This is a genomic window from uncultured Pseudomonas sp. (genome assembly GCF_913777995.1).
In the GTDB taxonomy this organism is placed as follows: domain Bacteria; phylum Pseudomonadota; class Gammaproteobacteria; order Pseudomonadales; family Pseudomonadaceae; genus Aquipseudomonas.
On the sequence record NZ_CAJYVE010000024.1, the window covers coordinates 1 to 55,595 of the forward strand.

Annotated in this window: 54 protein-coding genes and 1 pseudogene (1 of these 55 running past the window's edge); 22 read left to right on the top strand and 33 right to left on the bottom strand. The window is 65.0% G+C overall.

Annotation, left to right across the window (positions count from 1 at the left end):
• Positions 1-228 precede the first annotated feature (228 nt).
• Both QZ497_RS09545 and QZ497_RS09550 read right to left on the bottom strand, forming a co-directional pair.
• Positions 229-387: a hypothetical protein gene (locus QZ497_RS09545; RefSeq protein ID WP_295473531.1), complete on the bottom strand. Its 159-nt coding sequence runs from the start codon at positions 385-387 to the stop codon at positions 229-231.
• A gap of 74 nt (positions 388-461) precedes the next feature.
• Positions 462-806 (bottom strand): aspartate-semialdehyde dehydrogenase, encoded by a 345-nt coding sequence (locus QZ497_RS09550; RefSeq protein WP_295473534.1) that lies wholly within the window; start codon positions 804-806, stop codon positions 462-464.
• Positions 807-1,025: 219 nt separating this feature from the next.
• Between QZ497_RS09550 and rapA the strand changes: the two genes are divergently transcribed.
• A complete protein-coding gene (gene rapA, locus QZ497_RS09555; protein ID WP_295473537.1) occupies positions 1,026-3,872 on the top strand; it encodes an RNA polymerase-associated protein RapA in 2,847 nt (948 codons plus the stop codon).
• A gap of 78 nt (positions 3,873-3,950) precedes the next feature.
• Here rapA and QZ497_RS09560 read toward each other — a convergent pair whose 3' ends face one another.
• Entirely contained in the window at positions 3,951-5,282 is a 1,332-nt protein-coding gene (locus QZ497_RS09560) for an MFS transporter (RefSeq protein WP_295473539.1), read from the bottom strand.
• Between the two features lie 251 nt (positions 5,283-5,533).
• Here QZ497_RS09560 and QZ497_RS09565 point away from each other — a divergent pair, with 251 nt between their 5' ends.
• Positions 5,534-7,849: an EAL domain-containing protein gene (locus QZ497_RS09565; protein ID WP_295473542.1), complete on the top strand. Its 2,316-nt coding sequence runs from the start codon at positions 5,534-5,536 to the stop codon at positions 7,847-7,849.
• Positions 7,850-7,956: 107 nt separating this feature from the next.
• Here the strand turns inward: QZ497_RS09565 and QZ497_RS09570 are convergent, their stop codons facing one another.
• Positions 7,957-8,262: a DUF2288 domain-containing protein gene (locus QZ497_RS09570; protein WP_295473545.1), complete on the bottom strand. Its 306-nt coding sequence runs from the start codon at positions 8,260-8,262 to the stop codon at positions 7,957-7,959.
• 405 nt (positions 8,263-8,667) lie between these two features.
• Between QZ497_RS09570 and QZ497_RS09575 the strand changes: the two genes are divergently transcribed.
• The 8 genes from QZ497_RS09575 (at position 8,668) to nhaA (ending at position 17,995) form a co-directional block, all read left to right on the top strand.
• Positions 8,668-9,795, top strand: coding sequence for a branched-chain amino acid ABC transporter substrate-binding protein (locus tag QZ497_RS09575; protein ID WP_295473548.1), 1,128 nt, complete (start codon positions 8,668-8,670; stop codon positions 9,793-9,795).
• A gap of 217 nt (positions 9,796-10,012) precedes the next feature.
• Positions 10,013-10,942 carry a high-affinity branched-chain amino acid ABC transporter permease LivH gene (gene livH, locus QZ497_RS09580; protein ID WP_295473551.1) on the top strand — a complete coding sequence of 310 codons (930 nt, stop codon included), beginning with the start codon at positions 10,013-10,015 and terminating at the stop codon, positions 10,940-10,942.
• The gene (locus QZ497_RS09585; RefSeq protein ID WP_295473554.1) at positions 10,939-12,207 is read left to right on the top strand and encodes a high-affinity branched-chain amino acid ABC transporter permease LivM; all 1,269 of its coding nucleotides are present in this window, start codon (positions 10,939-10,941) and stop codon (positions 12,205-12,207) included. Before livH ends, QZ497_RS09585 begins: the two co-directional genes overlap by 4 nt.
• Positions 12,204-12,971 (top strand): high-affinity branched-chain amino acid ABC transporter ATP-binding protein LivG, encoded by a 768-nt coding sequence (gene livG / locus QZ497_RS09590; RefSeq protein WP_295473557.1) that lies wholly within the window; start codon positions 12,204-12,206, stop codon positions 12,969-12,971. The genes QZ497_RS09585 and livG overlap by 4 nt, the downstream gene beginning before the upstream one ends.
• Positions 12,972-13,673: an ABC transporter ATP-binding protein gene (locus QZ497_RS09595; RefSeq protein WP_295473559.1), complete on the top strand. Its 702-nt coding sequence runs from the start codon at positions 12,972-12,974 to the stop codon at positions 13,671-13,673.
• 532 nt (positions 13,674-14,205) lie between these two features.
• Positions 14,206-14,889 (top strand): hypothetical protein, encoded by a 684-nt coding sequence (locus tag QZ497_RS09600; protein ID WP_295473561.1) that lies wholly within the window; start codon positions 14,206-14,208, stop codon positions 14,887-14,889.
• A gap of 110 nt (positions 14,890-14,999) precedes the next feature.
• Entirely contained in the window at positions 15,000-16,613 is a 1,614-nt protein-coding gene (locus tag QZ497_RS09605; RefSeq protein ID WP_295473563.1) for an NAD(P)/FAD-dependent oxidoreductase, read from the top strand.
• A 212-nt stretch (positions 16,614-16,825) separates the two neighbouring features.
• Positions 16,826-17,995: a Na+/H+ antiporter NhaA gene (nhaA, locus tag QZ497_RS09610; protein ID WP_295473566.1), complete on the top strand. Its 1,170-nt coding sequence runs from the start codon at positions 16,826-16,828 to the stop codon at positions 17,993-17,995.
• Positions 17,996-18,104: 109 nt separating this feature from the next.
• On the opposite strand, the gene QZ497_RS09615 is transcribed toward nhaA, so the two are convergent.
• The 6 genes from QZ497_RS09615 to QZ497_RS09640 all read right to left on the bottom strand — a co-directional run bounded on the left by QZ497_RS09615 (position 18,105) and on the right by QZ497_RS09640 (position 24,233).
• The gene (locus QZ497_RS09615) at positions 18,105-18,569 is read right to left on the bottom strand and encodes a glycine zipper 2TM domain-containing protein (RefSeq protein WP_295473568.1); all 465 of its coding nucleotides are present in this window, start codon (positions 18,567-18,569) and stop codon (positions 18,105-18,107) included.
• Positions 18,570-18,722: 153 nt separating this feature from the next.
• Complete coding sequence (pdxH, locus tag QZ497_RS09620) at positions 18,723-19,370, bottom strand: pyridoxamine 5'-phosphate oxidase (protein ID WP_295473571.1); 648 nt, start codon at positions 19,368-19,370, stop codon at positions 18,723-18,725.
• A 134-nt stretch (positions 19,371-19,504) separates the two neighbouring features.
• On the bottom strand, positions 19,505-20,542 hold the full coding sequence (locus tag QZ497_RS09625; RefSeq protein WP_295473574.1) for an OmpA family protein: 1,038 nt from the start codon (positions 20,540-20,542) through the stop codon (positions 19,505-19,507).
• Between the two features lie 152 nt (positions 20,543-20,694).
• The gene (locus tag QZ497_RS09630; protein ID WP_295473577.1) at positions 20,695-21,843 is read right to left on the bottom strand and encodes a serine hydrolase domain-containing protein; all 1,149 of its coding nucleotides are present in this window, start codon (positions 21,841-21,843) and stop codon (positions 20,695-20,697) included.
• Between the two features lie 81 nt (positions 21,844-21,924).
• Complete coding sequence (gene dinG, locus QZ497_RS09635) at positions 21,925-24,069, bottom strand: ATP-dependent DNA helicase DinG (protein WP_295473579.1); 2,145 nt, start codon at positions 24,067-24,069, stop codon at positions 21,925-21,927.
• A complete protein-coding gene (locus tag QZ497_RS09640) occupies positions 24,066-24,233 on the bottom strand; it encodes a hypothetical protein (protein ID WP_295473582.1) in 168 nt (55 codons plus the stop codon). The genes dinG and QZ497_RS09640 overlap by 4 nt, the downstream gene beginning before the upstream one ends.
• On the opposite strand from QZ497_RS09640, the gene QZ497_RS09645 reads away from it, so the two are divergent.
• Positions 24,232-24,696, top strand: coding sequence for a CopD family protein (locus QZ497_RS09645; protein ID WP_295473585.1), 465 nt, complete (start codon positions 24,232-24,234; stop codon positions 24,694-24,696). The two genes, QZ497_RS09640 and QZ497_RS09645, sit on opposite strands and share 2 nt — an antisense overlap.
• Here the strand turns inward: QZ497_RS09645 and QZ497_RS09650 are convergent, their stop codons facing one another.
• The 3 genes from QZ497_RS09650 to QZ497_RS09660 form a co-directional block, all read right to left on the bottom strand.
• Entirely contained in the window at positions 24,697-25,455 is a 759-nt protein-coding gene (locus QZ497_RS09650; protein ID WP_295473588.1) for a collagen-like protein, read from the bottom strand.
• The gene (locus QZ497_RS09655; RefSeq protein ID WP_295473591.1) at positions 25,448-25,717 is read right to left on the bottom strand and encodes a DUF1145 domain-containing protein; all 270 of its coding nucleotides are present in this window, start codon (positions 25,715-25,717) and stop codon (positions 25,448-25,450) included. Before QZ497_RS09655 ends, QZ497_RS09650 begins: the two co-directional genes overlap by 8 nt.
• Positions 25,718-25,886: 169 nt before the next feature.
• Positions 25,887-26,597: an OmpA family protein gene (locus tag QZ497_RS09660; RefSeq protein WP_295473594.1), complete on the bottom strand. Its 711-nt coding sequence runs from the start codon at positions 26,595-26,597 to the stop codon at positions 25,887-25,889.
• A 282-nt stretch (positions 26,598-26,879) separates the two neighbouring features.
• On the opposite strand from QZ497_RS09660, the gene QZ497_RS09665 reads away from it, so the two are divergent.
• Positions 26,880-27,377 (top strand): DUF6231 family protein, encoded by a 498-nt coding sequence (locus QZ497_RS09665; protein ID WP_295473597.1) that lies wholly within the window; start codon positions 26,880-26,882, stop codon positions 27,375-27,377.
• A gap of 39 nt (positions 27,378-27,416) precedes the next feature.
• On the opposite strand, the gene QZ497_RS09670 is transcribed toward QZ497_RS09665, so the two are convergent.
• Complete coding sequence (locus QZ497_RS09670; RefSeq protein WP_295473600.1) at positions 27,417-28,154, bottom strand: YitT family protein; 738 nt, start codon at positions 28,152-28,154, stop codon at positions 27,417-27,419.
• A gap of 184 nt (positions 28,155-28,338) precedes the next feature.
• Here QZ497_RS09670 and QZ497_RS09675 point away from each other — a divergent pair, with 184 nt between their 5' ends.
• Both QZ497_RS09675 and QZ497_RS09680 read left to right on the top strand, forming a co-directional pair.
• Positions 28,339-28,803, top strand: coding sequence for an Lrp/AsnC family transcriptional regulator (locus tag QZ497_RS09675; RefSeq protein WP_295473603.1), 465 nt, complete (start codon positions 28,339-28,341; stop codon positions 28,801-28,803).
• A gap of 161 nt (positions 28,804-28,964) precedes the next feature.
• A complete protein-coding gene (locus QZ497_RS09680; RefSeq protein WP_295473606.1) occupies positions 28,965-29,435 on the top strand; it encodes a YchJ family protein in 471 nt (156 codons plus the stop codon).
• 203 nt (positions 29,436-29,638) lie between these two features.
• On the opposite strand, the gene QZ497_RS09685 is transcribed toward QZ497_RS09680, so the two are convergent.
• The gene (locus QZ497_RS09685) at positions 29,639-30,178 is read right to left on the bottom strand and encodes a hypothetical protein (protein ID WP_295473609.1); all 540 of its coding nucleotides are present in this window, start codon (positions 30,176-30,178) and stop codon (positions 29,639-29,641) included.
• Positions 30,179-30,301: 123 nt separating this feature from the next.
• On the opposite strand from QZ497_RS09685, the gene QZ497_RS09690 reads away from it, so the two are divergent.
• The 4 genes from QZ497_RS09690 to QZ497_RS09705 all read left to right on the top strand — a co-directional run bounded on the left by QZ497_RS09690 (position 30,302) and on the right by QZ497_RS09705 (position 34,438).
• Positions 30,302-30,805: an LEA type 2 family protein gene (locus QZ497_RS09690; RefSeq protein WP_295473612.1), complete on the top strand. Its 504-nt coding sequence runs from the start codon at positions 30,302-30,304 to the stop codon at positions 30,803-30,805.
• The gene (locus tag QZ497_RS09695) at positions 30,802-30,999 is read left to right on the top strand and encodes an SEC-C metal-binding domain-containing protein (RefSeq protein ID WP_295473614.1); all 198 of its coding nucleotides are present in this window, start codon (positions 30,802-30,804) and stop codon (positions 30,997-30,999) included. The genes QZ497_RS09690 and QZ497_RS09695 overlap by 4 nt, the downstream gene beginning before the upstream one ends.
• Positions 31,000-31,113: 114 nt before the next feature.
• Entirely contained in the window at positions 31,114-31,758 is a 645-nt protein-coding gene (locus tag QZ497_RS09700; RefSeq protein WP_295473617.1) for a glutathione binding-like protein, read from the top strand.
• Positions 31,759-31,975: 217 nt separating this feature from the next.
• On the top strand, positions 31,976-34,438 hold the full coding sequence (locus QZ497_RS09705; RefSeq protein WP_295473619.1) for a penicillin acylase family protein: 2,463 nt from the start codon (positions 31,976-31,978) through the stop codon (positions 34,436-34,438).
• Between the two features lie 447 nt (positions 34,439-34,885).
• On the opposite strand, the gene QZ497_RS09710 is transcribed toward QZ497_RS09705, so the two are convergent.
• The 13 genes from QZ497_RS09710 to QZ497_RS09770 form a co-directional block, all read right to left on the bottom strand.
• Positions 34,886-35,950: a UV damage endonuclease UvsE gene (locus QZ497_RS09710; RefSeq protein ID WP_295473621.1), complete on the bottom strand. Its 1,065-nt coding sequence runs from the start codon at positions 35,948-35,950 to the stop codon at positions 34,886-34,888.
• Between the two features lie 197 nt (positions 35,951-36,147).
• Positions 36,148-37,770, bottom strand: a complete 1,623-nt coding sequence (locus QZ497_RS09715; protein ID WP_295473624.1) for a methyl-accepting chemotaxis protein — start codon at positions 37,768-37,770, stop codon at positions 36,148-36,150.
• A 118-nt stretch (positions 37,771-37,888) separates the two neighbouring features.
• Entirely contained in the window at positions 37,889-39,250 is a 1,362-nt protein-coding gene (locus tag QZ497_RS09720) for an ATP-binding protein (RefSeq protein ID WP_295473625.1), read from the bottom strand.
• Positions 39,247-39,909 carry a response regulator gene (locus QZ497_RS09725; protein WP_295473628.1) on the bottom strand — a complete coding sequence of 221 codons (663 nt, stop codon included), beginning with the start codon at positions 39,907-39,909 and terminating at the stop codon, positions 39,247-39,249. Before QZ497_RS09725 ends, QZ497_RS09720 begins: the two co-directional genes overlap by 4 nt.
• A gap of 10 nt (positions 39,910-39,919) precedes the next feature.
• The gene (locus QZ497_RS09730; RefSeq protein ID WP_295473631.1) at positions 39,920-40,561 is read right to left on the bottom strand and encodes a tetratricopeptide repeat protein; all 642 of its coding nucleotides are present in this window, start codon (positions 40,559-40,561) and stop codon (positions 39,920-39,922) included.
• A complete protein-coding gene (locus tag QZ497_RS09735; protein ID WP_295473633.1) occupies positions 40,558-41,367 on the bottom strand; it encodes an SDR family oxidoreductase in 810 nt (269 codons plus the stop codon). Before QZ497_RS09735 ends, QZ497_RS09730 begins: the two co-directional genes overlap by 4 nt.
• Positions 41,354-42,040 carry an iron-containing redox enzyme family protein gene (locus QZ497_RS09740; protein WP_295473636.1) on the bottom strand — a complete coding sequence of 229 codons (687 nt, stop codon included), beginning with the start codon at positions 42,038-42,040 and terminating at the stop codon, positions 41,354-41,356. The genes QZ497_RS09735 and QZ497_RS09740 overlap by 14 nt, the downstream gene beginning before the upstream one ends.
• The gene (locus QZ497_RS09745; RefSeq protein ID WP_295473638.1) at positions 42,037-43,515 is read right to left on the bottom strand and encodes an AMP-binding protein; all 1,479 of its coding nucleotides are present in this window, start codon (positions 43,513-43,515) and stop codon (positions 42,037-42,039) included. The genes QZ497_RS09740 and QZ497_RS09745 overlap by 4 nt, the downstream gene beginning before the upstream one ends.
• A complete protein-coding gene (locus QZ497_RS09750) occupies positions 43,505-44,182 on the bottom strand; it encodes a thermostable hemolysin (protein ID WP_295473640.1) in 678 nt (225 codons plus the stop codon). The genes QZ497_RS09745 and QZ497_RS09750 overlap by 11 nt, the downstream gene beginning before the upstream one ends.
• 480 nt (positions 44,183-44,662) lie before the next feature.
• Positions 44,663-46,429, bottom strand: a complete 1,767-nt coding sequence (locus QZ497_RS09755) for an ABC transporter ATP-binding protein (protein WP_295473642.1) — start codon at positions 46,427-46,429, stop codon at positions 44,663-44,665.
• Positions 46,419-47,603 carry a beta-glucosidase gene (locus QZ497_RS09760; RefSeq protein ID WP_295473645.1) on the bottom strand — a complete coding sequence of 395 codons (1,185 nt, stop codon included), beginning with the start codon at positions 47,601-47,603 and terminating at the stop codon, positions 46,419-46,421. The genes QZ497_RS09755 and QZ497_RS09760 overlap by 11 nt, the downstream gene beginning before the upstream one ends.
• Positions 47,590-48,759, bottom strand: coding sequence for a UDP-galactopyranose mutase (glf, locus tag QZ497_RS09765; protein ID WP_295473648.1), 1,170 nt, complete (start codon positions 48,757-48,759; stop codon positions 47,590-47,592). The genes QZ497_RS09760 and glf overlap by 14 nt, the downstream gene beginning before the upstream one ends.
• The gene (locus QZ497_RS09770; protein WP_295473650.1) at positions 48,747-49,904 is read right to left on the bottom strand and encodes a glycosyltransferase; all 1,158 of its coding nucleotides are present in this window, start codon (positions 49,902-49,904) and stop codon (positions 48,747-48,749) included. Before QZ497_RS09770 ends, glf begins: the two co-directional genes overlap by 13 nt.
• A 302-nt stretch (positions 49,905-50,206) precedes the next feature.
• Here QZ497_RS09770 and galE point away from each other — a divergent pair, with 302 nt between their 5' ends.
• A complete protein-coding gene (galE, locus tag QZ497_RS09775) occupies positions 50,207-51,241 on the top strand; it encodes a UDP-glucose 4-epimerase GalE (protein ID WP_295473653.1) in 1,035 nt (344 codons plus the stop codon).
• Between the two features lie 93 nt (positions 51,242-51,334).
• Here galE and QZ497_RS09780 read toward each other — a convergent pair whose 3' ends face one another.
• Complete coding sequence (locus tag QZ497_RS09780) at positions 51,335-51,601, bottom strand: DUF3077 domain-containing protein (protein WP_295473656.1); 267 nt, start codon at positions 51,599-51,601, stop codon at positions 51,335-51,337.
• Between the two features lie 573 nt (positions 51,602-52,174).
• Here QZ497_RS09780 and QZ497_RS09785 point away from each other — a divergent pair.
• On the top strand, positions 52,175-53,149 hold the full coding sequence (locus QZ497_RS09785; protein WP_295473659.1) for a histidine kinase dimerization/phosphoacceptor domain -containing protein: 975 nt from the start codon (positions 52,175-52,177) through the stop codon (positions 53,147-53,149).
• A 220-nt stretch (positions 53,150-53,369) separates the two neighbouring features.
• Here QZ497_RS09785 and QZ497_RS21860 read toward each other — a convergent pair whose 3' ends face one another.
• The 4 genes and pseudogenes from QZ497_RS21860 to QZ497_RS09800 all read right to left on the bottom strand — a co-directional run bounded on the left by QZ497_RS21860 (position 53,370) and on the right by QZ497_RS09800 (position 54,727).
• A complete protein-coding gene (locus QZ497_RS21860) occupies positions 53,370-53,426 on the bottom strand; it encodes a hypothetical protein (RefSeq protein WP_365355733.1) in 57 nt (18 codons plus the stop codon).
• Positions 53,427-53,430: 4 nt separating this feature from the next.
• Positions 53,431-53,592, bottom strand: a pseudogene (locus QZ497_RS09790) (DUF1289 domain-containing protein); the annotation flags it as partial.
• A complete protein-coding gene (locus QZ497_RS09795) occupies positions 53,582-54,115 on the bottom strand; it encodes a gamma carbonic anhydrase family protein (RefSeq protein WP_295473665.1) in 534 nt (177 codons plus the stop codon). The pseudogene QZ497_RS09790 and the gene QZ497_RS09795, both read right to left, overlap by 11 nt.
• Before the next feature lie 9 nt (positions 54,116-54,124).
• Positions 54,125-54,727, bottom strand: a complete 603-nt coding sequence (locus QZ497_RS09800; protein ID WP_295473668.1) for a CoA pyrophosphatase — start codon at positions 54,725-54,727, stop codon at positions 54,125-54,127.
• Between the two features lie 206 nt (positions 54,728-54,933).
• Here QZ497_RS09800 and QZ497_RS09805 point away from each other — a divergent pair, with 206 nt between their 5' ends.
• Positions 54,934-55,479 carry an NUDIX hydrolase gene (locus tag QZ497_RS09805; RefSeq protein ID WP_295473670.1) on the top strand — a complete coding sequence of 182 codons (546 nt, stop codon included), beginning with the start codon at positions 54,934-54,936 and terminating at the stop codon, positions 55,477-55,479.
• A gap of 42 nt (positions 55,480-55,521) precedes the next feature.
• Positions 55,522-55,595, top strand: partial view of a L,D-transpeptidase family protein gene (locus QZ497_RS09810; protein ID WP_295473674.1) — the 5' end (the start) only. 490 nt of this gene lie beyond the right edge of the window; only the first 74 of its 564 coding nucleotides appear in the window; its start codon is at positions 55,522-55,524; its stop codon lies beyond the right edge, outside the window.

Consider the following 55,595-nt stretch of genomic DNA (forward strand, 5'->3'; position numbering starts at 1 on the left):
TGGCCAGAAGCCAGGCGCTTCCTCGAATAGGCCTGATACATAGATGCAACCGGGCAGCAGTGTTTAAAGCAAAGCGTGTTGACAGTGTGGGGCGAGTCCATACATAGGAGCGGCTTTAGCCGCGAAAACGCCAGGAAATTCACCGCATCTGTGAACATGCTATCGCTTCGCGGCTGAAGCCGCTCCTACCCGGTCTAACTGATCAGTATTGAAATAAAGGCAGGAGATTCAGCGCTTCTTGGGCTTCTTCTTCGATTTTTTCTTGGCGTTGAGCGGCATGGCCTGTTCGAAGGCCTGGCGCATTTCATCGAGGCGCTTGTCCTTGAGGTCGTGGATGCGCTTGGCGCGCTCGGCACCGAAATCGATCAGTTTGGCTTCATCGCTCATGGCGGACGGTTCTCGGACAACGTGGTATCGAGACGCATGATGCGCAAAGGCAGGCCTGGCTGGCAACCGCAGCCTCAGACCTCGACGTCCACCCACAGCCCCTGGCGTGGCTCGTTGTCGATCAGTGGCACCACCGGCACGGTGTTGTCGGCATTCAGCGAGTCGCCTGGCACCACCAGCGGCCCCTCTTCCTGATCATGCTCGGGCGGGGCTTCGCCACGCTGCTGGCGTTGCTGGCGCTCCTGCTCCTCACGCAATCGCAAGGCAGCCTGTTCGGCATCGTCATGGCGCAGGTCGATGCTGTTGTCGCTGCCGCTCGGCTGGGTCGGCACCACCGGCGGAATCTCGGGCAGTCGCTTGGCAGGGTCGAGCTGCGATGTGACGGGCACCACACTCAGGGGAAGCATCGGTTGCAGCATAGTTGTGTCCTCCTCATCCCCACCTGGTCGGCGGCCGTTTCGTCGTCTTGAGCCCGTCTGGCTGAAACATTTGGACTATGTTTTCAGCTGTTAGTGCCCTCACGAAGCAAAATACCCGCAAACGTGGGCGGATACCCGTTGTTTTTTCGTGACGCCTTTGGCCTTGAGGAGCAGCATCCGTTACCATAGCCGGCTTTTTTCATCGCGGAGACATGCAGAATGGCGCAGCAGTATCAACCGGGGCAACGCTGGATCAGCGACAGCGAAGCCGAGCTCGGACTAGGCACCGTTCTGGCACAGGATGGCCGCTTACTCACCGTGCTCTATCCGGCCACTGGCGACACCCGCCAGTATGCTCTGCGCAACGCACCGCTGACCCGCGTGCGCTTCTCGCCGGGTGACGTCATCACCCACTTCGAGAACTGGAAGATGACCGTGCGCGAGGTCGAAGACGTCGACGGCCTGCTGGTCTACCACGGCTTCAACGGCCAGAACGAACTGGTCACCCTGCCGGAAACCCAGCTGTCCAACTTCATCCAGTTCCGCCTGGCCACCGACCGCCTGTTCGCCGGGCAGATCGATCCCCTGCCCTGGTTCGCCCTGCGCTACAACACCCTCGAACACACCAGCCGCCAGCTGCAGTCGTCGCTCTGGGGCCTGGGTGGCGTACGCGCCCAACCCATCGCTCACCAGTTGCACATCGCCCGCGAAGTGGCCGACCGCATTGCACCGCGGGTTCTGCTGGCCGACGAAGTGGGCCTGGGCAAGACCATCGAAGCCGGCCTGGTGATCCACCGCCAGCTGCTCTCCGGCCGCGCCAGCCGGGTGCTGATCCTGGTACCGGAAAACCTCCAGCATCAATGGCTGGTGGAAATGCGCCGGCGCTTCAATCTGCAGGTCACGCTGTTCGACAGCGAGCGTTTCATCGAAAGCGATGCCAGCAACCCCTTCGAAGACACCCAGCTGGCCCTGGTGGCCCTGGAGTGGCTGGTCGAGGACGAAAAGGCCCAGGACGCGCTGTTCGCCGCCGGCTGGGACTTGCTGGTGGTCGACGAGGCCCACCACCTGGTGTGGCATGAAGAAAAGGCCAGCCGCGAGTACTCGCTGGTCGAACAGCTGGCCGAAGTGATTCCGGGCGTGCTGCTGCTCACCGCCACGCCGGAACAGCTCGGCCAGGACAGCCACTTCGCCCGCCTGCGCCTGCTCGACCCGCACCGCTTCCATGACCTGGCCGCGTTCCGCACCGAGAGCGAGCATTACCGCCCGGTGGCCGAAGCCGTGCAAGAGCTGCTCGACCAGGGGCGCCTGTCTGCCGCCGCCACCGAAACCATTCGTGGCTTCCTGGGTGCCGAAGGCGAAAGCCTGATCAGCGCCGTGAATGCCGGCGATACCGATGCCAAGGCACGGATGATCCGCGAACTGCTCGACCGCCATGGCACCGGCCGTGTGCTGTTCCGCAACACCCGCGCCGCCGTACAGGGCTTCCCGGAGCGCCACCTGCACCCCTACCCGCTGCCCAACCCGGTGGAGTACATGGAGCTGCCGCTGGGCGAGCACGCCGACCTCTACCCGGAAGTCAGCTTCCAGGCGCAGACCGACACCGACGAAGAACATCGCTGGTGGCGCTTCGACCCCCGTGTCGAATGGCTGATCGATACCCTGAAGATGCTCAAGCGCGTCAAGGTCCTGGTGATCTGCGCCCACGCCGAGACCGCCATGGACCTGGAGGACGCTCTGCGCGTGCGTTCCGGCATTCCGGCCACGGTGTTCCATGAAGGCATGAGCATCCTGGAACGCGACCGCGCCGCCGCCTACTTCGCCGATGAAGAGTTCGGCGCCCAGGTACTGATCTGCTCGGAAATCGGCAGCGAAGGCCGCAACTTCCAGTTCGCCCATCATCTGGTGCTGTTCGACCTGCCGTCTCACCCAGACCTGCTGGAACAGCGTATCGGTCGTCTGGACCGCATCGGCCAGAAGCACACCATCGAGCTGCACGTGCCGTACCTGGAAACCAGCCCGCAAGCGCGGCTGTTCCAGTGGTACCACGAGGCGCTCAACGCTTTCCTCAACACCTGCCCGACCGGCAACGCCCTGCAGCATCAGTTCGGCCCACGCCTGCTACCACTGCTCGAAGGCGGCGACGACGACCAGTGGCAGGCGCTGATCGACGAGGCGCGCGCAGAGCGTGAGCGTCTGGAAAGCGAGTTGCACACCGGCCGTGACCGCCTGCTGGAACTCAACTCCGGCGGCGCCGGTGAAGGCGAGGCACTGGTGGAAGCGATCCTCGAACAGGACGACCAGTTCAGCCTGCCTATCTATATGGAGACCCTGTTCGACGCCTTCGGCATCGACAGCGAGGACCATTCGGAAAACGCACTGATCCTCAAGCCCAGCGAAAAGATGCTCGACGCCAGCTTCCCGCTCGGCGACGAGGAAGGCGTGACCATCACCTACGACCGCAACCAGGCGCTGAGCCGCGAAGACATGCAGTTCGTCACCTGGGAACACCCCATGGTGCAGGGCGGCATGGATCTGGTGCTGTCCGGCTCGATGGGCAACACCGCCGTGGCGCTGATCAAGAACAAGGCCCTCAAGCCCGGCACCGTGCTGCTCGAGCTGATCTACGTCAGCGAAGTGGTCGCGCCCCGCGCCCTGCAGCTGGGCCGCTACCTGCCGCCTGCGGCACTGCGCTGCCTGCTCGACGCCAACGGCAACGACCTGTCCGGCCGGGTGTCCTTCAACACCCTCAACGACCAGCTGGAAAGCGTACCGAAGGCCAGCGCCAACAAGTTCATCCAGGCCCAGCGCGATGTGCTGACGCCGAAGATCAACGCCGGCGAAGCCAAGGTCGCGCCACGCCATGCCGAACGCGTGGCCGAGGCCCAGCGTCGCCTGGCGGCGGATACCGAGGAAGAGCTGGCTCGCCTGACCGCCTTGCGCGCCGTCAACCCGACCGTGCGCGAGAGCGAGCTGGAAGCCTTGCGTGAGCTGCGCGAGAAAGGCCTGGCCATGCTCGACAAGGCAGCGCTGCGCCTGGAAGCGATCCGGGTGCTGGTGGCCGGCTGACGCCTTCGCTCCCACCTGCAGGAGCGGCTTCGCGACGCAAGCCGCTCCTCGCATCAGCTCCAACCGACGGTACTGCCGTCACCCCTGCATCCTTGCCTGCATGGCTTGGGCATCGCGCCCGAAACTGCGGGTCGCCAGCAGCAGGAACACCAGGGTCGCCAGCAGCGCCGCCGGGATCAGGTACAGGGCACCATGCAGCCCCACGGCCTTGAACGCCTCGCTCATCTCGACCGCCCCCGCCGCCTGCATGGCCTGCACGGCGAAATGATCAGACAACCATCCGACCACCACCGGCCCCAGGCCACCGCCCAGCAGGTACAGCCCGGCGAAAAACACCGCCATGGCCGTGGCCCGCAGACGCGGCTCGACCACGTCCTGGATTGCCGGGTACACGCAGGTGTAGAAGTTATAGGCGAACAGCCAGCCCAGGCTGAACAGCGCCACGAACAAGGAAATGGCCACCAGCCCGGCATGCAGCGCATAGCCGGTGGCTAGGGTGGCGACCAGCATGCTGAAGGCCGCGAACAACAGGCGTCCGTTGAGCGAGCGCTCATGCAGCTTGTCGGCGATCCAGCCGCCGGCGGTCAGGCCGATCAGACCGGTCACCCCGACGATGACCCCAGTGGCGACCGCCGCCTCTTGCAGGGAAATCTGAAAATAGCGTTGCAACATCGGCACCATGAACGAGTTGCACGCATAGGTGGCGAAGTTGTACGCCAGCCCGGCAAGCACCAGCCAGCGGAACGTGGCGATACCCAGCAGGCGACGTAACGGCTGGTCGATCGGCGCTTCGTTGACCACCACGCTCTCCGCGGCGCCGCGCTTTGGCTCACGAATGAAGAACATGAACAGCGCCAGGACAAGCCCTGGTACGGCGGCGATGAAGAACGGCGCGCGCCAGCTGTCGAACGCCTTGACCATCGCACCAATGCTGAAGAACGCCAGCAACAGCCCCAACGGCAGACCCAGCATGAACAGGCCCATGGCCCGTGCGCGACGCTGGGCCGGGAACAGGTCGCCGATCAACGAGTTGGCCGCCGGCGCATAGCTGGCCTCGCCAATGCCGACCCCCATGCGCACCAGCAGGAAGCTCCAGAAGCTGCCGACCAGGCCGTTCACGGCCGTCAGCCCGCTCCACACGGCCAGCCCACAGCCCATGATGGTCTTGCGCGAACCTTTGTCGGCCAGGCGTCCAAGCGGCAGCCCGGCAATCGCGTAGACCAACGTGAACGCAGTGCCCATCAGGCCCAATTGGAAATCGCTGAGCTGCCATTCCTTGCGGATCGGCTCGGTCACGATGGACGGGATCGCCCGGTCGAAGAAGTTGAACAGGTTGGCCAGAAACAGCAGGAACAGCACACGCCAGGCGTTGCTGGCCTGGGTGGCGGCGGCCGTGAGCGGGTTGTTCATCCCAGCATCCTTGCGCAGGGCGGTGGTGAAAGTCGTAGTCAGCCTAGCCAGAGATTGCCGCCGCGACTCGACATAGTCTGTAAAGATTCGTAACCAAGCCCCCTACCGCCAGTCGAAAAACCTGACCATAGAGGCAATTTAATTGCACTGGGAACTGTTGCGTGATTGACGGCTTCTATACTGCAATCGAATCGCCATTGGTGCTGCCAGCCCCCTGGCGACCCTGGCAGTGAATCTATTTAGGGCATGCTATGGACTGGCCGAGTTTGCATGTTTTCGTGGGAACGCCCGATGCCGGGCAGATTTTGCTCGACTGCAGCCACAACATCTTTCTCGTCGCGTTGGCCTTTGGGGTGATCTGCGCTGCCTGCTACGCCACCATGGACGTCGCCGAACGGGCAGTCAACGTCGAAGTCACACGCCACCGCCGTGTCTGGAAGTGCCTGGCCGCCCTGTGCCTGGCCGGTGGTGTGTGGGCCATGCATTTCATCAGCATGCTGGCTTTCCAGGCGCCCTTGCGGCTGACCTTCCACATGGGCATTACCCTGGCCTCGCTGTTGTTCGTGATGTTCGCCGGTGCCGTTGCCGTACGCAGCCTGGGTAAACCGCACCTGAACACCCTCGACTGCCTAGTCAGCGCGCTGCTGATCGGGCTTGGGGTCAGCGCCATGCACTACATCGGCATGGCAGCCGTGCAATCGGACGCGGCACAGTATTACGACCCGCACCTGTTCACGCTGTCGATCATGATCGCCTTCCTGGCCAGCCTGGCGCTGTTGATCCTGCCACGCCTGCTGCGCAAGAACGGCGGCATGTTCCATCAGATGTTCCGTTACAGCATCAGCCTGTTCCTGGGCGCTGGCATCATGTCCATGCACATGACCGGCATGCACGCCCTGAGCCTGGTGCTGCCGGAAGGCGCAGAGATGCAGCTGGCCGATACCCCGAACAGCCAGCAGTTGGGGCTGACCATCGCCGCCATCATGTTGCTGATCGTCGCGGGCAGTATCAGCGCGGCGATGGCCGACAAGAAACTGCAGGGCAAGGAGCGGGACCTGCAGCGGGTCAACAACCTGCTCAACCAGCTGGACCAGGCCCAGATGTCACTGCAACAGGTGGCCCACTACGACCCGCTGACCAACCTGGTCAACCGCAGGGGCTTCAACCAGCTGTTTGCCGAGCAGCTCATCGAGCACGCCACCAGCCACGGCATGCTGGCGGTGATGTTCCTGGACATTGACCACTTCAAGCGCATCAACGACAGCCTCGGCCATGATGCCGGCGATGAACTGCTCAAGGTCATCGCCGAACGCATCCGCAGCGCCACCCGTGTGCAGGACGTGGTGTCACGCTTCGGCGGCGACGAGTTCTGCATCCTGATCAGCGTGCCGCATTACGAAGAAGCCCGGCACCTGGCGCACCGGGTCATGCAGAAGATGAAGGAACCCATCGCCCTGAGCGGCCGACGCATGGTGATGACTACCAGCATCGGCATCGCGGTGTTCCCGCGTGACGGCGAAACCAGCGAAGAGCTGTTGAAAAATGCCGACCTGGCGCTGTACCAGTCCAAGGGCAATGGTCGCAACCGTGTCACCTTCTTCAGCCCGGCACTCAAGACCCGCGCCAGCCTGGAACTGCATCTGGAAGAGGAACTGCGCAACGCGCTGCGCGAAGAAACCGGGCTGCAGGTGTTCTACCAGCCGATCATCGACCTGCGCACCGGCCACGTGGCCAAGCTCGAGGCTCTGGTGCGCTGGGAACACCCCGAACACGGCCTGCTCGGTCCGGACCGTTTCATCGGCATCGCCGAGGCCAACGGCCTGATCGCCGAGCTGGACAACTGGGTGTTGCGCCGTGCCTGCAAGGACCTGGGTGCGCTGCGCCTGGACGGTTTCGACGAACTGGTCATCGCGGTCAACTGCTCGGCCCTGAACCTGTCCCGCGAGGAGCTGGCCGATGAGGTCAAGGACGCCCTGGAACAGGCTGACGTCGACCCCAGCCGCCTGGAGCTGGAAGTCACGGAGAACGCCCTGATGGGCAACATCAGTAATACCATCGTGCTGCTCAAGCACATCCGCAGCCTGGGGGTATCGCTGTCCATCGACGACTTCGGCACGGGCTATTCATCCCTGGCCTACCTCAAGCACCTGCCGCTGGACACCTTGAAGATCGACCGCTCGTTCATCCAAGACGTACCCAAGTCGTCCCGCGACATGGAGATCGTCCACGCGATCATCGTCATGGCCCATACCCTGCACCTGCGAGTCGTCACCGAGGGTGTGGAGACCCCGGCACAACTGGACTTCCTCAGCCAGTACGCCTCGGACTACGTGCAGGGCTACCTGTTCAGCAAGCCGCTGCCCCTGGCGCAACTGCTGCCGCTGATCAAGCAGATGAACGAACGTGAGCCGGCCAGCCTGTGGCCAGCCTCGGTGATGCTCGAATCACGCCGGCAGGAAGTGGACATCCCGCGCTCGCTGGATCTGTTCAAGGACCTTCCCGCCAGCCGGGAACACTACTCGCGCAGCCACCCCGTGCGCACCAAGCGTACGCGCTGGTCGGATTGACGGCGACCGCGTGGCTGGCGCAGTAGCCTTTTGCTACTCTTCGCGCCACGAAATGGAAGCTGGCTGTCCAGTTCGGCGCATCGCTTCGCACCAAAATGAATCACGAATCAGTGCGACGCCCTGTCCTGGATCAGAATCCAGGGCGCGACGACCACCGCCCACAGCTGTGCATCCGCTTCGTAGAACGCCAGAGCCCTTGATTCAGAGACTTTGGCAACCTGCTCGGCGGCCATCCAGGCGGAAACCCGCGCGGTGTCGTTCTCGGCAACGGCTTCGGCCACGGCGATCAGATCCAGCTCGGGAGCGACCCACAAGAGGGCACCCTTTGCAAAGAATGGTTGCAATTGCTGCCAGGGAATTACCGCCGTTTCGCCGAGCAGTTTGGCATAGAGGGTGCTTGGTTCTTGCTTCATGGGTTTCACCGAATGGAAAAATCGGCGCAATGATAACGTCGACTCCCCCGGAGACAACCCGCAAACATGGCGCCTGACGCGGTTTGCAGCGGGTTTTCCCTGCACATGACGGCTTGGCCCGCCCTGTGTAGTGAAACAACGCGACGGGAGCCTTGGTAACAAAAATGATCGTGCAGCCTTCGATCCAGGACGGGTCGGATGAAAAAACTACAGCGAAATTCTGTAAGTTTCTGTCGATCAGGCGACATCCATCGGTTTTGCCTTGAACCGCCAGCTTTTCAAGCGATCCAGCGGCGCTCTAGACTGTGCCGGTACAGTTGGCGGAAGGCAGACCGGGTTCGTCATCCGGTCCTGCGGCAATGGCCGTCGGGATTATAAAAACTACAACGCAAGAGTGGAGCACTCATGATCAAGGGAACCAACAAGCTGTCCAAGCTGTTCGCCGCACTGGTACTGGCCGGTGCAGCCAGCCATTCCTTCGCCGCCGACACCATCAAGATCGGCATCGCCGGTCCCAAGACCGGTGCGGTCGCCCAGTACGGCGACATGCAGTTCAGCGGCGCGAAAATGGCCATCGAACAGATCAATGCCAAGGGTGGCGTGGACGGCAAGAAGCTCGAAGCCGTCGAATACGATGACGCCTGCGATCCCAAGCAAGCGGTCGCCGTTGCCAACAAGATCGTCAACGATGGCGTGAAGTTCGTCATCGGTCACCTGTGCTCCAGCTCCGCCCAGCCGGCTTCGGACGTGTACGAAGACGAAGGCATCCTGATGGTCACCCCGGCGGCCACCAGCCCAGACCTGACCGCCCGTGGCTACAAGCTGGTGTTCCGCACCATCGGCCTGGACAGCGCCCAGGGCCCTGCCGCCGGTAACTACATCGCCAAGCAGGTCAAGCCGAAAGTCGTCGCGGTCATCCACGACAAGCAGCAGTACGGTGAAGGCATCGCCACCGCCGTCAAGCAGACCCTCGAGAAAGACGGCGTGAAAGTCGGCCTGTTCGAAGGTATCAACGCCGGCGACAAGGACTTCTCTTCGCTGATCGCCAAGATGAAGCAAGCCAACGTCGACTTCGTCTACTACGGCGGCTACCACCCTGAGCTGGGCCTGATCCTGCGCCAGGCCAAGGAAAAGGGCCTGAAGGCCGGCTTCATGGGTCCGGAGGGCGTGGGTAACGCCTCCATCTCGCAGATCGCCCAGGACGCGTCCGAAGGCCTGCTGGTGACCCTGCCTGCCTCCTTCGACCAGGATCCGGCCAACAAGGCCCTGGTCGATGCGTTCAAGGCCAAGAACGAAGACCCGAGCGGTCCGTTCGTATTCCCGTCCTACGCCGCCGTGGAAGTCATCGCCGAAGCCATCACCAAGGCCAAGAGCGAAGACACCGCCAAGGTTGCAGAAGCCATGCGCGCCAACACCTTCAAGACCCCGACCGGCAACCTGGCCTTCGATGACAAGGGCGACCTGAAGGACTTCAAGTTCGTGGTCTACACCTGGCACAAAGACGGCACCAAGACCGAAGCCCCCGTGAAGTGATTTCACGCCTTCGATGAACACCCAAAGCCCACTGCAATCGCAGTGGGCTTTGTTTTACGAGACGCTCGGGCTTCAAAAGGGCCCGTCTGTCTGAACCACTCGAAACCATGCCGGCCCCCTTTCACTGGATTTGCGTCAACGCGGGAGCAACACCACGACGCGCAACGGGGAAACGTTTGGCCAGTGAGCCGTCGTGCAGGTTTTCAGGAGCGCTGTAATGCCCGAGATAGACATCTATCACTTTCTACAACAGCTGGTTAATGGCATGACCATTGGCAGCACCTACGCCTTGATCGCCATCGGCTACACGATGGTCTACGGCATCATCGGCATGATCAACTTCGCCCACGGCGAGGTGTACATGATCGGTTCCTACGTGGCGTTCATCGCCATCGCCGGGCTGACCATGCTGGGCCTGGGCAGTCTGCCGCTGATCATCACGGCGGCCTTCGTGGCCAGCATCGTGGTCACCAGCGCCTACGGCTACAGCATCGAGCGGGTCGCCTACCGGCCACTGCGCGGCAGCAACCGCCTGATCCCGCTGATCTCCGCCATCGGCATGTCGCTGTTCCTGCAGAACACCGTGCTGTTGTCGCAAGACTCCAAGGACAAGTCGATTCCCAACCTGATTCCGGGCAATTTCGTGTTCGGTTCGGCCAGTACCCATGAAGTGGTCATTTCCTACATGCAGGTGCTGATCTTCATCGTCACCCTGATCACCATGCTCGGCCTGACCTGGTTCATCTCCCGCTCCCGCCTGGGCCGCGCCTGCCGCGCCTGTGCCGAAGACATCAAGATGGCCAACCTGCTGGGTATCAACACCAACAACATCATCGCCCTCACCTTCGTGATCGGCGCCGCGCTGGCCGCCGTGGCCGCAGTACTGCTGAGCATGCAGTACGGGGTCATCAACCCCAACGCCGGCTTTCTGGTCGGCATCAAGGCGTTCACCGCCGCGGTACTCGGCGGCATCGGCAGCATTCCGGGCGCCATGCTCGGTGGCCTGGTGCTCGGCGTGGCCGAGGCGTTCGGTGCAGACGTGTTCGGCGACCAGTACAAGGACGTCGTGGCGTTCAGCCTGCTGGTTCTGGTGTTGTTGTTCCGGCCGACCGGCCTGCTGGGCCGCCCGGAGGTTGAAAAAGTATGAGCAAGAATCTCAAATCGGCCTTTTTCAGCGCCCTGCTGGTGCTGGCCGTGGCCTACCCGGTACTGGGCCTGAAGCTGGAGATCGTCGGCGTCAACCTGGCGGTTCTCAACGCCAGCAGCTCGACCATCGCGATCATCCTCGGCTGCGCCGTAGCCATGTTCCTGCGCGTGCTGTTCAGCGAGCAGATCTCCGCCGCCTGGCGTTCCTCGCCACGCCTGCCAGGCCTGTCGCCCAAGGCCGGGACCTTCCTGACCCTGCCGAGCACCCAGCGCTGGATCATCCTGGCCATGGTGCTGGTCGCCCTCGTTTGGCCCTTCATGGGCTCGCGCGGTGCAGTGGACATCGCCACGCTGATCCTCATCTACGTACTGCTGGGCCTGGGCCTGAACATCGTGGTCGGCCTGGCCGGCCTGCTCGACCTCGGCTACGTGGGGTTCTACGCCGTGGGCGCCTACAGCTACGCGCTGTTGTCGCACTACTTCGGCCTGGGCTTCTGGATCTGCCTGCCGATCGCCGGCCTGATGGCCGCCTTCTTCGGCTTCCTGCTGGGTTTCCCGGTGCTGCGCCTGCGTGGTGACTACCTGGCCATCGTGACCCTCGGCTTCGGCGAGATCATTCGTTTGCTGCTGCGCAACATGACCGACCTCACCGGCGGCCCGAACGGCATCAGCAACATCGAGAAACCGACCTTCTTCGGCCTGACCTTCGAACGCAAGGCCGCCGAGGGCATGCAGACCTTCCACGAGTTCTTCGGCCTGCCGTACAACTCGATCAACAAGGTGATCTTCCTCTACCTGGTCGCCCTGCTGCTGGTGCTGCTGGCGCTGTTCGTCATCAACCGCCTGCTGCGCATGCCGATCGGCCGTGCCTGGGAAGCCCTGCGCGAAGACGAGATCGCCTGCCGCGCACTGGGCCTGAACCCGACCGTGATCAAACTCTCGGCCTTCACCCTGGGCGCCGCCTTCGCCGGTTTCGCCGGCAGCTTCTTCGCCGCTCGCCAGGGCCTGATCACCCCCGAGTCGTTCACCTTCATCGAGTCGGCGATCATCCTCGCCATCGTGGTGCTGGGCGGCATGGGCTCGCAGCTGGGCGTGATCCTCGCGGCCATCGTGATGATCCTGCTGCCGGAGTTGATGCGTGAGTTCAGCGAATACCGCATGTTGATGTTCGGCGCCATGATGGTGCTGATGATGGTCTGGCGTCCTCAAGGCTTCCTGCCGATGCAACGCCCCGAAATGAAATTGAAAGCGGAGCCGGGCAAATGAGCCGACCCATACTGCAAGCCTCGGGGCTGTCCATGCGTTTCGGCGGCCTGCTGGCCGTCAACGGCGTAGCCCTGAACGTCAATGAAAAACAGGTGGTGTCGATCATCGGCCCCAACGGCGCCGGCAAGACCACCGTGTTCAACTGCCTGACCGGCTTCTACAAGCCGACCTCCGGCACCATCGTGCTCGATGGCGAAGAGATCCAGGGCCTGGCCGGCCACCAGATCGCCCGCAAGGGCGTGGTGCGCACCTTCCAGAACGTGCGGCTGTTCAAGGAAATGACCGCCGTGGAAAACCTGCTGGTCGCCCAGCACCGGCACCTGAACACCAACTTCCTGTCGGGGCTGTTCAAGACTCCGGGGTTCCGCCGCAGCGAACGCGAGGCCATGGAATACGCCGAATACTGGCTGGAAGCGGTGAACCTGCGTGAATTCGCCAACCGCCCCGCTGGCACGCTGGCCTACGGTCAGCAGCGTCGCCTGGAAATCGCCCGCTGCATGATGACCCGTCCGCGCATCCTGATGCTCGACGAGCCGGCCGCCGGCCTCAACCCGCGGGAAACCGAAGACCTCAAGGCGCTGATCGGCGTACTGCGCAACGACCATAACGCCACCGTGCTGCTGATCGAGCACGACATGAAGCTGGTCATGAGCATTTCCGACCACATCTTCGTGATAAACCAGGGCACCCCCCTGGCCAACGGCACTCCCCAGGAGATCCGCGACAATCCCGACGTCATCAAAGCCTACCTGGGGGAAGCGTAAATGCTGCAGTTCGAGAACGTTTCCACCTTCTACGGCAAGATCCAGGCGCTGCACAGCGTCAACGTCGAGGTGCGCCAGGGCGAAATCGTCACCCTGATCGGCGCCAACGGCGCGGGCAAGTCCACCCTGCTGATGACCCTGTGCGGCTCGCCACGCGCGCACAGCGGCAGCATCCGCTACCTGGGCGAGGAACTGGTCGGCCAGGAGTCCTCGGTGATCATGCGCAAGAGCATCGCGGTGGTGCCTGAAGGCCGCCGCGTGTTCGCCCGCCTCACCGTCGAGGAAAACCTCGCCATGGGCGGATTCTTCACCGACAAGGGCGACTACCAGGAGCAGATGGACAAGGTCCTGCACCTGTTCCCGCGCCTGAAGGAACGCTTCAGCCAGCGCGGCGGCACCATGTCCGGCGGCGAGCAGCAGATGCTCGCCATCGGTCGTGCACTGATGAGCAAGCCCAAGCTGCTGCTGCTCGACGAGCCGTCCCTGGGCCTGGCACCGATCATCATCCAGCAGATCTTCGACATCATCGAACAGCTGCGCCGCGATGGCGTGACCGTGTTCCTGGTCGAACAGAATGCCAACCAGGCGCTGAAGATCGCCGACCGTGCCTATGTGCTGGAAAACGGCCGGGTGGTGATGCAGGGTTCTGGTGAACAGCTGCTGGTCGACCCGAAAGTGCGCGAAGCCTATCTGGGCGGTTGAGGCACCTGAATGCTCCCGGCCTCCGGGAGCACGTCCGGCGGGAGCGGCTTTGCCGCGAAAGCGCCCTGAACATCACTGCATCTGCAGGAGGCCCGGTGGGAGCGGCTTTAGCCGCGAAAGCGCCAGGAAATTCACTGCATCTGTCGTGAACAGGCGGTCGCTTCGCGGCTAAAGCCAATACTGGTCAGTTAGGCGCTCTTCGGCTTTTGTTGGAGCGAGCTTGCTCGCGAAGAGGCCGGCAAACCTCATGCATCTGCTGTGAACGTGACGCAGCCATCGCGAGCAAGCTCGCTCCCACGGGCTGAACTGACCAGTATTGCGGCTAAAGCCGCTCCCACCCGGGCTAACTGACCCGTATTGCGGCTAATGCCGCTCCCGGTCTCGCCGGTCGGTCTTGGCTAAAGCCGCCCTCACCTGAGGCTGCGGCCGCCCAACCGGGCGCAGCAACAGACTGGCAGGCTCACGCCACCTCCCCCTTGAGATACATCCCCGCCCTGAGTAACGTGGCGGCACCTGTCCTTGAGGTTGCCCCATGTCCGTTTTCCGCTCTGCCCTCGTCTTCTCCCTGCTGCCCCTGTTCGCCGGCTGCCAATGGCTGGGCGTGCAATCTGCTGCACCGGCCAAGGTCTCCATGGTGGGCATGACCCGTATGCAGGGCACGCTCAGTGGCGAAAATGGCAAGTTGCTGTTCCAGCCCTGTGGCGAACCACGCCGCTACGTGGTGATCGATCGCGGCGACACCGCCATCCTTCAGGAAGCCGCCAGCCTGGCCGATGCCCAGGGCAAGGTGTTCGCCGACCTGCGCGGACGCTTCAACGCCAGCAAGGCCCAGGGCGGTGACGGCCAGCTCGACCTGTACCAGCTGTATCGCGTCGAACGCCCCGGCCAAGCCTGCGAAGACCCGAACTTCAAGCGCCTGACCCTGCACGCCGACGGCCTGAATCCGGTATGGAACGTCGAGGTCAGCGGCAAGGGCATGATCATCGATGTACAGGGCCAGCCGCCGGTCGCGCTGCCTTACCTTGAAGAGCAACTGCCCGACGGGCGTTTCAACCTCAGCAGCGAAGCCAACGGCCAGCGCATCGACCTGTGGGTCGCGCCACAACGCTGCGTCGACAGCAAGAGCGGCGCGGTGCGCCACCTGAGCGCCGAGCTGCGCATCAACGGCCAGGCGGTGCGCGGCTGCGGCTATTACGGCGGCTCGCGCAACGACTGAACGGCCGCGCCCGTCAATTGGGCATAACGGTCCAGGCCTCAGGCCGCATATAATGCCCGGTTCTTGTAGTGCTGCCGGGCTGAACCTGCGGCCCGAAACCGGACCCCTGAATGTTACGAATCAACGAACTCAAGCTGCCTCTCGATCACTCTGACGAAGAACTGCGCAGCGCCCTGGTCCAACGCCTGGGCATCGCCGACAGCGACCTGCTGGATTTCACCGTCTTCAAGCGCAGCTACGATGCGCGCAAGAAATCCTCGGAAATGCTGTTCATCTACACCCTGGACTTCAACGTCCGCGACGAGACCGGGCTGCTGAATAAACTGGCCGGCGACCGGCAGATCGGCCCAGCTCCGGATGTCAGCTACAAGTTCGTCGGCCACGCACCGCAGGGTTTCCCCATTCGCCCCATCGTCATCGGTTTCGGCCCCTGCGGCATCTTCGCCGGCCTGCTGCTGGCACAGATGGGCTTTCGGCCGATCGTCCTCGAACGCGGCAAGGAAGTGCGCCAGCGCACCAAGGACACCTGGGGCCTGTGGCGCAAGAGCGTGCTCAACCCCGAGTCCAATGTGCAGTTCGGCGAAGGCGGCGCCGGCACCTTCTCCGACGGCAAGCTCTACAGTCAGATCAAGGACCCGAACTTCCTCGGCCGCAAGGTACTGCACGAATTCGTCAAGGCCGGTGCGCCGGACGAAATCCTTTACGTCAGCAAACCGCACATCGGCACCTTCCGCCTTACCGGCATGGTCGAGAACATCCGCCAGGAGATCATCGAGCTGGGCGGCGAGGTGCGCTTCGAACACAAAGTCACTGACCTGCTGATCGACGATGGCCAACTGGTCGGTGTCGAGCTGGACAACGGCGAGCGCATCGAGTCGCGCCACGTGGTGCTGGCCCTGGGGCACAGCGCTCGCGACACCTTCCGCATGCTGCACGCCCGTGGCGTATACATGGAGGCCAAGCCGTTCTCGGTAGGTTTCCGTATCGAGCACCCGCAGTCGCTGATCGACCAGGCGCGCCTGGGCAAGTACGCCGGGCACCCGAAGCTGGGCGCCGCCGACTACAAACTGGTCTATCACGCCAGCAACGGCCGTTCGGTGTACAGCTTCTGCATGTGCCCTGGCGGTACGGTGGTAGCTGCCACTTCCGAACCCAACCGGGTGGTCACCAATGGCATGAGCCAGTACTCGCGCAACGAGCGCAACGCCAACTCGGGCCTGGTGGTCGGCATCGACCCGGAACGCGACTACCCCGGCGGCCCGCTGGCGGGCATCGAACTCCAGGAACGCCTGGAGTCCCTGGCCTTCGAGCTGGGCGGTGGCAACTACGAGGCACCGGCGCAACTGGTCGGCGACTTCATCGCCGGCCAGGCGTCTACCGCGCTGGGTAGCGTCGAGCCGTCCTACAAGCCCGGCGTCAAGCTGGTCGACCTGGCCCAGGCCCTGCCGCCCTTCGCCATCGAGGCGATCCGCGAAGCGCTGCCGGTGTTCGACCGCCAGATCAAGGGCTACGCTCTGCACGACGCGGTGCTCACCGGCCTGGAGACCCGTACTTCGGCGCCGGTGCGCATCACCCGCGGCCAGGACATGCAAAGCCTGAACGTCAAGGGCCTGTACCCCGCTGGCGAAGGCGCCGGCTACGCGGGCGGCATTCTCTCCGCTGGCGTAGACGGCATCCGCATCGCCGAGGCGGTGGCCAAGGACTTGCTCGACCTGCACGACTGAGCCCCTCACCTGCAGCGTCGCCCAGCCAGGCTGGCAAGGCGCTGCAGGCAATTTCGGAAAATCCCTACACCACAAGAAGCCCCTTCCTCGCCAGCCGGCGCACGCAGCCTTGTTAGGCTTGCTGCCGGCCCGGTCCCGCCTTCCGTTTCTGCCCTTCGGGCACTCCAGACCCGGCCTCTGCCCTCACACGCCACCTGGAGAACAGCCCGGCCATGCGTAACACCCTGATGCGTTTCTTCCAGCTCGAAGCAGCCGGGGGGCTGCTGCTGATCGCCGCCGCCGCGGCGGCACTGATCGCCAGCAACAGCGCCCTGTCCAGCCTCTACGCCAGCTTCCTGGACATTCCCGTGACGCTGCGCCTCGGCGCGCTGCTGATCGACAAGCCCCTGCTGCTGTGGATCAACGACGGCCTCATGGCCTTGTTCTTCCTGGTCATCGGCCTGGAGGTCAAGCGCGAGGTGCTCGAAGGCCAGCTGTCCAACCCGGCGCAGATCGTCCTGCCCGGTGCAGCGGCCATCGGCGGCATGGTCATTCCCGCCCTCATCTACGTGCTTTTCAACCTCGGCAACCCCACGGCGCTGGCCGGCTGGGCGATTCCCACCGCCACCGACATCGCCTTTGCCCTGGGCGTGCTGGCGCTGCTCGGCAAACGCGTGCCGCTGTCGCTCAAGCTGTTCCTGATGACCCTGGCGATCATCGACGACCTGGGCGCCATCCTGATCATCGCGCTGTTCTACTCGGGTGAACTATCCAACCTGGCACTGGGCCTGGCCGGCGCCACGCTGGTGCTGCTGGCGCTGCTCAACCGTACCGGCGTCACCCGCCTGGCGCCTTACCTGCTGCTGGGGGCCGTGCTGTGGGTGTGCATCCTCAAGAGCGGTATCCACGCCACCCTGGCCGGCGTGGCCCTGGCCCTGTGCATCCCACTGCGTGTACCACAAGGCCAGCCCGCACCCCTGCTGACCCTGGAGCACGGCCTGCATCCCTGGGTCGCGTTCGCCATCCTGCCGCTGTTCGCCTTCGCCAACGCTGGCGTATCCCTGAGCGGCCTGAGCACCGGCAGCTTCCTCCATCCGGTGTCGCTGGGCATCAGCGCCGGCCTGCTGCTGGGCAAGACCCTGGGGGTGTTCGGCCTGACCTGGCTGGTGGTCGCCAGCGGTCTGGCGAAGCTGCCGGCCGGGGCCAACTGGGGGCAGGTGCTGGGGGTTTCGATCCTGTGCGGCATCGGCTTCACCATGAGCCTATTCGTCGGCACCCTGGCCTTCGATGCCAGCAGCAGCCCCTACACCGGCACAGACCGCATGGGCATCCTCACCGGCTCGTTGCTGGCGGCCTTGCTGGGTTATGGAGTGATGGCACGGGCGAGCCGCAAGACGGCTTGAGGGGATCGGGCATTGGCGAGCAAGCTCGCTTCCACACAACGCTTCCACACAACGCTCAGGCAAAAAAAACCGATCCAGAAGGATCGGTTTTTGGGTATTGCGAGCTGGGTCAGTGCGTCACGCGGCTGGTGCCGTTGACGGTCATGATGCGAACCCGGTCGCCAACACGGAAAATCTCGTTTTCCTGCACTTGCTGCACATAGGCTCGCATGCTGCCGTCGTCTTCGCGCACGGTGATTTCCACGCCCTGGGTACGGGTCAGGCCTTCTTCGGTCATGGAGCCGAGTACACCACCGGCCACGGCACCGATGACCGCCGCGACGACACTGCCACGGCCACCGCCGATGGCGCTGCCGCCCACACCGCCGACCACGGCACCAGCACCGGCACCGATCGGGGTCTTGGTGCCTTCGATCTTCACCGGACGCAAGGACTGTACGGTACCCAGACGGACGGTCTGCACGGTACGCGCTTCTTCACGGGAATAGGAATCACCGGTCAGGCTGGAGGTACAGCCCCCAAGGGTCAATGCCATCGCAGTGAACGAGGCAACCAGCAGAACGGACTTGCGCATATAGGGTATCTCCTGAAATCGAGTCTCCATTAGACTCCCGGCGAGCGACGCCGTCACGGCTACCGGAGCGGCATCATTGATTCATTCAGGCGCCATACAGCGGGGGCGCCTACCCAGCCTAAGACGGCGACGGCCTGGAATAATTCATCGATGCTACGGAGCCAGGCGCTGCCGAATCCACCCCTCATTTGTTAAACGATAGTTCAAACGATCGTGCAGGCGGCTCGGCCGCCCCTGCCAGAACTCGATGCGGTCTGGCACCAGGCGGTAGCCGCCCCAGTGTTCGGGGCAGTGCGGCTGGGTGTCGTGGAAGCGCTGCTCGGTCTCGTGCAGCAGCCGTTCCAGCTCGGCGCGGTCGGCGATGACCCGGCTCTGCGGCGAAGCCCAGGCCCCCAGGCGGCTGCCCAGCGGGCGAACCTGGTAATAGGCGTCGGACTCGGCGGCGCTGACCTTGGCCACCTGCCCTTCGATACGCACCTGGCGCTCCAGGGCGGGCCAGAAGAAGGTCATGGCGGCGAAAGGCCGGGCCGCCATCTGCTGACCCTTGGCGCTGTCGTAGTTGGTAAAGAAGGTAAAGCCCTGGCTGTCCAGCGCCTTGAGCAGCAGCACGCGGCAGTGCGGCCGACCATCGGCGTCCACCGTGGCGAGGGTCATGGCATTGGCTTCCACCGGCGCCTGCTCGGTTTGCACCGCGTCGGCGAACCATTGATGGAACAAGGCAAAGGGTTCATCCGGTGCCTGGATTTCGGTCAGGCCGTCACGGGTATAGTCACGGCGCATATCGGCCAGGGATGAGGTCATGGCGGGGTTCCTTCGCGGCAGTTCAGCAAAGCTGTTGAGCACGGCAGTTAAGCACATTGGCCTGCCGGCGAACAACGCGAAGTGCCGCCGGCCCGGCACCGGTCAATGTTTGCGGTGCCGGGCTGGCGCTCAGGTCAGTTGCTGGCCTGGGCGTCGCTCTTCTTGGCCACGGTCTTGGCCGGTGCCGCGTCTTTCTTGGCCGGAGTAGCAGCCTTGGCGGTGTCTTTCTTCACCGGCGCGGCGGGCTTCTTGGCGGTGTCCTTCTTGGCCGGGGTGGCGGCCTTCTTCGCGGTGTCTTTCTTGGCGGTTGCGGCCTTGGCCGGCGCGGCTTTCTTGGCCGCCGGTGCCGGGGCAGCGGTGGGCTTGACGTCCTGCACGGCGACCATGGTCGGTGCTACGGCCGGAACGTCGTAGCGGCTCATCAGGGCGCGCATGGTGTCCTGACGGGTGAGCAGAATCTCCACGCGACGGTTCAGCGCACGCCCCTGGGCACTGTCGTTGGCCGCACGCGGCATTACCGCGCCCATGCCACGCTGGCTCAGGCGGTTACGCTCCAGGCCGCTGAGGCGGAAGATCGCGGCGATCGACTGGGCACGCTCCTGGCTGATCTTCTGGTTGACCGCAGCCGCGCCGGTGGTGTCGGCGTGACCGAGAATCAGCACGGCGGTTTTAGGGTCGGCTTCGACCGCCTTGGCCAGACGGGTGATCGGACCCAGCTTGACCGGCAGCAGCATGGCCGGGCGGTCAGGGTTGAAGGACGAGTCTACCGGAGCGGTAACCACCAGCAGGTCTTCACGGCGCTCCAGCTGGAAGTCGCTGTCCTGAATGGCGGTACGTACACGCGGCTCGTACTCGTCCAGCCAGGCCTGGGTGATCTTCGGGTCAGGCATTGGCGCGGCCTTGACCTCTTCCTTCTTGTCGCTGCTGCCGAACGGCCACCACCAGTGGCTGTCGGTCTCCGACTTGGCGACCATGGCCGGAGCGGGCTTGGGCTCGGGCTTCTTGGCGACCGCCTCGGCAGGCGCATCGGGTTTGGACTCGGCCACCTCGTCGGAACCGAACGGCCAGTACCAGGGGCTGGATGCCGCGGCAGATTCGGTTTTCGGGGTTTGGGCGCAACCGGTAACGGCAGCGATGCACAACGCGAGAGCGAGACTTCTTTTCGAGGACATGGACGACCTACAGCGAAATGGACCAGACGAATGGACGCGAGCAACGTCCGTATAACACGCCTCAAGGCAGAGTGGAAAAGGAAACCGTCCTACGGTTCAGTTTTGACCCACGAACTGACAATCGGTATTAAACAAGCACTTATGAGCGATAGTTACTGCAAAGCTTCACGCAGTATAGCCACCAGCCGCTGGGCACGCGGATCCATCAGTACATAAGGCCCCAGGGTGTTGGTGACGAAGCCGAACGCCACGTCGTAATCGGGGTCGGCGAAGCCCACCGACCCGCCCGCACCCGGATGCCCGAAGGCACGCGGACCCAGGCCATAGGTGGCGTTGACGACGCCGGGCTGGTCGAGCATGCAGCCCAGGCCAAACCGCGTGGAGGTCAGCAGGGTCTTGTCCTCACCGAGGCTGTGCTCGCGGGTCATTTCGCCGAGCAGCTCGGCTTCCAGCAGGCTGCCGTCGAGCAGGCCGCTATAGAAGCCGGCCAGGCTGCGCGCGTTGCCGTGACCATTCGCGGCCGGCTGCTGGAAGCGCCGCCACTCGGGCTTGTTGGTACTGGTGAGGATCGACGGCGGGTTGGTGAACGCCTTGCAGGTGATGGAGTCCGGCTCACGCAGGGTGGCCTGCAGCAGGCGCTGGGCGGCGGCATCGCCGAGGTTGCCCTTGCCACGCGCGATATGCGCAACGCGGTGGAACTGCTCATCAGCCAGACCGACGTGAAAGTCCAGACCCAGCGGACGTGCCACCCGGCCGACGATGGCATCGCCGGGCTGGCGGCCATCGGCACGCCGCAGCAGCTCACCGATCAGCCAGCCATAGGTGATCGCCGCATAACCGTGGCCTTGCCCCGGCGTCCACCAAGGTGCTTCGGCGGCCAGGGCGGCGGTCATGGTGTCCCACTGGTAAAGGGCTTCGGCCGGCAGCACCTGACGCAGTGCCGGCAGGCCGGCCTGGTGGCAGAGCAACTGGCGCAGGGTGATGTATTCCTTGCCGGCAGCGGCGAACTCGGGCCACAGCCGCGCCACGGGTTCATCCAGGCGCAGCTTGCCTTCGTCGACCAGTTGCAGGGCCGTGACCGCCGCGAACGGCTTGGTGCAGGAGAACAGGTTGGCGATGGTGTCGCTATGCCAGGCCTCGCTGCCCTGCTGGTCGGCGGTGCCGGTCCACAGGTCGACCACGGTCTCACCGCCGATCTGGATGCACAGCGCGGCGCCACGCTCCTGGGGATCATCGAACAGGGCCGCGAAGGCCTCGCGGACGGCTTCGAATTCGAGCTGGAAATGACCCTGGATCTGCAACGCGTGGCTCCTGGCAGGCTGACGTGAAAAAACAGCGTGCATTGTTCCAGTGATCAGGCCGGTTGTGAACCGGCACGGTGCTCAGGAAATCTCACGGTGGAACGGCGGCAGGGCATTGAGAATCGCCTTGCCATAGCGTTGGGTGACCACCCGACGGTCCAGCAGGGTAATGGTGCCGCGGTCGGCCTCGGTGCGCAGCAGCCGTCCGCAGGCCTGGATCAGACGCAACGAGGCGTCAGGTACGGCGATTTCCATGAACGGATTGCCGCCACGCGCCTCGATCCACTCGGCCAGCGCCGCCTCCACCGGGTCGTCCGGTACGGCGAAGGGGATCTTGGCAATCACCACGTGTTCGCAATAGGCACCGGGCAGGTCGACGCCCTCGGCGAAGCTGGCCAGACCGAACAGCACGCTGGACTCGCCGCTGTCGACCCGCGCCTTGTGCTTGTTGAGGGTCTCCTGCTTGGACAGGTTGCCTTGGATGAACACCTGCTTGCGCCAGTCGCGGTCCAGGCCGTCGAACACTTCCTGCATCTGCTTGCGCGACGAGAACAGCACCAGGCTGCCCCGCGAGCCTTCGACCAGTTCCGGCAGGTCGCGGATGATCGCAGCGGTGTGCTCGGCGGCGTTGCGCGGGTCGGCCTTGAGGTCGGGCACCCGCAGCACACCGGCATCGGCATGGTGGAAGGGGCTCGGCACCACGGCGGTCACGGCATCGCGGGGCAGGCCGGAGCGCATGCGGTAGCGGTCGAACTTGCCCAGCGCGGTGAGCGTCGCCGAGGTCACCAGGGCGCCGTAGGCGACGTTCCACAGGTTGCGGCGCAGCATGTCGGCGGCGAGGATCGGGCTGGCGTTGACTTCGATGTCGAACAGCGCGCCGCTGTCGGCCAGGGTCAGCCAGCGCGCCATCGGCGGCGTGTCTTCGGGGTCTTCGGCGGTGAAGGCGGTCCACAGCTCCCAGTTGCCCTGGGCACGGGCCAGCAGGCTGCCGAACAGCGGATACCACTCCTCGGCCTGGTGGCTGGCGATGCCGATGTTCACCTCGCCGTCCATGCCTTCCTTGAGCAGGTCGGCCAGGCGGGTGAACAGGTCGTTGAGGCGCGAGAAGCCCTTTTTCAGTTCGATGCCGATGTCACGGATGTGCTCGGGAATCACCCCGCCCACGAAGCGGTGCCGAGGGCGCTCGCGGCCCTCCATGTCTTCACCGGCGCGAAAATCGGCCAACTGTTCGCAGGCGGCGAACATGAACTGCTGCTGGTTCTTCACTTCCCGCGCCAGTTCCGGCACCTGTTCGATGAGCCGCCCCAGGTCGCCGGGCAACGGGTGCTGGGCCAGCAGCTTGGTAAGGTTCTTGGCGGTCTGTTCCAGCCAGTCGGCGGTGGAACGCAGCCGAGTGTAATGGGCGAAGTGACCGATGGCTTTGTCGGGCAGGTGATGGCCCTCGTCGAACACGTAGATGGTGTCGCGCGGGTCGGGCAGCACGGCGCCGCCGCCCAGGGCCAGGTCGGCAAGCACCATGTCGTGGTTGGTGACGATTACGTCGACCTTGCCCATGCCTTCGCGGGCCTTGTAGAAGGCGCACTGCTGGAAGTTCGGGCAATGCCGGCCAGTGCACTGGCTGTGGTCGGTGGTCAGCCGCGCCCAGGTCGGGTCGTCCAGCTCCTGGGGCCAGCTGTCGCGGTCGCCGTCCCATTTGTTGCCGGCTAGCTTCTGCAACATGCTGTTGAAGAGCTTCTGGCTGACTTCGTCGACCTCGATCTTGAAGCCTTCTTCTTCGAACAGCTGCGCTGTGGCGTTGGTCTGGTTGGTTTCCTGCAGCAGCAGGTCGAGCTTGGACAGGCACATGTAGCGGCCACGCCCCTTGGCCAGGGCGAAGCTGAAGTTCAGGCCGCTGTTGCGCATCAGGTCGGGCAGGTCCTTGTAGACGATCTGTTCCTGCAGGGCCACCGTGGCGGTGGCGATCACCAGGCGCTTGCCCGCCGCCTTGGCCGCCGGGATCGACGCGATGGTGTAGGCGACGGTCTTGCCGGTACCCGTCCCGGCCTCCACCGCGACCACCGCCGGGTCACCGCTGCGTCGCCCTTCCTCGTCGGTCTCGACATCCCCCAGCACCTTGGCCACCTCGGCGATCATCAGGCGCTGGCCGTAACGTGGCTTGAGGCTTTTGGCTTCGAGAAAACGCGAGTAGGCGCCCTGGATCTGGGATTTGAGTTCGGTACTGATCATCGCTCGGGTTCGGGATACGGCAGAAAGGCTGGATAAATTTTCAGTGTTTCGAAGTGGGCGCTATCATAGCGCGCTAATTCCATCTGCGCTGGACGCATCGCGGCAAAAGCGCCTTCATTGGTCGGACGACCGGCTCGTTCGCTCATCGCCCCCGAGGTTTCCATGACCCTTTCCAGCCTTGTCTACACCCTGCACGTCCTGGCCGCACTGGTCTGGGTCGGTGGCATGTTCTTCGCCTGGATGGTCCTGCGCCCGGCCATCATCGCAGCCCTGGAGGGGCCGTTGCGCCTGAAACTATGGGTCCAGGTGTTTCCGCGTTTCTTCGCCTGGGTGTGGGCGGCGGTGCTGATTCTGCCGGTCAGCGGTGTGCTGGTTGCCCGGGACAAATTTCCCAGCCTGGAGCTTGCGCCGCATTACGTGCAGGCCATGATCGGCTTGTATGTGGTGATGGTCGCGCTGTTCCTGCGTATTCATTCGTTACAGTTGCCGGAGCTGAAACAGGCCGTGGCCGCCGAGCAATGGGCTGACGGCGCCGCCGTGCTGGGGCGCATCCGCCGCATCGTGGGTATCAACCTGCTGCTGGGCCTGGCCGTGGTGGCGTTGGCCGCCGCACGACCGATGCTCTGATCAGAAGCGCTGCACGTTGACCGCACCGGCAGGCCCGGCCATACCGGCCTGCCCTGCCTGGCCACCATTACCGGCCTTGCCACCGGCCGCACGGTAGACGATGCAGCCCTTGGACTCACCGCCACGCCCGGCCTTGCCGCCCTCCCCGCCGGCGCCACCGGCACCGCCGTGGACATTCACCTCGATACGCTCGGCCGGAAAGGCCACTGGCAGCTCCAGGCGCACCAGACCGCCGGCGGCGCCATCATGGCCGTTGCCGCCATTGTCGCCGTCATAACCGCGCCCGGCCTGGCCCCAAGTGCAACCCGGCGCCTGGCCGTTGGCGCCATCCAGGCCGACGAAACCCGGCGCCCCGGTGCCGCCACGCGCGTCCACCGACAGGCGTTCGGCCTGCAGCTCATGCATACGCAGGGTCAGGCTGCGACCGGGGGTCGGCGCCTTCTCGAAGGTGCCAGGCGCTCCGCGGGCAGTGATCTGGCTGCCGCTACCCAGTTGCCCCTGCCCCACTTGCAGGCTGAGCGGCTGTGCGCTGGGCACGATGGCGATGCGCGCCTCATGACCGAGCACCAACTGGCCGACCTTCAGTTCCGTGATATTGCCGGGCACCAGCAGGGTGCCGTAGTCGGCGACCTCCAAGCGCTGGATATCCAGCGACGTACCGCCAGCCGGCAGGCGCAGCAAAGAGTGCGACTGCACCAGAATGTCCTGGGCCATCGCCAGGGGGCTGCACAGGGCAGCGAGCAACAGCAGCTTACGCATGGCGAACCTCGGGTGTACCAATGGCCTTGATATGGAAAATGCCGAACAGGATGATCTTGCCGCGATCTCGCCAGGGCTGGGGGCGACCGCGCAGGCGGGCGTTAAAGACAAAGATGTCCAGCACATGGACCGCCAGCAGCAGGCCGCCGGCCAGGTCGAACAGCACATCGAAGGGGCCCGGCAACCTCACCGCCAGGTTGAGCAGAATCACGGCCCAGACCACCAGCATCAGCAGCTTGCCCAAGCCCCAGAACAGTTTCATCGTTGCTCACCCCTGATATGCCACCGGCGATCGCCGCCGCGTTGGTAGCGCACAGTACCGCCAAGCCGGTACGCGGCGCCAGCGGAGTTTGCCGAGCCATGGCGCAGGAACGAAAAGGCCCGCCCGGCGCGCAGCGCCAGTCGGGCCTTGGAACACGCAGCCGTGAAGATCAGCGGTTGATCTTGATCTCGACGCGACGGTTCAGGGCACGGCCTTCGGCAGTGCGGTTGTCAGCCACAGGATGGGCCTCGCCTTCACCGGTTACCGAGACGAACGAAGCACGCGGCACGCCGGTGCTGATCAGGTAGTCGGTCACCGAATGGGCACGGCGCTCGGACAGCTTCTGGTTGTAGGCGTCACTGCCGACGCTGTCGGTATGGCCGGTCACGCGCAGCTGCACGTTGGCGGCTTCTTTGCGCAGGCGGCCGGCGATCACGTCCAGGTTGGTGCGGTCCGAAGCGGTCAGGCGTGCCGAGTCGAACTCGAACAGCACTTCCTTGTTGATGTTGATGACTTCTTCACGAGGCATCGGTGTAGGGGCGACCGGGACCGGCTCTGGCGCCGGTGGCGGGGCCAGCGGGCAGCCCGAAGCGTCGACCGGCGTGCCGCGTGGGGTGTTCGGGCACTTGTCGCGGCTGTTCGGTACACCGTCGCCATCGTCGTCACCGTCGCCATGCACGTAGCAGTAGGCGCCGGCCATCACGCCGACCGCGCCACCCAGGCTGGCCGCCACCGCCGCGGTCTGGAACGCGCCCACCGCCGCGCCGCCGAGGAAGCCGCCGGCCGCACATTTTGGCCAATCTTCCTTCTGCAGACCCGCACAACCCGTCAAAACACTGCTCACCAGAATCAAAGGTACAGCTGTCCGAAGCATATTCATTGTTCTGCACTCCCTAGGGGGCGGCGAGTCTGCCGCTGATGACGTTGCGAGGGCAATTTGCCACCGCGCTAGCGTTTGTCCTTTATCGATTCAAGAAGGTTCACCGCCCGAGCAGATAAAATTGCCGATTTTGCGAGCGTTTCGTCCTTTGCCGCTCGGCATTTGCCCCCCAGGGTGCAGACTAGAGGGGCTGGGAGGGTCGAGCGAAAAAACCGCCGATCCAGTAGACTTTTCGCCTGTCCCCCCACCCTGTACCTGTCGCTTGCTCAGGAGAGCGTTTCGATGACTGCCGGTTTTTCCACCCGCACCCCGCAGCAAGCCCTGGCCGCCCTGCTCGACCGCTACGTCCCGGCATGCCTGCTGCTGATCGGCGCCGAAGACTTTCCGGCCCTGCAGGCATTCCGCGAGGCACACCCGCAAACGCAACTGGCCGTCGCCGGCCCCGGCCCGCTGCCCGCCGAGCTGGCCGCGCAGCGCTTCGACCTGGCGCTGGTGGTCGATTGCCTGGAACACATGCCGCGCCGTGACGGCCTGCAATTGCTGGGCGGCATCCGCAACCTCAACGCCAGCCGCATCGCGGTACTGGCCGACCTGGCGGCCTGCGGCTGGCAGGAAACCGACTTCTTCGCCCTGGCCCTGCAGGCCAGCGAGCGCTTCGCCCGGAATGAGCAGGTGCTGACGCTGTTCACCTACGACCTGCGTGAATACAAGCAGGTGCCGGACTGGCTGAATGCCAAGTTCTGGGCCAACCCTGAAAACTTCGGCAAATACTGGTGGTAAGACCGCCGTTGCCCCCAGGCTGACGCCTGCAACGCGGCGTCAGCCGCGATAGCGGCCCGGCTTGTGCCAGCGGATCAGCACCAGATTCATCGCCACGGTGCCGATCAGCGACCAGATCAGCTTGTCGGCCGGCATGAAGAACGCCGCCACGCCGAACAGGATGCAGTCGCAGACCAGCTGGGAGATGCCCGCGTTGATCGCGAACCGGCGCTGAATCCACAGCACCATGGCCCCCGTGCCGCCCATCGACGCGTTGTGCCGGGCCAGGCACAGGATGCCCATGCCCAAGAGCGTGCCACCGATCACCCAGCCAATCTCCGGATTGATCCCCGAAGCATTGAGCGCCGGTGACACCAGCTTGACCCCCGCGCCCAACGCGAAGCTCACCAGCACGCTCTTGAGGGCGAAGCTGCGGCCCATGGTGAACAGGGCGAACAGCAGGAACGGCACGTTGATCAACGGCACCAGCAAGGCGGCCGAGTAAGGACTGAGGAACGAGCCGAGCAGCGCCATGCCGGCGATACCGCCGGTGATCAGCCCGCTTTGACCGAGGATAGCGATGCCGGTAGCGGCCAGGGTGATGCCGGTGAACAGCCCGTAGGCATCGTCCACAGCGGTGTGCCGGGGGTAGGTGGTCGGGCTGTCGAGCGGTGTGTCTGTGCGGCCTGCTCCCCTGCTCTCGGCGTGCGGGCCGGCGGGGTTGCCAGAGCGGCTGTGTAGCGAGTGGACGGGATGGCCGACGAGGGCCTGCGGCGTCTGCTGATCGAGTGGATGCATGGCATGTCCTTGTGGGATTCCTGCCCTCGGCACCGCCCAGGTGGATCGCACCATCGGGCCTGCGCTGAAACCTTCTGGGTCTCGGGGCTGCGCCGCTATTGTGTGCGTCTTCGCACAAAAAGTGCTTCCGATTTTTTTGGCTGAAACCCTAAGATCCGAAAATATTTTTCTCGGTAGCCGGAAAATGCAAAAAAACCATCTCGACGACATAGACCGACGCATTCTCCAGATCCTCAGCCGCGATGCCCGCGCCAGCCTGCAGGAAATCGGCAAGCAGGTCGGCCTGTCGTCCAGCCCTTGCTGGCAGCGGATCAAGCGCATGGAAGAGTCCGGCCTTATCCAGGGCTACCAGGCACGTATCGACATGGCCGGGCTCGGCTATGGCGAAGGCCTGATCGTGATGGTGACCCTGGACCTGCATGGTGATGAAGCCATGCAGAAGTTCGAACAGGCGGTGGCCGAGATACCCGAGATCATTGAAGCGTGCCTGGTGTCGGGCGAGTACGATTACTTCCTGCGCCTGGCCGTGCGCGACACCCGCGACTACGAGCGCCTGCTGCGCGAGAAACTGTACAAAATTCCCGGCTTGCGACACTCGGTGTCGAGCTTCGTACTGCGTCAGCTAAAGGCCACCACTGCCCCGCTGTAGCGAACGCTGCGGGTCAGATCGCCCTTGCGGTCTGCCCGTCTCTCACCAACACTGTCTGCTGCTTTGTCCCGTTGCCCCGAGGTTTGCGATGCCCTCAATGCCACCTGGCTGTATGCCCATCAACGCCCTGCTACCGGCCTGGCCACTGCGAGTGCCGAGCCATGAATAGCGCCAGTTGCCCCTGCGGCAGCGGCGACCTGCTGGCCAGCTGCTGCGGACGTTTTCATGGCGGGCAGCCGGCGCCCTGCGCCGAACGGCTGATGCGCTCGCGCTACAGCGCCTACGTGCTGGGCGAAGTGGATTACCTGCTGGGCACCACCTTGCCGGCGCAGCAGCCGGGCCTCGATCGCCAGGCCATCGCCCAGTGGAGCGCACAGAGCACTTGGCTGGGCCTGGACGTGGAAAGCACCGAGGTGCTGGGCGGCAAGCCAGAGCATGCCTTCGTGACCTTCACCGCGCGCTGGCACGACGAACAGGGCGAACACAGCCACCGCGAGCGTTCGGCCTTCGTGCAGAACCAGGGACGCTGGTATTTCATCGACCCCACCGTGCCGCTCAAGGCTGGCCGTAACGACGCCTGCCCCTGTGGCAGCGGGCAGAAATTCAAGAAGTGCTGCGCAGCTTATCTATAAGTGCGGGGCGGGAGCGGCTTTAGCCGCAATACAGGTCAGTTAGACCGGGTAGGAGCGGCTTCAGCCGCGAAGCGACTGTCTGTTCACAACAGATGCAGTGAATTTCCTGGCATTTTCGCGGCTAAAGCCGCTCCCACCGGGCCACATGACGCCTAACCGAACAGTATTGGCTTCAGCCGCGAATTCCCCAGCCCGGAAATCCGTCAGAGAATCTTGAGATGCGAGGTATCCGGTGCAGGGGCGGGCGCCGGTTTTTTCGCTTCGCCCATGTCGCTGCCCGGCGGGGCCAGGGTGATAGCGGACAGGTCAAGCTGTGGCGCCGGGGCGGGCGGAACCGGGTCCTGCAGGGCGGCGCCCACCTCGGCCAACGGCAGGTCGGGCGCATCGACCGCACTGAAGGCAGCCATATAGACGTCACGCGGGGCGACTTCCAGGCGCCCGGCCGCGGGTTTCTCACGCTGCAGCCAACTGGATGGGCCAGGCGGTGGGGCCAGCTCCACCTCCTCGATACGCGGGTGCATGTCGACCACTTCGCACAGCGCCCCGGCACGCTCCAGGGTCGAGCGGTACTTTTCTGCCGCCTGGGCATCGAGGTTGTTCTTGAGCACCAGGCGGCGGCCGGAAAACAGCAGCGCCATGCGTTGTTCGTCGGCCTGGAACAGCCGCGCCAAGTTGGCCTTGACCTTGTCGGGCTGCGCGCCTTCGAGCAGCCGACCGCTGAAGACGATTTCATAAAGGGTCATCGCGGGCCCTCCGGGTACATGTCGGCCGAGTATGGCCCAGGGCTGTTCGCGGGAACAAGACGATGGCTAAACTGGGCTCACAGGCAGGGTCACCGATGTCCGCTGCCATCGACGGAGCCCTGCATGGCGAACCCGGCATTGATCTGCACCCGCATTGGCCTGCTGGCCCTGCTGCTCGGCGCGCTGGGCGGCTGCGCCAGCTGGTGGGGCGGCGAACCCTACCAGCCACCGGGCCTGCGTCTGGTGAAGGTCGAGCCGGTGAAAATGCGCCTGCTGCAGCAGGACTTTCGCCTGTACTTCGAGATCGACAACCGTAATGACTCGCGCCTGTTCGTGCGCGGGCTGCACTACAAGGTGATGCTCGGCGAGCTGACCCTGGCCGAAGACCGGGTCAGCGACTGGTTCTTCGTCGCCCCGCACAGCCATGAACTCTACGAGGTGCCGGTGCGCACCAACCTGTGGCGCTACGCCAAACCCATCGCCGAGCGCCTGCGCCAGCGTGACCGGCCGATTCCCTATCGGCTCGAAGGCCGGCTCAAGACCGGGCTGCTGTTCAGGGACAGCGTGCGTATCGGCATCAATGGCGAGATAATGGGCGCCGATTCAATCATGGAGTTACCCCGATGAACCAACCCCACGTCCACGGTCCTGACTGCAACCACGATCATGACCACGACCATCATCACCACGGCCATGTACATGGTCCGCACTGCAACCACGAGCCTCAGGAGCCGGTGCGCAACGCTCTGAAGGACGTCGGTCGCAACGACCCCTGCCCCTGCGGCAGCGAGAAGAAATTCAAGAAGTGCCACGGCGCCTGACGCGCCGCACGGTATCCACGGCCTGCCCCTCGCAGGCCGTTTTTGTTTGTGCCGGCAGCGCCCTGGAGGTAAAACAGCCGTTGCTTTCGGGTCATACCTTCAATGGAGCTGCCGATGATCGACCTGTATTACTGGACCACCCCCAACGGCCACAAGATCACCCTGTTCCTTGAGGAGGCCGGGCTGCCTTACCGGGTCATCCCGGTGAACATCACCAAGAACGAGCAGTTCGCCCCCGCCTTCCTGGAAATCGCCCCCAACAACCGCATCCCGGCCATCGTCGATCAGGCACCGGCCGATGCCGGCGAGCCGCTGAGCCTGTTCGAGTCCGGGGCCATTCTGCAGTACCTGGCAGAGAAGACCGGACGCTTTCTGCCCACCGACCTGCGCGGCCGCCAGGAAACCCTGCAATGGCTGTACTGGCAGATGGGCGGGCTGGGGCCCATGGCCGGGCAGAATCACCACTTCAACCGCGCCGCTCCGGAAAAACTGCCCTATGCGATCAAGCGCTACGTGGACGAGACCGTACGGCTGTATGGCGTACTGAACAAGCGTCTGGCCGACCGACCGTTCGTCGCCGGCAGCGAGTACAGCATCGCCGACATGGCCATCTATCCATGGATTGCAAGGCACCCGTGGCAGAGCCTGAACCTGGACGACTTCGCTCACGTCAGGCGCTGGTTCGACACCATCGCCGAGCGGGACGCCACCCGCCGCGCCTACGCCGTGGCCGAGCGCATCAACCCTACCCCGCCCTGAAAGATCGCCCCCGGCGCAGGGCACGGCGTGAGGTGCGGAAAATCCCGGCTGAAGCCGGTCCCACCGGGGTGAGCGAGAGTCAGCCCGGCAGGCCCACTCGAGCGGGCGCGCCAGGGCCGAAATATTCCGCAATAAACCGCCCTGTCACGCTTGCGTGGCGTCGGGCGGCTCACTAACGTAGCGGCTTTTGCAGTTGCCACGTCGCCGGAGTTTCGCCATGGCCTCGCTTGTCCCTTCCCGTTCGCCTTCCCGCCTCGGCCTGGCCGCCGCCACCGCCGGTTTTCTCGGCCTTGCCGGCTGCCAGTTGGGCGGCGAAGACGCTTCGACCCTGCTGCCAGCTTCCGGCACCGTGGCCATCAAGGGCCTGGCCCAGAATGTCTCGATCCGCCGCAACCCGCAGGGTATGGCGCTGATCGAGAGCAGTTCGTTCCACGACGCGCTGTTCAGCCTCGGCTACCTGCACGCCGGCGAGCGCGCCGGGCAGATGTTCGGCATGCGCCTGCTGGCCCAGGGCCGCCTGGCCGAGGTCGCCGGTGCCGAGGCGCTGCCGGTGGACCGCCTGATGCGCGCCGCCAACCTCAAGCGCAGCGCCAGCGAGCTGTACAAGTCGGCCTCGCCACGCCTGCAGAAATTCTTCGAAGTCTATGCCCGCGGGGTCAACGCCTACCTGTTCCGCTACCGCGACAAGCTGCCGGCGGAATTGGCCGACTACCGCCTGGAATACTGGCAACCGGAAGACTCGGCGCTGATCTTCGCGCTGCTGAGCTTCAACCAGTCGGTCAACCTGCAGGAAGAACTCGGCGCCCTGGCGCTGAGCCAGAAGGTCAGTGCCGACAAGCTCGCCTGGCTGCTGCCGACCTGGCCCGACGAGGCCCTGCCGTTCGCCGAGGCCGACAAACTCAAGGGCCTGAGCCTGACCGGCCAGGGCCAGGCGTTGAACGACCTGAACCGCGTGGCCCGGCAACTGGCCGACCTCAACCTGATGGGCAACGCGCTGTCCAGCCAGTGGGCGGTAGGCCCGCAGCGCAGCCGCAGCGGCAAGAGCTTGCTTGCCAGCGAGATGCAGGTGCCTGCCGGACCTGGCGCTGGCTGGAGCCTGGTGCAGATCAACGCCCCCAAGTACCAGGCCTCTGGCGTGACCCTGGCTGGCCTGCCGCTGCTGCTCAGCGGCTTCAACGGCAAGCTGGCGTGGAGCATGGGCAGCCTGAAGGGTGACAACCAGGACCTGTTCCTGGAAAAGCTCAAGCGCGACAACGGCCGCGTGCAGTACCTGGCCGACGGCAAATGGCTGCCAGCGGCCAGCCACCAGGAAACCTTCCTGGTCAAGGGCGGCCAGCCGGTGCGCGAAACCGTCTACAGCACCCGCCATGGCGATCTGCTCGACACCGGCAACGGTGCCCTGGGGCTGGCCCTGCAGCTGCCGGACTTCAAGGATGACAAGAGCCTCGACGCATTCTTCGACCTGTCCCGCGCCACCAACGTGGAACGCGGCTTCGACAGCAGCCGCGAGATCCGCGCCATCGGCCTGAACATGCTGTTCGCCGACGCCGGCCATGTGGCCTGGCAGGTCACCGGCCGCTACCCGAACCGTCGCGACGGCCAAGGCCTGCTGCCCTCGCCGGGCTGGGACGGCCGCTACGACTGGGACGGCTTCGCCGACGCCATGCTCCACCCCTACGACCAGGACCCGCAGCAAGGCTGGCTGGGCACCGCCGGCAACCGCGTGGCGCCCAAGGGCTACGGCATGCAGCTGTCCAACAGCTGGGGCTACCCGTCACGTGCCGAACGCCTGGCCGAGCTGGCCAACGCCGGCAAGCAGGACGTGCGCAGCAGCATCGCCATGCAGTACGACCAGCACACACCATTCGCCACGCGGCTCAAGCAGATGTTCGAGGCACCGGGCATGGCCAAGCCGCTCAAGCAGGCCATCGACGCGCTGCCCGAAGCCGAGCGCGGCAAGGCGCGGGAAGCCTACAGCCGGCTGATGGCCTTCGACGGCAACCTGAGCGCCGGCTCCGCCGATGCCGCCCTGTTTGAGCTGTTCTTGCATGAAAGCGCACGGCTGACCTTCCAGGACGAACTCGGCGGCGCCGACAGCCCGGCCTGGCAGGCCCTGGTGGCGCAGGCGCGTTCGACCTGGTCGGCGCAGGCCGACCACCTGCTGGGCCGCGACGACAGCCCGTTCTGGGACGACACGCGCACCGCGCAGAAAGAAGACAAGCCAACGATTCTGGCACGCAGCCTGGCTGCGGCGATCAGCGCCGGGGAAAGCCAGTTGGGCAGTGACCACAAGGCCTGGCAGTGGGGCAAGCTGCACCGCTACGACTGGAGCCCGTCGCGCAACCCACTGGCCCGCTACCTGGGCGGTGAAGGCCGCTTCGAGCACGCCCCGGTGCCCTTTGGGGGCGACCACGGCAGCCTGGCCGCCGCGCCTTACGCCTGGGGCCAGGACTTCAACGTCCTGCCGGCCGCCAGCCTGCGCATGATCGTCGACTTCAGCCAGAGCGAACCCTTGCAGGCGGTGGTCAGCACCGGCCAATCGGGCAACCCGGCCAGCCCGTACTACGCCAACAGCATCGACGCCTGGCTGAAAGCGCAGTACAGCACCCTGCCGGTACAGCAACAGAACTACGAACGCGGCTACGGCAAGCAGCGCCTGACCCTCACCCCCGGCAAATAAGCCTGGGCTCTGTATGAAAAATTGCCGAGCGAAGGTCTGGCGTCATGGGGCTCGGGGTTGGCTTTAGCCGCGAAAGCGCCAGGAATTCACGGCTGTCGTGAACAGGCGGTCGCTTCGCGGCTGAAGCCGCTCCCACCGGGCCATATGCCGCTTAACCGAACAGTATTGCGGTTAAGCCCAATACTGGTCAGTTCAGGCCGTGGGAGCGAGCTTGCTCGCGAAGGCGGCGTCACGTTCACAACAGATGCAGCGACTTTGCCAGCTTTTCGCGAGCAAGCTCGCTCCCACTAAAGCCGCAAAGCGCTTACCCGAACAGTATTGCGGTTAAACCCAATACAGGTCAGTTAGCCGGGAAGTGCTTGATCTAAGGGGATTGAGCCTCAGGATGGATCACTCAGGCGCGGGTTGGTTTTTCCGGGAGCAAGCCGATTGCCCCCCTTCAAGCCTTCAGTCGGCCCCTGGCACTGACGGGGCCGACCGGCCCGGCGCCGCGCCCTTCACCCACTGCTCATAGAACGCCAGGCTGGCCAGGTTCTTGTCCTTGGCTTCGATCATCATGTCGAAACGGTCGAGGAACTGCAGTGCATAGCGGTTGCTCCAGTGGTTCCACATGCGCTCGCTATGCCCGTACAGCTCACGCTTGGACACGCGCCGCAACAAGCGCTCCATTTCCAGCTTGCGGTTGGCAGCGAAGCCCAGCGCCTGCAGGTCCTCGGGAGGCTGCGAGTAGTGCATCACCGGGCGCACCCCACGCCAGCTGTCGATGATCTGCGCCACCCGTGGGTCGTGCGGGTCGATGTAACCTTCCTCGTGAATCCAGCAGTGATGGACGTCCAGCACCACCGGCGCCAGGTCGGCCAGTTGCAGGCAGTCGTCCACGCCGTAGGTCTTCTCTTCGTTCTCGAAGGTGATGCACAGGCGCGCCACCTGCGACAGACGTGGCCACAGCCGGCGGATGCCCTCCACCCCCAAGCGCCCGGCAACATGCACGTTGCACTTGAAGTCCTGGAACTGCCGGCCATAGCCCAGCATGCGGATCAGGTCGGCGTGGTACTCGAACTCGGCCAGGCTGTTTTCCACCACCACCGGCTTGTCCGAACCCAGTACGCAATATTGCCCCGGATGCAGCGACAGACGAATGTCCGCCGCCCGGGCGCGCTCGCCCACCGCCGCCAGACAACGCGCCAGCCACTGCTCGATGGCTGGCTCACGGTAGAAGTCGCGCCATTGCGGATGGCTGTAGAACGGCAGCAGGTCGCTGGACAGCCGCAGCATATGCAGGCTGGGGGGCAGCTGCGCCACGTAGTCGAGCAGGCGCAACTGCGCGTCGAGGTTATGCGTGACGATCTCCACCAGCTTGGCCCGCGCCACGGCAGGCTCGACGCTGTTCAACCAGCGCAGGGTTGTCGTACGCGGGTTGAACGGCGCTTCCACCCGCTTGATGGAGGCCGCTGAAAGGCCTCGTTCGGGGTGGCGATACTGACAGGCGAAGCCGATACGCGGTGGGGTCATGGCAACTTCCGGAATGAGGTCATTTCCCTCAGACCACGCCCATCGGCACACGTCCCCGGAAAATAATGGCCAGTAGCTACATATAGTGACGCCACACCCTAGCCAGTTGCCATACACCGCGACAAAAATACCGCGCCAGCCACCCGTCAGTCAGCATCCTGGGCACGAGAAGCCCCCCTTGGCCCCTGTCCACCCGCTCAGATGACGAAGCGCCCCACCAGGGTGTCGAGCTGCCCGGCCAGGCGCGACATTTCCTGGCTGGCCGCCGAGGTCTGCCCGGCAGCCGCCGCACTGCGTGCCGACAGGTCGCGGATGCTGACCAGGTTCTCGTCTACCGAGCGCGCGACCTGGGCCTGCTCCTCGGACGCCGTCGCGATGAGCAGGTTGCGCTCGTTGATGTCGCTGATTGCTTCGGCGATCTGGGCAATGGCCTCGCCGGTGTCGTTGGCACTGGCCAGGGTTTCGCCCACTTCGCTGTCGCTGCGGCGCATCGAGGTGACCGTCGCTTCGGAATTGCCCTGGATCTCGGCGATCATCTTCTCGATCTCCTGAGTCGACAGCTGGGTGCGGTGCGCCAGCGCCCTGACCTCGTCGGCCACCACCGCAAAACCTCGCCCCTGTTCACCGGCCCGCGCCGCTTCGATGGCCGCGTTGAGGGCCAGCAGGTTGGTCTGTTCGGCAATGGTGCGGATCACATCCAGCACCTTGGCGATGTCGTGGCTTTTCGAAGCCAGGTCTTCGACATCACTGCGGGTCTTGCGCACGCTGTCGCTGAGCCGCTTGATCGAGGCGATGGTGGTGTTGACCTTGTCCTTGCCCAGCCGCGCGGCCTGCTCGGAACGCTGGCTGGACTGCGAGGCCGCCGAGGCGTTGCGGGCCACCTCCTCCACCGCTGCGGTCATCTCGTTCACGGCCGTGGCGGCCTGGTCGGTTTCCATGCTCTGCTGCTCGGCCGTGGCGTTGGTTTCGCGGGTAACGGTATTGAGCTGGCCAACGGCCTGGCTGAGTTGCATGGACGACTGGCCGATCAGGTCGAGCATCGAACGCAGGTTATCGCGCATGGCCAGGGTCGCGTTTTCCAGGCGAGTGAGTTCGTCCGCGCCCTGGGCGCTGATATCGGCGCGCAGGTTGCCGTTGGCGATCTGCTCGGTGGCCACCAGCAAGGCACGCACCGGGCGCAGGATGCTGTTGATGAACACCCGCGCGATCAGCACTGTCAGCACCAGCGCCAGCAGGCTCACGCCACCGATCAGGCGCACGCCGCTGACCTGTGCCTCATGGGCCTCATTGCTGGACGCATCGGCACCGGCCTCGTTGATGGCAATGAGTTTTTCCAGGTCGACCTGCAACTTGGCGGCCACCGGTTTGGTCACGGTACGGATGATCCCGCCCAGCTGCTGCACCGTGGCATCCTTGCCGGCAGCGACCAGCTGGTCGATAGAGGCGATATAGGCGTCGACATCGGCCGAAACCTCGCGGTACAGCGCTGCCTCCTCCGGCGAGGACACCAGCGGGCCGTAGGCTTGTACCTCGGCCTTCATGCGGCTGCGGAACTGGTCCAGTGTCGCCAGCGACTCAGCGCTCATGCGGTCATCGTCCATGGAGAAACGCCGCGCATCGACGCGATACATCAGCGCGGCCGTCTGGACCTTGCCAGCCTGGCGTACGCTGGGCATCCAGTCGCGGTGCAGCTCGACCACCGACTCGTCGATGGTGCGCAGCTGCCAGACCGCGCTGCCGCCAATCACCAGCAGCAACAGGCAGATGCAACCGAAGGCCAGGACGGTACGGGTGGTGAGTGACAGGTTTCTTGTATTCATGGTCATTCCCCCTGCGGCAGAGCGGAGCATTCCCTGATCGCGCCACACCGAATTAATGGCAGTGTGCCTTATCTCTGTGTCTGCCACTGCCATGCTTTCTTTACACGTAAGGGGAAAATTACAGCCGAACGGTCAAGGACGCCCGCAAACCGCGTTCCAGACGGTTCTCCAGGCTTATGGAACCGTGCAGGCGGCGGGCGATGGCCTGAACGATCGCCAGCCCCAGGCCCACGCCCTCTTCGTTGCCCTGGCTGAAGAAACGCTCGAACAGACGCTCCTGCTGCGCCGGGCTGATACCCGGCCCTTCGTCGTCGACCTGCAGGGTCATCGCCGTTGTGCTGAACAACAGCGACACCGTGACCTGGCCACCAGGCGGGGAAAACTTCACGGCGTTGGAAACCAGGTTCTGCAGGGCGATTTCCAGCAATGCGGCATCGGTGTCCACCGTACGCCGCGCTTCATCGCACTGGAACGCCAGCTCCACGCCACGGCCGATGACCCAGGGCGTGAGCTGGGCGATGGCGTCACGAATGACCGCCACTGCATCCACCGCACCCAGGTGAATCGGCGCATTGGGTTCCAGGCGGGCAATGGTCAGCAATTGGTTGACCAGCCGCGTGGTGCGCTCCACCCCCACCATCAGGTAATTCAGCGAGGCCCGGCGCTCCGCCTCGGTGGGGGCTTCCTGCAGGCTCTGCGCATGCACCTTGAGCACCGCCAGCGGCGTGCGCATCTCATGAGCGGCATCGGCAATGAAGCGCCGCTCGCGGTGCAGCAGCTCCTGCACCTGGGCCAGCAGGCGGTTGAGCGCCGCCTGCATGGGTTCCAGCTCCAGCGGCAGAGGCGCCAGGCTCAGCGGCTCCAGCGAGCCGGGACTGCGGTTGCGCAAGGTGCGCGCCAGATCGTTGAGCGGTTTGAGGCCGATGCCAATGGCCAGCCAGACAATGGCCACCAGAATCAGGCTGCCGACGATGTTCGGCAGCAGGGTGTGATGGATGATGCGCCCGACCAGGTCGGCGCGCACATCATCGCGCTCGCCCACCCAGATCCGCAGGTCGTGCTGCGCATCGTCCATGACAAACACCCGCCAGCGGCGACCTTGCAGGTCGGTTAGGTTGTGAAAACCGGGCGCCTGCGCAGGACCGTCAAGCGTCGGTGCGCTGGTGGTATGGACCAGCAGGCGGCCATCACCGGCCCAGACCTGAAAGGCCATCTTGCCCTCGTAGGGATGCCCTGCGGTACGCGGGTCGGCCTGCTGCAAGGCGCGGTCGAAGGCCTGGTAGAGCTGCTCGTGTTCGGCACGCTCCAGTGGCATGCGCATCACCCCCTGCAGCAGGCGGGCGTGCTGGGCCAGCTGCGCGTCGTAGATCTCGGCAATTTCGTGATTGCTGTCGTGGACGTTGACCAGGGTCATGATCGACAGCCCCACCAGCAAGACGCCGATGATCAGCGTCAGGGTCCGGCGCCGGATCGACCTCAAGGCTGCTGCTCCGCCATGTAGCCCACGCCACGGATGGTGCGGATCAGGCTGCTGTAGAACTTCTTGCGCAGGTTATGGATGTGCACTTCGAGGGTGTTGCTCTCGGCTTCTTCGTTCCAGCCGTAAAGCAGCTGTACCAGACGCTCGCGGGTCATCACCCGGCCTGCCGGTGACAGCAATTCGTGCAACAGCTGGTACTCCTTGGGGGTCAGGGACACCGGCTCACCGTCGAGAGTCACCCGCTGGGAACCGGGGTTGAGGGTGATGCGCCCGTGCTCGATGAGCACCTGCGCACGCCCGGCACTGCGCCGCATGAGGGCGCGCAGGCGGGCCTTGAGTTCGGCCAGGTCGAAGGGCTTGACCAGGTAATCGTCGGCGCCGGCGTCCAGGCCGGCGATGCGGTCTTCGGTGGCATCGCGGGCGGTAAGGATCAGCACCGGCAGGGTCGAGCCGCTGTCACGCAGCCGAGTCAGCACCTGCAGACCATCCAAGCGCGGCAGGCCCAGGTCGAGCACCGCCAGGTCGAAACTCTCACTGAGCAAGGCATGCAGCGCGCTGGCGCCATCCTTGAGCCAATCCACGGTGTAGCCGTCGCGGGTGAGCACCTGATGGATGCCCTCGCCCAGCGCCGTGTCGTCCTCGATCAGTAACAGCCGCATACCTGCTCCACTAGTTCAACTTCTTGTCGACGTCTGCCAGCAACTGCTGGATTTCCTGGCGCCGCCCGGCGTCGGCCACTTCCCGGCCCGGACGCGGTGCGGCCTGCAGGGCCTGCTTCAGCGCATCCCTGGCTTGAGCATAGTGCCCCTGGCGGAACAGATGATCACCCCAGAAGTACAGGGTATCGATGCCTTGCGGGTTGATCTTGAGGGCCTGCTGCAAAAGTTTGTCGGCCTTGTCGGCATCGCCGAAGCCCACCGGCCAGCCCGGCACCCGATCATAGAGCGCCGCCAGGCTGGTGTAGGCCGAGCCTTGCAGAGCCTGCGGGTCGATGGCCATGGCCTTTTCCAGTTCCTCGCGGGCCAGCTTGACCTTGCTCAGCGCACCCAGGCCGCCCTGGGCACCGGCCCAGCTGCTATGCACGATGCCCGACCAGATCCACGCCTCGGCAGCAGCGGGCCGCTCGCGGGTGAAACCTTCGGCCTGTTGCGACAATTGCTCGAAGGCGGCTGCGCGCTGCGCTTCGGGGGTCTGGTACTGGATCTTCGCCCACTGTTGCTGGATACCGGCCAGGCGTTGCTGGTCGGCGTTGTCGAGGGCCCAGGCCGGCAGGCTGAGCAGGCAGGCCAGGGCGATCAGGGGATATTTCATGGCTGGCGGGGTCCTTGTGGGTCGTGGGCACTGAACTGGCGGATCAGCGGCAGGTGTTTGCGCAGGCCGCGGTCGATCAGCGCGGGCAGCAGGTTGTTGATGCGCACGAACAAGCGCTCCGGCCAGCCCAGGTACAGCTCGGTGCGGTCGCCGGCAATGGCATGCACCACTGCGCTGGCGACCCGCACCGGGTCGTCCACCTGGGTATTGAGCGCCGCATTCAGGGCTTGGGCGGCGGAGCTGTTCATGCCGGTGCGGGTCGCCCGTGGCGCCACGTACAGCACATGCACATTGGAGTCGGCCAGCTCGCGACGCAGCGCCTCGGAGAAACCGCGCAGACCGAACTTGCTGGCGCAGTACGCGGCATAACCGGCATAGCCCAGCGATCCGTAGGTGGAGCCGACATTCACCAGCATCGCACTGCCGGCCTGCTTGAGGCCCGGCAGCAGCTGGCGGGTCAGCAGCATTGGCGCCAGCAGGTTGATCTGCAGCATCGCCTCGATGTCGGCTTCCGGCAGCTGTTCGAGCATGGCGAAGTGGTTGACGCCCGCGGCGTTGATCAGCAGGTTGAAACCGTCCATGCCCTGGCTGGCGGCCAGCACCCGCTGGCGCCCGGCTGCAGTGCCCAGGTCGGCCTCCAGCCACCGCAGGCGCTCCGGGTAGAGCTTGAGCAGCGGCTCCAGTGCCGCACCGCTGCGCGACACCGCCAGCACCCGGGCGCCCTCGGCGCACAGCGCCGCCGCAATATGCAAACCGATGCCACCGCTGGCCCCGGTCAGAATCACCCGCGCATCATGCAGCTGCATGGCAGTCTCCAGACGACAGTGCATCACCGTCGGGCAAGGTTTCGAACATGGCGGCGTACAGGCGGTACACCACCTTGCAGGCATGGATCACCGCCTGCTGGTCGGCCGGGTCGTCGAGGCGGTCCATCAGCTTGCGGAAATGCTCCATGTGGCCGATGTCCAGGCTGCCGTGCGACTGCAGGTAGCTGAACGCGGTTTCCGGCAGGCCCAGACGGGTCTTGATCGCCCCGGCGGCGTGGGTGGCCAGGGCGATGCTGGTGCCTTCCAGCACGTTGACCATGCCGAACAGCCCCACCGGGTTGCCACGCGCGACCTGGTCGTAAAGGAACGCCACCATCAGTTCGATCGGCAGGCTCGGGGTGCCATCGCGTACCGCGTCGGCATCCGCGCCACAGGCGCGCAGGTCGTTGAGAATCCACTGCTCGTGGCCGTATTCCTCTTCGATGTACTCGCACACCGCGCCGCGCAGCCACTCCAGGCGGGTCGGCAGGCGCGCGCCGCAGGCCATCATCAGCGGTACGGTATGCCGCACGTGGTAGAACGCCTGGGCCAGGAACGCCTGGTAGCTCGGCAGAGTGACCTCGCCGGCCAGCGCCTTGCGAATGATCGGCTGATTGAAGAGCGCCTGGCGCTCCTGCTCGGTGGCGGCTTGCAGTTGCTGGAAGAAACTCATGAGGCGATGTCCTCGGCGGCAGGGTTGGCAATGAGCAAATGCTGGTAATGCGCGATGATCGCGTCGCGGCGCGGGCGTCCGTTGCTGGTGAGCATCCCGTTGTCGGGAGTGAACGGCTGGTCCAGGCGACTCCAGGCATGCACCTGGGCATAGCCCGGCAGGGCCTGGTTGGCGCGTTCCACGGCCTCCTGGATCTGCGTGTCGGCGCTGGCCGGATTCAGCGGCCACAGCAAGGCGTGATTGCGCGGTTGCGCCTCGCCGTACACGAAGGCCTGGGCGATCACACCGCCCTGGGTCAGCTCGGCCTCGATCCATTCCGGATTGACGTTGCGGCCGTAGCTGGTGATGAACTGGTTCTTCTTGCGACCGTGTAGGTACAGGTAGCCGTCCTCGTCGAACTGGCCGAGGTCGCCGGTCGGCCACCACACCGGCACGGCCGAGGGGTCGCCCAGGTAGCCGAGCATCGCATTGCTGCTGACCAGCACTTCGCCGTCGTCGGCCAGGCGTACCTGCACGTGGGGCAGCGGCTTGCCGACACTGCCCGGCCGTTGCAGACCGGGGCGGTTGAGCGATACCACCGAGGCGCATTCGGACAAGCCATAGCCTTCATGCACTGGCAGGCCCAGGGCGAGGGCGCGCTTGAGCAACGGCGTGCTGACCCGGGCACCACCCACCGCCAGAAAACGGAACCAGCCTGGCGCCAGATAGCCCTGCTCGGCAGCGCCAACCAGCACCTGCAGCAGTTGCGGCACCAGAATCAGGCTGTCCGGGCGGCGCTCGGCCAGGATGGCCAGCAGCGCCTGCAGGTCCAGGCTCGAAGCGCCCTGCAGGCCCAGGCGCTGCTGCGAAGGCAGGCTAACGGTCGCGCCCAGCCACAGCGCCGCGTAGCAGCCGACGTTTTCCAGCAGCACGGCCAGGGGCAGCAAGGCCATCTGATGGCTGGCACCACTGGCCTGGGTGGCGGCCGCCAGCGCCTGGGTCACGCCGAGGATGCCGGCCGCGCTCAGGCACACGCCTTTGGGCGTGCCGGTCGAGCCGGAGGTGTAAGTCAGCTTGGCAGTACCGGGCGGCAGCGACGTGTGCGCCCGCTCGCGGAACCAGAACAGGCCGGCGCGGTGATAGCCGATGGCTTCCAGTTCGGCGTCATGCGCCAGGTCGGCAAGCACGGTGTACACCTGGCTCTGTTCCAGGCAGTGACGGCGCTGCGCTGCGGTGAAGAACGGCGGCAAAAGAATGCAGGGAATCTCTTCGAACAGCGCGGCCAGGTCCCACAGCAGGGTGTTGGTGGCGTCGGCCAGTGCCAGGCCCAGCGAACTTGCCTGTACATCACGCAGCCACTCACGGCGCAGGTCGATTTCGGCTTGCAGGCTGGCGTAGTCGACGCTGCGCTCGTCACCCCACAGGGCGGTAACCAGCGGACGCTCGACAGCGTGTAGCGCCAGGCGCTGTTGAAAGGCATGCAGTTCAGGCGACATGACAATGAGGCTCCAAGGTCAGGGGCAGACCGTAACGGTCGAACAGGCCCGATTGGCTGAGGTGGTCAAAGCCGGCGCGGATGTCGCCGATGTGTACGCTGGGCTGGGTGTCGTAGTAGCGGCCCCATTCATGGCGTTGTTCACCCAGGCGCTGTGGGTCGGCAGTGCACAGGGTCACCGGACGCAGGCCCAGGCGGCGGAAGCTGTTCACCAGCGCGGTGTTGCCGGTGAAGGTCACCCATTGCAGGCCGCGCACGGCCAGCAGCCAGGTCACGGTGATGATGCTCAGCCGTGCACTGCCCAGGCTGCAGGCGGCCAGGTTGCCGACTTCGACGATCTGTTGGCGATCAGGCTGGAGGCCGCTGCGTTCACCGACCAGTTGCTCGATGGGCGCATCCAGGTATTGCTCCAGGAACAGCCGCTGCTCGGCCGCCAGACGCACCCCGGCGGCGGCGCACAGTTCACCGTCCGGCCCGCGCAGGCCCCAGAGTTCGGGCATGAACTGCCGTACCTCGGCGCCGTGGGCTTCGAAGAAACGCTGCTGGATGAAGGTTTCCAGCGCAGCACGCTGCGGCTCGCCGACCAATTGCCGTTCCAGGGCCAGGGACGCGCTGCTGCCGTGGCCGAACCACAGGGGACTTGCAAGATTCCAATCGACAGCGGGCATCGGGGCACCCCCAGAGCAATGTGTGGGGCGAGTATCAGCAGCGAGTCTTAAGGAAGTCTGAAGAGGCCTTAATAAAGGCTGAATGAGTGGAACTGCAGACAGCGGCTGGGGTGATCCGGTAGCAGGCTTCAGCCGCAATACGGCTCAGTCAGACCGGGTAGCAGCGGCTTCAGCCGCGAAGCGACCGCCTGTGCACAACAGATGCAGTGAATTTCCTGGTGCTTTCGCGGCTAAAGCCGCTCCCACCGGGCCACACCCGCTCAACCGAACGGTATTGGCTTGAGCCGCCAAGCGGGGTCGCCTTAAACCGTTGGAGCGAGCTTGCTCGCGATGACTGCGTCACGTTCACAACAAATACATGGGTTTTGCCGACCTGTTCGCGAGCAAGCTCGCTCCAACAAAAGCAGGGGGCGCTTGACTGACCATTACTGGCTTCAGCGCGGATTTTCGCGGCTGCGCCTAGCGGGCTGCATGCCCGCCTCACCCGGCGCGAAAGATCGCCTGCTCCATTCCCTGCGCCTGGCACAGCATGCGAAAGCGCCCGTGGCGACGATGCAGTGCCTCCGGGGGGCCGTCTTCGATCACGCGGCCGTCCTGCAGCACCAGAATGCGGTCGAAGCCGGCCAGGGTCGACAGGCGGTGCGCCACGGCCAGTACGGTACGGCCCTGCATCAGCCGTTGCAGGGCCAGTTGCACCATCGCTTCGGACTCCGAATCCAGCGCCGAAGTCGCCTCGTCGAGGATCAGGATCGGCGCATTCTTCAGGAATGCCCGAGCCAACCCCAGACGCTGGCGCTGGCCGCCGGAGAGCAGCACCCCGCGCTCACCCACGCGGGTCTGCATGCCCTGTGGCAGCGCCGCGATGAACGTCTCGCAACAGGCATGCCGCGCCGCTTCGGCGATCTGCTGGGCGGTGGCGTGGGGCTGGCCATAGCCGATGTTCTCTTCGATGCTGCGATTGAACAGCGCCGGTTCCTGGGGCACCACGGCGATCTGCCGACGCAGGCTGTCCTGGCTGACCGAACGCAGATCACGGTCGTCGATGAGAATCGCCCCGGCACTGACGTCGTCCAGGCGCTGCAACAGGTTGATCAGTGTCGACTTGCCGCTGCCGGAGGGGCCGACGATACCCACCTTCTGCCCTGCCGGAATGTCCAGGAACAGATGCTCGAAGGCCGGGCGACCGTCGGCGTGCCGGTAGCTGACATCCACCAGGCGGATACTGCCGCGCCCGCCGGCCATCTGCTGGCCGCTGTCGTGCAAGGCATGGGGTCGGGCGATGATCGCCAGGGTTTCGGCAATCACCCCCAGTTGCTGCGAGCTGTCCACCAGCGCCAGGGCCAGGTCCCGCGAGCCATGCAGGATGCGAAAGGTCAGCGCACTGACCATCACCACGTCGCCGGGACTGACGCGTCCCAGTTGCCACTGCCACAGCGCCCAGCCGAGCATGGCGCCGGCCATCAGAGTCATGCACAGGTCGTGCACCGCGCGGACCTTTTCCAGGTGCAGCCAGCTGCGCCGCTGAGCCCGTGCTTCGATGCCGATGGCGCGCTCCAGGCGACTGCGCTCGCGCTCCCTGGCCGAGAACGCCTTGATCGTCCAGACATTGTTCACCTGATCGACGATCTCACCGCTCACCTGTGCGGCCTGGGTGGCGAACGCCATGTGCAGGGTACGCCCGCGCAAGCCCATCAGGGTGATGACCCAGGCCACCAGCAGCACGCTGCCCAGCAGGCCGAGGCCCATGGACAACTGCACGCTGAACAGCACGATCACCGCACCGAGGAAGTCCACGCAGGGCGGAATGATCTTCCACGCCAGGCCGGCGTACAGGTACCCGGCCACACCGCCGGCCGAGGCGATGCGGTTGGCCAGGGCGCCGGCGAAGTGCCCGCTGAAGTAGCCCATGGCGTGGCCGGTCAGGTGGTGGAACAGGTCGACACGCAGGTCGGCACAGGTGGCCACCACCGTGCGGCAACCCAGGTAGCCACCCAGGCGCCAGAGCAGGTTCTCCAACACGATCAGCGCGATGAACAGGCTGAACGGCTGCCAGATGTGCGCACTGCCCGAACCGCCGGCGGCCATGCCGTCCACCAGCAGCTTCATGGCGTATTGCACCGCCACTGCGCAGCCGGACGCGCCAACGATCAGCAGCAACAGGCTGCCGAACGCCCCGGCACGTCGCCACACGTAACGCCACAGGAAGGCCAGGGCGCGGCCCGGCAACGCACGGGGTTCAGTGTTCATCATGGTCTCGGCCCGTTGCCGGGGCAAAACGCGCCGCAGCAGCCTGCATCGCCACTTGCAACGGGCGGTGCACCGGTCGCCGGCCTTGGGCATCGGGGTAACCGAACAGCCCGGCGGCGCAATAGCGGTCGTTGTCCCAACCGGGGTAGTCGAGAAACGGATACCAGCACAGCCCCTCGACCGGCACGCCACGGGCCAGGGCAAGCTGCAGCTGGTCGACGATGTAGTTCAGCCAGGGCACCCGCTGCTCGCCCTCGGTGCCGGTTTCCGAGAGCAACAGCGGGCGCTGGTAACGCTGGTACACCTCACTGAGCATGCCCACCAGCGGGCGGAAGTCCGCGCTGTCGGGCGAGATGCGCGGCCCTTGGAAATACCACTGGTTCGCCGGGTAGTAATTGACGCCCAGCACATCCAGGTAGTCTTCACGACCGCCCAGCCCCGGCCAGCGGCGCCCGGTAAGCATGTCCAGGGCCTGGAACTGCGCCTGGCGGTAGGCTTCGGCGGCGGCGACACGCTCGGCACGCCGAGAGGCAGAAACCACGTTCACCAGCGGCTCGCACTGCATGAAGCGCGCGCCAGGGTCGACCTCGCGGATCGCCTCGATCGCCGCGATGCTGGCGCGCACCAACTGGTGCTTGAGTTCATCGCCACGGCCCTGGGCAGCGGGCCTGATGCCCCCCACCTCGCCGCCTGCCCAGCTCCAGTAGGAGATTTCATTGACCGGCGTATAGAACGGCGCCGCGATGCCCTCCTCGCGCAGCCAGCGTGCGGCGGCCCCGGCGTAGCGTGCGAAGCGCTCGACGAACGCCGGGCGCCAGATGTCCAGGCCGTCGGGGTAGCCGTAGTGGCACAGGTCCCAGATCACCTGCACGCCGCAGGCCTGGGCGGCGCGCAGTTGCGGCCGCAGGCTGCGCCAGTCGTAGCGCCCGGACTGGCGCTCGATCAGGTGCCAGCGCAGGCCATCGCGCACGCAGCGGATACCCAGCGCGGCCAGTTGCTGGTAGTCCTGCGTGGCCCAGGCCGCATGCCCGGTGGACGCCAGCAGGTCGAGGCGTCGGCCGTCGGCGCGTCGGTGCGCGGCGCATTCGTAGCCGGCCATCAGGAAACTGCTGAAGATACGCCCTGGCACGTGGCGACCTCCTTGCACGGGCAATGCCGGTTCAGCCTGGCTCATCGAAACCGCTCACCGGCACGCCCGCCTGCCGGGCGATGCGCTGGAACAGTGCCAGTGCCTGGCCGACCACCTGATCCATGTTGTAGTACTTGTAGGTGCCCAGGCGGCCCAGGAAGGTGACGTTGGCGGTGCGCTCTGCCAGAGCCTTGTAGCGCCGGTACAGCTCGGCATTCTCCGGGCGCGGCACCGGGTAATAGGGCTCGCCCTCGGCGCACGGGAATTCCCGAGTGATGCTGGTACAGGCGTGGTGCTGGCCGGTGAGGTGCTTGTATTCGGTGATGCGTGTCCAGGGCACCTCGGCGGCCGGGTAGTTGACCACCGCCACCGGCTGGTACCACGGCTGTTCCAGCGTCTGGTGTTCGAAACGCAGCGAGCGGTAGGGCAGGCGCCCGTAACAATGCTCGAAGTACTCGTCGATCGGCCCGCAATACACCAGCTGGCGATAGCGCAGCGCATGGCGCACGCGGCGAAAGTCGGTGCCCAGCAACAGGTCGATGCCCGGCTGGTCGAGCATGCGTTCGAACATTCGCGTATAGCCGTGCAGCGGCATCATCTGGAAGCTGTCGGTGAAATAGCGATCGTCGTCGCTGGTGCGGGTCGGTACACGGGCGGTGACGGACCTGTCCAATTCGGCAGGGTCCAGCCCCCATTGCTTGCGGGTGTAGCCGCGAAAGAACTTCTCGTACAGCTCGCGGCCCACCTGGCTGACCACCACGTCTTCGGCACTGCGAATCGGATCGACCGGCTCGGCGCGCGCCGCCAGGAAAACCTCGGCCTGCGCCGGGTCCATGGCTAGGCCGTAGAGGCGGTTGAGGGTGGTGAGGTTGATCGGAATCGGCAGCAACTGACCGTCCACCTGCGCCAGCACCCGATGCTCGTAAGGCCGCCAGGCGGTGAAGCGCGACAGGTATTCGACGATACGCGGGGCGTTGGTGTGGAAGATGTGCGGGCCATAGCGATGCACGCGCACACCGGCAGCGTCCAGGTGGTCGTAGGCATTGCCGCCAATGTGCTCACGGCGGTCGAGCAGCAGCACACGGCGGCCCAGCTGGCTGGCCAGGCGCTCGGCCAATACGCTGCCAGCGAAGCCGGCGCCGACGATCAGGTAATCGTAGGCTGGCGCGCCCAAGGCCTGGGGCAAGTTCAGCGCTGGCATTCGATCTGCTCCCTGATCAGCTCGCAGGTGCTGTCCCACGACATGTTCTTGATCAGGCTGTCGACCTTCTCCACCACTTGCCACGGCTCGCGGGCCAGCTGCAGGGCCGCTTCGGCGGCGGCAATGAATTCGTCGGGCGTGGCGCCGATCAGTACCGCGCCGTTGCCATCGAAGCGGTTGAGCACGTCATGAATGGGCGTGGACACCACCGGCCTGCCTCCGGCCAGGTACTCGGGGGCCTTGGTCGGGCTGATGAAGCGCGTCAACTCATTCATGGCAAAGGGCATCAGCGCCACCTCCCAGCCCGCCAGGTAGGCCGGCAGCTCGGCGTAGGGCCGCGCCCCCAGGTAATGCAGGTTGGCCAGGCGCGGCAGCGTGGCCGGGTCGATCTTCACCACCGGACCGATCAGCACGATCTGCCAGGCCGGTCGCTGGCGGGCCAGCGCTTCGAGCAAGGCCAGGTCGAGCCGCTCGTCGATGACACCGAAGTACCCCAGGCGTGGCCGGCCGATGCCCGCCTGATCCGGCGGCTCGGGCTGCGCCTCACGGGCCTTGGCGAAGTGCGCGATATCCACGCCGCTGGGCAACAGGTGCACGTTGCCGTGACGCTGGGTGCGGGACTTCCACAGGCTGTAGCCGCCGGCGAACACCACGTCGGCGCGGGCCAGCAGTTCGTGCTCCAGCTCCGTCAGGCGCGCCGGTGCATGGCGAAACGCCGACAGCTCGTCCATGCAATCGAAGATCACCATCTGCCCTTGCAGGTGCGCGCTGAAGGTCATGCTCATCGGCGTGAAGTACCACAGCAGCAGCGAGGTCAGCGACTGCGGCGCCAGCCAGGTATCGAGCAACTGGCGCTGGGCATCGGCCACCTGAGCTTCATCCAGCCCGGCCGGCAGCCGTGGCAGCAGCACCGTCACCCCCTCGGCCACCGTCTGGGTATCCAGCACGGCGTCCGGACGTTCTTCGAACAGCGGTTCTTCGAAGAACGCCACGTCGTAGTCACGCGCCAGACGCGACATCAGTTGCTGCGGGCGCTGCCAGACGAAATTCCAGCGCAGGTGCGAAAAGCACAGCAGCAGCGGCCGCGCCGAGCTGGGTGGCAAGGGGGTCAACGGGGACTGTCCGGGCTGTCGCTCAGGCTTCATGGAGGCGCTCCTGTCAGGGTTGGGTCGAACGACCGGCACCTTGAGGGTCCCGGCGCTCTGCGGCTGGCCAAGCAAGGACCGGGACCACTGACACTCCGCCTTGTGCCTGTTTGGAGGCCCCTCCGCGCCTGCCGTTCAGCCCTTTCGTCGCCAGCCGATGAAGGGCCGCCGCCGCTGGCCCCCTGGCCCTGAACTCCAGCGCCACCCCGGCACCCTGAAGAGAATGATCCGCTATCCGAGCCCGCTTCCCGGATGCGCACGCTGGCCGTGCCGCCGGCACGGCCCACCGGGAGGGCTCACGGATGATTCTGGTCACAGGGGGTACCGGCTACATTGGCGCGCACATCGCCGTGGAGCTGTTGGCGCTTAACCACGAGGTGCTGCTGCTCGACAACCTGAGCAACAGCTCACCCGACGTGCTGGCGCGCATCGCCCGGCTGAGCGGGCAGGCACCGCGCTTCATCCGCGCCGACGTGCGCAACCGCCCGGTGCTGGACAACCTGCTGCGCCGCCACCGCATCACGGCGGTCATCCACTGCGCCGGGCTCAAGGCAGTGGCCGAGAGCGTGCGCGAGCCGCTGCGCTACTTCGACACCAATGTCAGTGGCAGCCTCACGCTGTTCCAGGCCATGGCCGACGCCGGGGTGTTCAAGCTGGTGTTCAGTTCTTCGGCCACGGTATATGGCCAGTGCGAGCACATGCCCATCGCCGAAAGCTGCCCCACCGGCCTGCCGGCCAGCCCCTATGGGCAATCCAAGCTGATGGCCGAACAGGTAATCACCAGCATGGCCGCCGCCGACCCCCGCTGGTCGGTGGCCCTGCTGCGTTATTTCAACCCGATTGGCGCGCATGCTTCCGGGCTGCTGGGCGAACGCCCCAGCCATACGCCGAACAATCTGCTGCCCTACCTGCTGCAGGTGGCCAGCGGCGAGCGCGCGGTGCTGCGCATTTTCGGCCACGACTACCCGACCCCGGACGGCACCGGGGTACGCGACTACGTGCATGTGGCGGACCTGGCTGCCGGGCACTGCCATGCGCTGCGCTACCTGCTGGCCCATAACGGCGTGCACCTGTGGAACATGGGCACCGGTCACGGTCATTCGGTGCTGGAGGTGGTAGCGGCCTTCGAACAGGTCACCGGCGTGCGCATTGCGCGGGTCTTCGAGGCGCGCCGCCAGGGCGATATCGCGCGTTGCTGGGCCGACCCGAGCAAGGCCGCCCGGCAACTGCAATGGCGCGCCCGGCATTGCCTGGAGCGCATGCTCGCCGATGCCTGGCGCTGGCAGTGCAACGGCCTGGCGGACCAGGACCGCAGTCGCCAGGCGCTGGCCGAGTAAGCGGCTTGAGCCACGAGGCGGCGTCATGTTCACAGCAGATGCAGGGGCTGTGCTGACCCTTTCGCGGCTCAAGCCTGCCAGCCAGAACCGGGCTCAGTGCTGACTCACCTCACCGGCAGACAACGGCTGCAGCTGGTCGATCAAGTGGTGTGCCAGCTGACGTGCCTGGATGACCAGGTGCATGGTGCTCATGGCCAGGTCGCGGGCCTGGCCTTGCAGGTTGTCACCGCACTCGTAGGCCGTGGCGGTGGCGCAACGCAGCACATCGTACAGCTCGCAGAGCTGGGTCTCGAAGGCGGTGATGAGGTGTTCGGGAACCGGAACGGGGAATGGCGGATCGGGGACGAGTTTCTTGGTCATCGGTACAACTCCTATGCGCTCATGAAAGCGCCACCGTTCGCGGCCAAGCGAATGGGTGGCAACTGCACAAGGGTTGGCCGACCGGATCATAGGCACTCCGGCACACCCGAAGGTGTCCCTTGCGCAGCTGCCATGGAGCATCGTCGCGAGGGTTACCCCACGAAGAAGTTTGCTGGCGTGCTGCGCCTATGATGGTGAACCGGGCGGCCAAGCCCTGCCGCTTTGTCAGCGACGGCAGGCAGCCTAGTCAGCAGGGTCCATGGGCGCAAGCGGCCGGGATTCTCTCGGAAAAGTCCTTCAAGAGAAAGAGAGGCATCTTGCAATCAGCCCGCGAGACCGGCCACCCCGCGACCTTTTTGCCCTGCCCCCCGGGCTGTGACGCACCTGCCAGACAACAGGCGCCACAAAACCGTAGCTGCTGGCCTTGCGGCTGATATAGGATGCCGGGCTGCTGAGGGATCAGCATGGGACCGTTCCGGGCCCGGCGCGACACTCACCGCTTCACCGGTCTCCATTACCTGACTCGGGGTTCCCTTGGCTGAGCACTTCCCTCTCCTGCAACGGACAATGGCGTTGTCCAACGCACTGCGCGCCCGTCCGCGGCTGGCCTACAGCGTGAGCGTGATCATGTTCATCCTCAGCCTGTTCGCCCGGCTCGAACTGATGGAAGAACTGCCGCAGGGCTTTCCCTACCTGACCTTCTTCCCGGCGGTGATTCTTACCGCATTCTTCTGCGGCACCCTGCCCAGTGCGTTGTGTGCGGTGTTGTCCGGGCTGGCCGCCTGGTACTGGCTGATCACCCCCGGGCAGCCGTTCAGCCTGAGTGGCGGAGCGCTGCTGGCCCTGGCGTTCTTCGCCTTCATCGTCGCCGTCGATATCCTGCTGATCCACTTCATGCACAGCACCGGCACCCGTCTGCTTCGCGAACAGCGGGTGATCCGCGAGCTGTACGAGCGGCAGAACGTGATGTTCGCCGAGCTGCAGCACCGCGTGGCCAACAACATGCAGTTCATCTCCAGCATCCTGTACCTGGGCAAGCAGAACATCCGCAAAGGCGCAGACCCGGTGGAAGTGCTCAAGGACGCCCAGCAGCGCCTGCAGGGGATCTCGCGTATTCACCGGCGCCTCTACGACCCCAGCCGCGCCGACCTGCCGGTGTCGGCCTGCCTGGCCGAGCTGTGCGAAGACTTGATGGAGATCAGCGACAACCCGCAAGTGCACTGCGAAGTCGAACCCAGCGAGGCACGCCTGGACCTGACGCGCCTGACGACGCTGTCGATGCTGGTCGCCGAGCTGGTGACCAACGCCCTCAAGCATGCCTTCCCCGACGACCAGCCGGGATTGATCACGGTCTCGTTGCAGCCTGTGCAACCCGAGGGGTACCGCCTGGTGATCAGCGACAACGGCAAAGGCTTCACCGGCCCGGACGGCCACCCCGACCCGCGCAGCCTGGGCCTGAAGATCATCGCCAGCTTCGCCGCGCAACTGGGCGCCACGCCGGTATGGCGCAATGATCAGGGTACGCAGGTGGAGATGGTGTTTCGTTGATTGGCCCGGGTTGGGCGAGCTTTTCAGGCGGCGGCTTCAGCCGCGAAAGGCTTTCCGGCCAAAGCCAATACTGTTCGATTAAGCGCTTTGCGGCTTGTGGGAGCGAGCTTGCTCGCGAAAAGCGGGCAAAGTTGCTGAATTTGCTGTGAACGTGACGCCGCCTTCGCGAGCAAGCTCGCTCCCACGGTCTAACTGACCAGTATTGCGGCTAACGCCGGTCCTACTGCGAAAAGCCTTCAGAGGCTCCAGAGCACGCCTTGTGCCTTGGCCCGTTCATGGCACAGAACCAATACGGCGCGGCGTTCGTCGTTGCTCATGCGGCTCCAGCCGGTGATTTCCTGCACGCTGCGTTGGCAGCCGGTGCAGATGTCGGCCTCGTCCAGGGCACAGATGCTCACGCACGGCGAGCGCACGGGTTTTTCAGGGGGCTGTTCAGTCGTCATTGTCTTCCTGCACTGCCAGGTCGCGGGCGTAGCGCTGGGCGTTGTGGACGTAATGCGCGGCGCTGGCTTCGAGCAGCTTCTTCTGCGCGTCGGTGAGTTCACGCACCACCTTGCCCGGCGTGCCCATCACCAGTGAACCGTCGGGAATCACCTTGCCTTCGCCGACCAGCGCATTGGCGCCGATGATGCAGTGCTTGCCGATCTTCGCGCCGTTGAGGATCACCGCGTTGATGCCGATGAGGCTGTAGTCGTCCACCGTGCAGCCATGCAGCATGGCGTTGTGACCGATGGTCACGCCCTTGCCGATGGTCAGCGGCGAGCCCATGTCAGTGTGCATCACCGTGCCGTCCTGCACGTTGCTGTCTTCGCCAATATGAATGAGTTCGTTGTCGCCGCGCAGCACGGCACCGAACCAGACACTGGCGCCCTTCTCCAGGCGTACCTTGCCGATCAGCGTGGCAGTGGGCGCGGTCCAGCTTTCGGGGTGGGTCTGCACACGGGCATTGCCCAGGCGGTAGTTCATGGCGGGTCCTCAGGCGTTCTTGTCGTAGGGGCGCGGGGGCAGGCTCAGGTCGATGTTGGCGTCGTAGAGCACGTTCATCAGCTCGACGATCATCAGCGCGGTCAGGCCCCAGATCTTGTACTCGCCATAACGATAGCTGGGCACGTACCAACTGCGACCCTCGTAGTCGATACGGTGGGTGTGTTCGCGTACGTCTTTGCGGAAGAACTCCAGCGGCACACTGAAAACCGCGGCGATCTCGGCATCATTGGGCCGGTACTCGACGAAATCGGGAATGATCCCCACGTAGGGAGTGACCTTGATGCCGTAGCGCGACACCACCGGGCTCAACGGCCCGACCACCTCGACCAGGCCCGGTGGCAGGCCGATCTCTTCTTCGGCCTCGCGCAGGGCGGTGAAGGTCAGGTCGGGGTCTTCGGGGTCGCGGCGCCCGCCGGGAAACGCCACTTCGCCGCCGTGGGTGGACAAGCCGCTGGCGCGCAGGGTCAGCACCAGTTCCGGCTCGTCACTGCGGGTGACCGGCAACAGCACGGCGGCTTCCGGAAAGCGCTGATCCGTCTCCAGAACACCTGGCACATGACTGCTTACGCGGCGAAGTAGCTCATCCAGCATGGAAAATCCCGATCAGTTAAGCGACACCGGCCCGGAGCCGGACCGGCCTGGAATCAAGCGGCGACAACCTTGGCATCATGCACCAAAGCGGCGGCACGCCCAAGCCCCTGTCGGCCAACGCTGCGTCTGCACGCCGCGCAGAACTTGCTGACTGCCCATGCGAAAGGCCAAGATGGACGCCTGCATCCAGCGATCGAATACCCCATATGAATTTCTGCAGTCATTGCGGCCAACCCGTGGCCTTGCGCATTCCCGAAGGCGACAGCCGCCTGCGCTACGTGTGCGACCACTGCCACACCATTCATTACCAGAACCCCAATATCGTGGCCGGCTGCCTGGTCACCGTGGGCGACCAGGTGCTGCTGTGCCGTCGCGCCATCGAACCCCGGCACGGCTACTGGACCCTGCCAGCCGGGTTCATGGAGAACGGCGAGACCATCGAGCAGGCCGCCCGCCGCGAGACGGTCGAGGAAGCCTGCGCCAGCCTGCACGAGTTGCAGTTGTACATGCTCATCGACGTGCCGCACATCAACCAGGTGCACGTGTTCTACCGTGGCGAACTCGCCGAGGGCGGCTTTGCCGCCGGTGTCGAGAGCCTGGAGGTGCAATTGTTCGACGAAGCCGACATTCCATGGGATGACCTGGCTTTCATGACGGTCAGGCGTACCCTAGAATGCTTCTTCGCAGACCGGCGTAAACAGCACTACCCTGTGCATACCCAGGCCCTGCCCCCTTCCCGTCCCGTTCAATAACCTAGCCTGGCCCGTCACGGACGCGCCTTCAGGAAGATGTCGATGCGCTGGTTGTTCGCTGTGTTGTGCCTGTCGTTCGCTTCCGCCTCCCAGGCGGCCTTCACCCAGACCATCGT

Bases quoted from the DNA above. Each gene is read 5' to 3' on its own strand.
- QZ497_RS09585 (WP_295473554.1), top strand. From the start codon at position 10,939: ATGAGCAAGAATCTCAAATCGGCCTTTTTCAGCGCCCTGCTGGTGCTG.
- QZ497_RS09710 (WP_295473621.1), bottom strand. From the start codon at position 35,950: ATGACCCCACCGCGTATCGGCTTCGCCTGTCAGTATCGCCACCCCGAA.
- QZ497_RS09615 (WP_295473568.1), bottom strand. From the start codon at position 18,569: ATGCGCAAGTCCGTTCTGCTGGTTGCCTCGTTCACTGCGATGGCATTG.
- QZ497_RS09690 (WP_295473612.1), top strand. From the start codon at position 30,302: ATGGCGAACCCGGCATTGATCTGCACCCGCATTGGCCTGCTGGCCCTG.
- dinG (WP_295473579.1), bottom strand. From the start codon at position 24,069: ATGATCAGTACCGAACTCAAATCCCAGATCCAGGGCGCCTACTCGCGT.
- QZ497_RS09760 (WP_295473645.1), bottom strand. From the start codon at position 47,603: ATGAGCCAGGCTGAACCGGCATTGCCCGTGCAAGGAGGTCGCCACGTG.
- QZ497_RS09695 (WP_295473614.1), top strand. From the start codon at position 30,802: ATGAACCAACCCCACGTCCACGGTCCTGACTGCAACCACGATCATGAC.
- QZ497_RS09750 (WP_295473640.1), bottom strand. From the start codon at position 44,182: ATGCCCGCTGTCGATTGGAATCTTGCAAGTCCCCTGTGGTTCGGCCAC.
- livH (WP_295473551.1), top strand. From the start codon at position 10,013: ATGCCCGAGATAGACATCTATCACTTTCTACAACAGCTGGTTAATGGC.
- QZ497_RS09660 (WP_295473594.1), bottom strand. From the start codon at position 26,597: ATGAATATGCTTCGGACAGCTGTACCTTTGATTCTGGTGAGCAGTGTT.
- glf (WP_295473648.1), bottom strand. From the start codon at position 48,759: ATGCCAGCGCTGAACTTGCCCCAGGCCTTGGGCGCGCCAGCCTACGAT.
- QZ497_RS09560 (WP_295473539.1), bottom strand. From the start codon at position 5,282: ATGAACAACCCGCTCACGGCCGCCGCCACCCAGGCCAGCAACGCCTGG.
- QZ497_RS09550 (WP_295473534.1), bottom strand. From the start codon at position 806: ATGCTGCAACCGATGCTTCCCCTGAGTGTGGTGCCCGTCACATCGCAG.
- QZ497_RS09725 (WP_295473628.1), bottom strand. From the start codon at position 39,909: ATGCGGCTGTTACTGATCGAGGACGACACGGCGCTGGGCGAGGGCATC.
- QZ497_RS09650 (WP_295473588.1), bottom strand. From the start codon at position 25,455: ATGCGTAAGCTGCTGTTGCTCGCTGCCCTGTGCAGCCCCCTGGCGATG.
- galE (WP_295473653.1), top strand. From the start codon at position 50,207: ATGATTCTGGTCACAGGGGGTACCGGCTACATTGGCGCGCACATCGCC.
- nhaA (WP_295473566.1), top strand. From the start codon at position 16,826: ATGCGTAACACCCTGATGCGTTTCTTCCAGCTCGAAGCAGCCGGGGGG.
- QZ497_RS09595 (WP_295473559.1), top strand. From the start codon at position 12,972: ATGCTGCAGTTCGAGAACGTTTCCACCTTCTACGGCAAGATCCAGGCG.
- rapA (WP_295473537.1), top strand. From the start codon at position 1,026: ATGGCGCAGCAGTATCAACCGGGGCAACGCTGGATCAGCGACAGCGAA.
- QZ497_RS09605 (WP_295473563.1), top strand. From the start codon at position 15,000: ATGTTACGAATCAACGAACTCAAGCTGCCTCTCGATCACTCTGACGAA.
- QZ497_RS09670 (WP_295473600.1), bottom strand. From the start codon at position 28,154: ATGCATCCACTCGATCAGCAGACGCCGCAGGCCCTCGTCGGCCATCCC.
- QZ497_RS09625 (WP_295473574.1), bottom strand. From the start codon at position 20,542: ATGTCCTCGAAAAGAAGTCTCGCTCTCGCGTTGTGCATCGCTGCCGTT.
- QZ497_RS09740 (WP_295473636.1), bottom strand. From the start codon at position 42,040: ATGAGTTTCTTCCAGCAACTGCAAGCCGCCACCGAGCAGGAGCGCCAG.
- QZ497_RS09730 (WP_295473631.1), bottom strand. From the start codon at position 40,561: ATGAAATATCCCCTGATCGCCCTGGCCTGCCTGCTCAGCCTGCCGGCC.
- QZ497_RS09745 (WP_295473638.1), bottom strand. From the start codon at position 43,515: ATGTCGCCTGAACTGCATGCCTTTCAACAGCGCCTGGCGCTACACGCT.
- pdxH (WP_295473571.1), bottom strand. From the start codon at position 19,370: ATGACCTCATCCCTGGCCGATATGCGCCGTGACTATACCCGTGACGGC.
- QZ497_RS09795 (WP_295473665.1), bottom strand. From the start codon at position 54,115: ATGAACTACCGCCTGGGCAATGCCCGTGTGCAGACCCACCCCGAAAGC.
- QZ497_RS09800 (WP_295473668.1), bottom strand. From the start codon at position 54,727: ATGCTGGATGAGCTACTTCGCCGCGTAAGCAGTCATGTGCCAGGTGTT.
- QZ497_RS09755 (WP_295473642.1), bottom strand. From the start codon at position 46,429: ATGAACACTGAACCCCGTGCGTTGCCGGGCCGCGCCCTGGCCTTCCTG.
- livG (WP_295473557.1), top strand. From the start codon at position 12,204: ATGAGCCGACCCATACTGCAAGCCTCGGGGCTGTCCATGCGTTTCGGC.
- QZ497_RS09805 (WP_295473670.1), top strand. From the start codon at position 54,934: ATGAATTTCTGCAGTCATTGCGGCCAACCCGTGGCCTTGCGCATTCCC.
- QZ497_RS09705 (WP_295473619.1), top strand. From the start codon at position 31,976: ATGGCCTCGCTTGTCCCTTCCCGTTCGCCTTCCCGCCTCGGCCTGGCC.
- QZ497_RS09680 (WP_295473606.1), top strand. From the start codon at position 28,965: ATGAATAGCGCCAGTTGCCCCTGCGGCAGCGGCGACCTGCTGGCCAGC.
- QZ497_RS09645 (WP_295473585.1), top strand. From the start codon at position 24,232: ATGACCCTTTCCAGCCTTGTCTACACCCTGCACGTCCTGGCCGCACTG.
- QZ497_RS09575 (WP_295473548.1), top strand. From the start codon at position 8,668: ATGATCAAGGGAACCAACAAGCTGTCCAAGCTGTTCGCCGCACTGGTA.
- QZ497_RS09780 (WP_295473656.1), bottom strand. From the start codon at position 51,601: ATGACCAAGAAACTCGTCCCCGATCCGCCATTCCCCGTTCCGGTTCCC.
- QZ497_RS09640 (WP_295473582.1), bottom strand. From the start codon at position 24,233: ATGGAAACCTCGGGGGCGATGAGCGAACGAGCCGGTCGTCCGACCAAT.
- QZ497_RS09715 (WP_295473624.1), bottom strand. From the start codon at position 37,770: ATGAATACAAGAAACCTGTCACTCACCACCCGTACCGTCCTGGCCTTC.
- QZ497_RS09655 (WP_295473591.1), bottom strand. From the start codon at position 25,717: ATGAAACTGTTCTGGGGCTTGGGCAAGCTGCTGATGCTGGTGGTCTGG.
- QZ497_RS09685 (WP_295473609.1), bottom strand. From the start codon at position 30,178: ATGACCCTTTATGAAATCGTCTTCAGCGGTCGGCTGCTCGAAGGCGCG.
- QZ497_RS09600 (WP_295473561.1), top strand. From the start codon at position 14,206: ATGTCCGTTTTCCGCTCTGCCCTCGTCTTCTCCCTGCTGCCCCTGTTC.
- QZ497_RS09770 (WP_295473650.1), bottom strand. From the start codon at position 49,904: ATGAAGCCTGAGCGACAGCCCGGACAGTCCCCGTTGACCCCCTTGCCA.
- QZ497_RS09665 (WP_295473597.1), top strand. From the start codon at position 26,880: ATGACTGCCGGTTTTTCCACCCGCACCCCGCAGCAAGCCCTGGCCGCC.
- QZ497_RS09700 (WP_295473617.1), top strand. From the start codon at position 31,114: ATGATCGACCTGTATTACTGGACCACCCCCAACGGCCACAAGATCACC.
- QZ497_RS09545 (WP_295473531.1), bottom strand. From the start codon at position 387: ATGAGCGATGAAGCCAAACTGATCGATTTCGGTGCCGAGCGCGCCAAG.
- QZ497_RS09735 (WP_295473633.1), bottom strand. From the start codon at position 41,367: ATGCAGCTGCATGATGCGCGGGTGATTCTGACCGGGGCCAGCGGTGGC.
- QZ497_RS09570 (WP_295473545.1), bottom strand. From the start codon at position 8,262: ATGAAGCAAGAACCAAGCACCCTCTATGCCAAACTGCTCGGCGAAACG.
- QZ497_RS09675 (WP_295473603.1), top strand. From the start codon at position 28,339: ATGCAAAAAAACCATCTCGACGACATAGACCGACGCATTCTCCAGATC.
- QZ497_RS09565 (WP_295473542.1), top strand. From the start codon at position 5,534: ATGGACTGGCCGAGTTTGCATGTTTTCGTGGGAACGCCCGATGCCGGG.